The organism is Gluconacetobacter entanii (genome assembly GCF_013155425.1).
Lineage (GTDB): Bacteria > Pseudomonadota > Alphaproteobacteria > Acetobacterales > Acetobacteraceae > Novacetimonas > Novacetimonas entanii.
The window spans coordinates 1-56,527 of record NZ_JABJWD010000010.1; the positions used below are offsets into that span (position 1 = coordinate 1).

Annotated in this window: 56 protein-coding genes and 2 tRNA genes; 43 read left to right on the forward strand and 15 right to left on the reverse strand. The window is 65.1% G+C overall.

Annotated features, from left to right (window positions below):
* On the reverse strand, positions 1-648 hold a 648-nt coding region (locus HNH97_RS02425; protein WP_171789758.1), incomplete at its 3' end, for an OPT family oligopeptide transporter.
* 152 nt (positions 649-800) lie between these two features.
* A complete protein-coding gene (locus tag HNH97_RS02430; RefSeq protein WP_110913049.1) occupies positions 801-1,394 on the reverse strand; it encodes a hypothetical protein in 594 nt (197 codons plus the stop codon).
* 299 nt (positions 1,395-1,693) lie between these two features.
* Here HNH97_RS02430 and ispH point away from each other — a divergent pair, with 299 nt between their 5' ends.
* From ispH to leuB, 18 genes are all read left to right on the forward strand, one after another.
* Positions 1,694-2,683 (forward strand): 4-hydroxy-3-methylbut-2-enyl diphosphate reductase, encoded by a 990-nt coding sequence (ispH, locus tag HNH97_RS02435; RefSeq protein ID WP_227744340.1) that lies wholly within the window; start codon positions 1,694-1,696, stop codon positions 2,681-2,683.
* A 17-nt stretch (positions 2,684-2,700) separates the two neighbouring features.
* Positions 2,701-3,672: a homoserine kinase gene (locus HNH97_RS02440; protein WP_171789759.1), complete on the forward strand. Its 972-nt coding sequence runs from the start codon at positions 2,701-2,703 to the stop codon at positions 3,670-3,672.
* Positions 3,672-4,166, forward strand: a complete 495-nt coding sequence (rnhA, locus tag HNH97_RS02445; RefSeq protein WP_110913046.1) for a ribonuclease HI — start codon at positions 3,672-3,674, stop codon at positions 4,164-4,166. The genes HNH97_RS02440 and rnhA overlap by 1 nt, the downstream gene beginning before the upstream one ends.
* On the forward strand, positions 4,166-4,906 hold the full coding sequence (locus tag HNH97_RS02450; protein ID WP_171789801.1) for an ABC transporter ATP-binding protein: 741 nt from the start codon (positions 4,166-4,168) through the stop codon (positions 4,904-4,906). The genes rnhA and HNH97_RS02450 overlap by 1 nt, the downstream gene beginning before the upstream one ends.
* Positions 4,882-5,664, forward strand: a complete 783-nt coding sequence (locus tag HNH97_RS02455; protein ID WP_265145674.1) for an ABC transporter permease — start codon at positions 4,882-4,884, stop codon at positions 5,662-5,664. Before HNH97_RS02450 ends, HNH97_RS02455 begins: the two co-directional genes overlap by 25 nt.
* Positions 5,665-5,779: 115 nt before the next feature.
* Positions 5,780-6,673 (forward strand): nucleoside hydrolase, encoded by an 894-nt coding sequence (locus tag HNH97_RS02460; protein WP_171789761.1) that lies wholly within the window; start codon positions 5,780-5,782, stop codon positions 6,671-6,673.
* 198 nt (positions 6,674-6,871) lie between these two features.
* Positions 6,872-7,837, forward strand: a complete 966-nt coding sequence (gene pstC, locus HNH97_RS02465) for a phosphate ABC transporter permease subunit PstC (protein ID WP_110913064.1) — start codon at positions 6,872-6,874, stop codon at positions 7,835-7,837.
* Positions 7,838-7,842: 5 nt separating this feature from the next.
* Positions 7,843-8,757, forward strand: a complete 915-nt coding sequence (pstA, locus tag HNH97_RS02470; protein WP_171789762.1) for a phosphate ABC transporter permease PstA — start codon at positions 7,843-7,845, stop codon at positions 8,755-8,757.
* Positions 8,754-9,545: a phosphate ABC transporter ATP-binding protein PstB gene (pstB, locus tag HNH97_RS02475; protein ID WP_110913043.1), complete on the forward strand. Its 792-nt coding sequence runs from the start codon at positions 8,754-8,756 to the stop codon at positions 9,543-9,545. The genes pstA and pstB overlap by 4 nt, the downstream gene beginning before the upstream one ends.
* 223 nt (positions 9,546-9,768) lie before the next feature.
* A complete protein-coding gene (locus HNH97_RS02480) occupies positions 9,769-10,251 on the forward strand; it encodes a Spy/CpxP family protein refolding chaperone (RefSeq protein ID WP_110913042.1) in 483 nt (160 codons plus the stop codon).
* A 175-nt stretch (positions 10,252-10,426) separates the two neighbouring features.
* Positions 10,427-11,821: a signal recognition particle protein gene (gene ffh, locus HNH97_RS02485; RefSeq protein WP_110913041.1), complete on the forward strand. Its 1,395-nt coding sequence runs from the start codon at positions 10,427-10,429 to the stop codon at positions 11,819-11,821.
* Between the two features lie 58 nt (positions 11,822-11,879).
* Positions 11,880-12,227 carry a 30S ribosomal protein S16 gene (rpsP, locus tag HNH97_RS02490; RefSeq protein WP_110913040.1) on the forward strand — a complete coding sequence of 116 codons (348 nt, stop codon included), beginning with the start codon at positions 11,880-11,882 and terminating at the stop codon, positions 12,225-12,227.
* A 40-nt stretch (positions 12,228-12,267) separates the two neighbouring features.
* On the forward strand, positions 12,268-12,828 hold the full coding sequence (rimM, locus tag HNH97_RS02495; RefSeq protein ID WP_171789763.1) for a ribosome maturation factor RimM: 561 nt from the start codon (positions 12,268-12,270) through the stop codon (positions 12,826-12,828).
* Positions 12,825-13,574, forward strand: coding sequence for a tRNA (guanosine(37)-N1)-methyltransferase TrmD (gene trmD / locus HNH97_RS02500; protein ID WP_171789764.1), 750 nt, complete (start codon positions 12,825-12,827; stop codon positions 13,572-13,574). Before rimM ends, trmD begins: the two co-directional genes overlap by 4 nt.
* Positions 13,575-13,603: 29 nt before the next feature.
* Positions 13,604-14,023 carry a 50S ribosomal protein L19 gene (gene rplS / locus HNH97_RS02505; protein ID WP_110913037.1) on the forward strand — a complete coding sequence of 140 codons (420 nt, stop codon included), beginning with the start codon at positions 13,604-13,606 and terminating at the stop codon, positions 14,021-14,023.
* A gap of 157 nt (positions 14,024-14,180) precedes the next feature.
* Positions 14,181-15,584 (forward strand): 3-isopropylmalate dehydratase large subunit, encoded by a 1,404-nt coding sequence (gene leuC, locus HNH97_RS02510; RefSeq protein ID WP_110913036.1) that lies wholly within the window; start codon positions 14,181-14,183, stop codon positions 15,582-15,584.
* A 1-nt stretch (position 15,585) separates the two neighbouring features.
* Positions 15,586-16,209 carry a 3-isopropylmalate dehydratase small subunit gene (gene leuD, locus HNH97_RS02515; protein WP_110913035.1) on the forward strand — a complete coding sequence of 208 codons (624 nt, stop codon included), beginning with the start codon at positions 15,586-15,588 and terminating at the stop codon, positions 16,207-16,209.
* Between the two features lie 34 nt (positions 16,210-16,243).
* Positions 16,244-17,359 carry a 3-isopropylmalate dehydrogenase gene (leuB, locus tag HNH97_RS02520; protein WP_171789765.1) on the forward strand — a complete coding sequence of 372 codons (1,116 nt, stop codon included), beginning with the start codon at positions 16,244-16,246 and terminating at the stop codon, positions 17,357-17,359.
* A 267-nt stretch (positions 17,360-17,626) separates the two neighbouring features.
* Here the strand turns inward: leuB and HNH97_RS02525 are convergent, their stop codons facing one another.
* The 4 genes from HNH97_RS02525 to def are packed head-to-tail and all read right to left on the reverse strand — an operon-like array spanning position 17,627 to position 20,112.
* Complete coding sequence (locus HNH97_RS02525; RefSeq protein ID WP_110913033.1) at positions 17,627-18,340, reverse strand: response regulator; 714 nt, start codon at positions 18,338-18,340, stop codon at positions 17,627-17,629.
* A 29-nt stretch (positions 18,341-18,369) separates the two neighbouring features.
* Positions 18,370-18,924: a MarR family winged helix-turn-helix transcriptional regulator gene (locus tag HNH97_RS02530; RefSeq protein ID WP_171789766.1), complete on the reverse strand. Its 555-nt coding sequence runs from the start codon at positions 18,922-18,924 to the stop codon at positions 18,370-18,372.
* 37 nt (positions 18,925-18,961) lie between these two features.
* Positions 18,962-19,579, reverse strand: a complete 618-nt coding sequence (locus HNH97_RS02535; RefSeq protein ID WP_171789767.1) for a COQ9 family protein — start codon at positions 19,577-19,579, stop codon at positions 18,962-18,964.
* Positions 19,576-20,112 carry a peptide deformylase gene (gene def / locus HNH97_RS02540; protein ID WP_171789768.1) on the reverse strand — a complete coding sequence of 179 codons (537 nt, stop codon included), beginning with the start codon at positions 20,110-20,112 and terminating at the stop codon, positions 19,576-19,578. Before def ends, HNH97_RS02535 begins: the two co-directional genes overlap by 4 nt.
* Positions 20,113-20,365: 253 nt before the next feature.
* Between def and rpsU the strand changes: the two genes are divergently transcribed.
* Entirely contained in the window at positions 20,366-20,569 is a 204-nt protein-coding gene (rpsU, locus tag HNH97_RS02545; RefSeq protein WP_010506446.1) for a 30S ribosomal protein S21, read from the forward strand.
* A gap of 99 nt (positions 20,570-20,668) precedes the next feature.
* Positions 20,669-22,057, forward strand: a complete 1,389-nt coding sequence (locus tag HNH97_RS02550; RefSeq protein ID WP_171789769.1) for an ATP-binding protein — start codon at positions 20,669-20,671, stop codon at positions 22,055-22,057.
* 144 nt (positions 22,058-22,201) lie between these two features.
* On the opposite strand, the gene HNH97_RS02555 is transcribed toward HNH97_RS02550, so the two are convergent.
* Entirely contained in the window at positions 22,202-22,771 is a 570-nt protein-coding gene (locus HNH97_RS02555) for an outer membrane protein assembly factor BamE (protein WP_110913029.1), read from the reverse strand.
* Between the two features lie 214 nt (positions 22,772-22,985).
* Between HNH97_RS02555 and HNH97_RS02560 the strand changes: the two genes are divergently transcribed.
* The 7 genes from HNH97_RS02560 to HNH97_RS02590 all read left to right on the forward strand — a co-directional run bounded on the left by HNH97_RS02560 (position 22,986) and on the right by HNH97_RS02590 (position 27,773).
* Entirely contained in the window at positions 22,986-23,525 is a 540-nt protein-coding gene (locus tag HNH97_RS02560; protein WP_110913028.1) for a YceD family protein, read from the forward strand.
* Positions 23,526-23,695: 170 nt separating this feature from the next.
* Complete coding sequence (rpmF, locus tag HNH97_RS02565) at positions 23,696-23,899, forward strand: 50S ribosomal protein L32 (RefSeq protein ID WP_003620805.1); 204 nt, start codon at positions 23,696-23,698, stop codon at positions 23,897-23,899.
* A 169-nt stretch (positions 23,900-24,068) separates the two neighbouring features.
* On the forward strand, positions 24,069-25,166 hold the full coding sequence (gene plsX / locus HNH97_RS02570) for a phosphate acyltransferase PlsX (RefSeq protein WP_110913027.1): 1,098 nt from the start codon (positions 24,069-24,071) through the stop codon (positions 25,164-25,166).
* 83 nt (positions 25,167-25,249) lie between these two features.
* Positions 25,250-26,221, forward strand: coding sequence for a beta-ketoacyl-ACP synthase III (locus tag HNH97_RS02575; RefSeq protein WP_171789770.1), 972 nt, complete (start codon positions 25,250-25,252; stop codon positions 26,219-26,221).
* A gap of 100 nt (positions 26,222-26,321) precedes the next feature.
* Complete coding sequence (locus tag HNH97_RS02580; protein WP_171789771.1) at positions 26,322-26,639, forward strand: integration host factor subunit alpha; 318 nt, start codon at positions 26,322-26,324, stop codon at positions 26,637-26,639.
* Positions 26,636-27,550, forward strand: a complete 915-nt coding sequence (locus HNH97_RS02585) for a MerR family transcriptional regulator (protein WP_171789772.1) — start codon at positions 26,636-26,638, stop codon at positions 27,548-27,550. Before HNH97_RS02580 ends, HNH97_RS02585 begins: the two co-directional genes overlap by 4 nt.
* Positions 27,551-27,699: 149 nt before the next feature.
* Positions 27,700-27,773, forward strand: a tRNA-Pro gene (locus tag HNH97_RS02590).
* Between the two features lie 187 nt (positions 27,774-27,960).
* On the opposite strand, the gene HNH97_RS02595 is transcribed toward HNH97_RS02590, so the two are convergent.
* The 3 genes from HNH97_RS02595 to HNH97_RS02605 form a co-directional block, all read right to left on the reverse strand.
* Positions 27,961-29,106, reverse strand: a complete 1,146-nt coding sequence (locus HNH97_RS02595) for an AI-2E family transporter (RefSeq protein WP_171789773.1) — start codon at positions 29,104-29,106, stop codon at positions 27,961-27,963.
* A gap of 53 nt (positions 29,107-29,159) precedes the next feature.
* Positions 29,160-31,241: a S9 family peptidase gene (locus tag HNH97_RS02600; RefSeq protein ID WP_407716827.1), complete on the reverse strand. Its 2,082-nt coding sequence runs from the start codon at positions 31,239-31,241 to the stop codon at positions 29,160-29,162.
* A gap of 140 nt (positions 31,242-31,381) precedes the next feature.
* On the reverse strand, positions 31,382-32,248 hold the full coding sequence (locus HNH97_RS02605) for an NUDIX hydrolase (protein WP_171789774.1): 867 nt from the start codon (positions 32,246-32,248) through the stop codon (positions 31,382-31,384).
* Between the two features lie 152 nt (positions 32,249-32,400).
* On the opposite strand from HNH97_RS02605, the gene HNH97_RS02610 reads away from it, so the two are divergent.
* From HNH97_RS02610 to fusA, 4 genes are all read left to right on the forward strand, one after another.
* Entirely contained in the window at positions 32,401-34,239 is a 1,839-nt protein-coding gene (locus tag HNH97_RS02610) for an ABCB family ABC transporter ATP-binding protein/permease (protein ID WP_110913021.1), read from the forward strand.
* 122 nt (positions 34,240-34,361) lie between these two features.
* Positions 34,362-34,649 (forward strand): hypothetical protein, encoded by a 288-nt coding sequence (locus HNH97_RS02615; RefSeq protein ID WP_110913020.1) that lies wholly within the window; start codon positions 34,362-34,364, stop codon positions 34,647-34,649.
* 199 nt (positions 34,650-34,848) lie between these two features.
* On the forward strand, positions 34,849-35,151 hold the full coding sequence (rpmB, locus tag HNH97_RS02620) for a 50S ribosomal protein L28 (protein ID WP_110094223.1): 303 nt from the start codon (positions 34,849-34,851) through the stop codon (positions 35,149-35,151).
* Between the two features lie 207 nt (positions 35,152-35,358).
* Positions 35,359-37,446 carry an elongation factor G gene (gene fusA, locus HNH97_RS02625; protein WP_110913019.1) on the forward strand — a complete coding sequence of 696 codons (2,088 nt, stop codon included), beginning with the start codon at positions 35,359-35,361 and terminating at the stop codon, positions 37,444-37,446.
* Positions 37,447-37,719: 273 nt separating this feature from the next.
* Here the strand turns inward: fusA and HNH97_RS02630 are convergent, their stop codons facing one another.
* Together HNH97_RS02630 and HNH97_RS02635 are read right to left on the reverse strand one after the other, a co-directional pair.
* On the reverse strand, positions 37,720-38,559 hold the full coding sequence (locus HNH97_RS02630; RefSeq protein WP_171789775.1) for an MBL fold metallo-hydrolase: 840 nt from the start codon (positions 38,557-38,559) through the stop codon (positions 37,720-37,722).
* A 3-nt stretch (positions 38,560-38,562) separates the two neighbouring features.
* Positions 38,563-41,364: a phosphoenolpyruvate carboxylase gene (locus HNH97_RS02635; protein WP_171789776.1), complete on the reverse strand. Its 2,802-nt coding sequence runs from the start codon at positions 41,362-41,364 to the stop codon at positions 38,563-38,565.
* Between the two features lie 151 nt (positions 41,365-41,515).
* Between HNH97_RS02635 and HNH97_RS02640 the strand changes: the two genes are divergently transcribed.
* The 9 genes from HNH97_RS02640 (at position 41,516) to HNH97_RS02680 (ending at position 49,537) form a co-directional block, all read left to right on the forward strand.
* On the forward strand, positions 41,516-42,811 hold the full coding sequence (locus tag HNH97_RS02640) for a DUF445 domain-containing protein (RefSeq protein WP_110913016.1): 1,296 nt from the start codon (positions 41,516-41,518) through the stop codon (positions 42,809-42,811).
* 122 nt (positions 42,812-42,933) lie between these two features.
* Entirely contained in the window at positions 42,934-43,392 is a 459-nt protein-coding gene (locus tag HNH97_RS02645; RefSeq protein WP_171789777.1) for an SUF system Fe-S cluster assembly regulator, read from the forward strand.
* Positions 43,393-43,409: 17 nt separating this feature from the next.
* Entirely contained in the window at positions 43,410-44,900 is a 1,491-nt protein-coding gene (gene sufB / locus HNH97_RS02650; RefSeq protein ID WP_110913014.1) for a Fe-S cluster assembly protein SufB, read from the forward strand.
* Positions 44,901-44,915: 15 nt separating this feature from the next.
* Positions 44,916-45,689, forward strand: coding sequence for a Fe-S cluster assembly ATPase SufC (gene sufC, locus HNH97_RS02655; protein ID WP_110094230.1), 774 nt, complete (start codon positions 44,916-44,918; stop codon positions 45,687-45,689).
* A complete protein-coding gene (gene sufD / locus HNH97_RS02660) occupies positions 45,686-46,957 on the forward strand; it encodes a Fe-S cluster assembly protein SufD (RefSeq protein WP_171789778.1) in 1,272 nt (423 codons plus the stop codon). Before sufC ends, sufD begins: the two co-directional genes overlap by 4 nt.
* Entirely contained in the window at positions 46,957-48,207 is a 1,251-nt protein-coding gene (locus HNH97_RS02665) for an aminotransferase class V-fold PLP-dependent enzyme (protein ID WP_171789779.1), read from the forward strand. Before sufD ends, HNH97_RS02665 begins: the two co-directional genes overlap by 1 nt.
* Positions 48,208-48,231: 24 nt before the next feature.
* Positions 48,232-48,660: a Fe-S cluster assembly sulfur transfer protein SufU gene (gene sufU / locus HNH97_RS02670; RefSeq protein ID WP_171789780.1), complete on the forward strand. Its 429-nt coding sequence runs from the start codon at positions 48,232-48,234 to the stop codon at positions 48,658-48,660.
* Between the two features lie 6 nt (positions 48,661-48,666).
* A complete protein-coding gene (locus HNH97_RS02675) occupies positions 48,667-49,134 on the forward strand; it encodes an SUF system Fe-S cluster assembly protein (protein WP_110913009.1) in 468 nt (155 codons plus the stop codon).
* 19 nt (positions 49,135-49,153) lie between these two features.
* Entirely contained in the window at positions 49,154-49,537 is a 384-nt protein-coding gene (locus HNH97_RS02680; protein ID WP_110913008.1) for a HesB/IscA family protein, read from the forward strand.
* Between the two features lie 118 nt (positions 49,538-49,655).
* On the opposite strand, the gene HNH97_RS02685 is transcribed toward HNH97_RS02680, so the two are convergent.
* The 3 genes from HNH97_RS02685 to HNH97_RS02695 form a co-directional block, all read right to left on the reverse strand.
* Positions 49,656-50,921: a class I SAM-dependent RNA methyltransferase gene (locus HNH97_RS02685; protein WP_171789803.1), complete on the reverse strand. Its 1,266-nt coding sequence runs from the start codon at positions 50,919-50,921 to the stop codon at positions 49,656-49,658.
* Between the two features lie 29 nt (positions 50,922-50,950).
* Positions 50,951-52,525 (reverse strand): DEAD/DEAH box helicase, encoded by a 1,575-nt coding sequence (locus HNH97_RS02690; RefSeq protein ID WP_171789781.1) that lies wholly within the window; start codon positions 52,523-52,525, stop codon positions 50,951-50,953.
* 211 nt (positions 52,526-52,736) lie between these two features.
* Positions 52,737-53,189, reverse strand: a complete 453-nt coding sequence (locus tag HNH97_RS02695) for a CopD family protein (protein WP_171789782.1) — start codon at positions 53,187-53,189, stop codon at positions 52,737-52,739.
* A 219-nt stretch (positions 53,190-53,408) separates the two neighbouring features.
* Between HNH97_RS02695 and HNH97_RS02700 the strand changes: the two genes are divergently transcribed.
* The 3 genes from HNH97_RS02700 (at position 53,409) to tig (ending at position 56,449) form a co-directional block, all read left to right on the forward strand.
* Positions 53,409-54,851, forward strand: coding sequence for an NAD(P)H-hydrate dehydratase (locus HNH97_RS02700; RefSeq protein ID WP_171789783.1), 1,443 nt, complete (start codon positions 53,409-53,411; stop codon positions 54,849-54,851).
* A 78-nt stretch (positions 54,852-54,929) separates the two neighbouring features.
* Positions 54,930-55,014: transfer RNA gene (locus HNH97_RS02705), tRNA-Leu, on the forward strand.
* Positions 55,015-55,111: 97 nt separating this feature from the next.
* Positions 55,112-56,449: a trigger factor gene (gene tig, locus HNH97_RS02710; protein WP_110913059.1), complete on the forward strand. Its 1,338-nt coding sequence runs from the start codon at positions 55,112-55,114 to the stop codon at positions 56,447-56,449.
* Positions 56,450-56,527 lie beyond the last annotated feature (78 nt).

Genomic DNA, 56,527 nt, shown 5'->3' on the forward strand with positions numbered 1-56,527 from the left:
GGCAAGCCCCCCCTCGATCCCCACGAGGTAGCCCGCCCCCAGCATCGCCAGCGAAAACCCGCATGACCCACGAAAGACCGCACCGCCCCATGACAGCGTGACGGAGGCCTCGTCCGCCAGCAGGCGCAACCCGGCGGAGGCGAAGGTGATGACCGCCGCGATCACGCCGCCCCCCGTCAGGGCGCGCAGGGCCGCCGGACTGGTGTCCTTTTCACCTGCCTTGAGGATTTCCGCCGCCGCCACGCCCTCGGGGTAGGGAAGGGCGCTTTCGGTCACCATGGCGCGGCGCAGCGGGATGGTGAACAGCACCCCCGTCATGCCCCCCGCGGCCGAGATGAGCGCGGTTTCGACAAAGGGGAAATGCTGCCAGTAGCCGATCATGATCAGCGCGGGCAGCGAGGCGAAGACGCATGACAGCGTGCCCGCGGCGGAGGCCTGCGTCTGCACGATGTTGTTTTCAAGGATGCTCGCCCCGCCAAGCGCACGCAGCACCGCCATGGAAATGACGGCCGCAGGGATGGAGGACGCAACCGTCAGCCCCACCTTCAGCCCCAGATAGATGTTCGACGCGGTAAAGACGAGGGTGATGAGCGCCCCGAGGACAATGCCGCGTAACGACAGTTCCCGGGGCATGCGCGTCGCTTTCATATGGATCGCTGGCCTGCTGCTGTGGAAAGGGAAGGAAGGCCGCCGCGCCGGTGGGGCGCGCGAACGGCGGCCACGCCCGGACACCCGCGGGGGATGCCGCGATGCGTGGCGCATGCCGCCATCCCCGCGCCCGGCATGTGGCATGGGCGGGATCAGAGCTTGTGGAAGGTCGGCATCACGAGGTGGGCGCGGTTGAAGTCAAGCTGCCCCTGCGTCAACTGGAAGCCGACCTCGATATGGTACTGTTCGGAATGGATGCGCCGCGAAATCGGCAGGGTGATGGGGATGTTGCGCGTGCTGGTGGCCTTCTGCAGGTCGCCATTGTCGAATTCGATATGGGCGATGAACTGCTTCTTGCTCTTGATCTCGCCATTGTACACCACCGCCACGAAATACGGGATGTTGACGAAATTGACCTTGGACGCCGGGCCACGCACCACATGCAGGCCGATCTGCATGTTGGTGACGACCGTGCGGTGGGCCCCGTCCTCGCACGAACCGACGACCTCGCGCAGGGCGGCGCGGACCACCAGGTGCGACAGGTCATGCTCGCCGCCGACATACTGGTAGTAGTCGGCGGCCTCGCCCGGGATTTCGACGACCGGGCAGGCCGGGGCGAAAGAGATCGAATCCGACTCATTCTGGCATCCCGTCGCCAGCAGGGGCAGTGCGAGCAGCGGCAGCGCGCGCAGGAAATTCACGCAACGGGACGAAAGGGGCGCGCGGGAGGGGAAAAGGGCAATCATGCGGGGGTTCCGGGCTTTCGTGCTCGACATGGGCTTGACGTGTGGCTGGCTGATAATGGCGGTTGAAACGGACGCTGTGCAATCGGGCATCGCAACGCGGACATGTAAAAGCCCCGTCACGGTGGGGAGGACATATATATGAGAATAGGCTAGAATGAACGGGAAATGGCTTGCGCCATCGCCACGGTTTGCGTAGGGCCGGGTCATTGCATCACGATGCGGGACCGGCAACTGTAACAGATCGCGGCCCGTATCCTATACCGCCCGCCGGATGTTTGGGGAACACCATGCCCGACCAGATGATTCATACTCCCGATGCCCACGCCCCCGTTGACGTATCGCCCCGCCTGCTCAAGGTCCTGCTTGCCGGGCCGCGCGGGTTCTGCGCCGGGGTCGATCGCGCGATCCGCGTGGTCGAGGAAGCGATCCGCCGCTATGGCGCGCCTGTCTATGTGCGGCATGAAATCGTCCATAACCGCACCGTGGTGGAGGCGCTCGAGGCGCAGGGCGCGATCTTCGTGGAGGAACTGGACGAGGTTCCCTCCGACGGTCACGTGGTCTTTTCCGCCCATGGCGTGCCCAAGACCGTCCCGGCAGAGGCCATGCGCCGCAACCTGCTGTACCTGGATGCGACCTGCCCGCTGGTGTCCAAGGTGCACCGCGAGGCGGAGCGCCATTTCGCCGATGGTGGCCCCGAAAGCCGCCATATCCTGATGATCGGCCATGCCGGCCATCCGGAGGTCGTCGGCACGATGGGGCAGCTTCCCGCGGGTGCCGTCACGCTGATCAACGATGCGGAGGAAGCGCGCACGGTCCAGCCGGCCGATCCCTCGCGCCTCGCCTTCATCACGCAGACGACGCTGTCGGTCGATGACACGGCGGAAATCGTCGATATCCTGCGCGACCGCTTCCCCCTGATCGAGGGACCGAAGCGCGAGGACATCTGCTATGCCACCACCAACCGGCAGGAAGCGGTCAAGGCGATCGCGCCGGGCTGTGACCTGGTGATCGTGATCGGCTCGCCCAACTCCTCCAACTCCCAGCGCCTGCGTGAAGTGGCCGAACGCAGTGGCGCGCCGCGCGCCCTGCTGGTGCCGCGCCTGAACGCGCTGGACTGGTCCGCGCTGGACGGGGTGAAGACGCTGGGCATCACGGCCGGGGCCTCCGCGCCGGAATCGCTGGTGCAGGAAATGGTCGCGGCCCTGGCCAAGCGTTTCACGCTGGAGATCGAGGAACGCACGGTCAAGGAAGAGAACGTGACCTTCCGCCTGCCTGCGCCACTCGGCTGATTTTTTCGTAACCGACGATGGCGGTCTATACGGACGTCGCCCCCGAGGAGCTTGGTAAGTTCGTCGGGGGCTATGATATTGGCGAACCTGTTTCGTGCCATGGCATTGCCGAGGGCGTGGAGAACAGCAATTTCCTGCTGCGGACCACGCGCGCGGATTTCATCCTGACGCTGTATGAACGCCGCGTGGACCCGCAGGAACTGCCGTGGTTCCTCGGGCTGATGCAGTATCTGGCGGGGCAGGGCCTGTCATGCCCGCGTCCCGTGGCCGACCGCGCGGGTGTCACGCTTGGCACGCTTGCGGGGCGTCCTGCCGCCATCACTACCTTCCTGCAGGGCGCATGGCCGCGCCGGATCGAACCCTCCCACTGCGAGGCGGTGGGTATCGCAATGGCGCGCCTGCACCTTGATGGTGCGGGATATACTGCGGAACGGCGCAACAGCATGGGGCCTGCCGCATGGCCGCCGCTGCTTGAGGCATGCCGGGCGACGGGCGATCAGGTGCAGCATGGGCTGATCGCGGAACTGGATGAGGCACTGGCCTTTGTCGTGCCGTCATGGCCGGGGCAGGGGATGCATCCGGCCCTGCCGCGCGGGCAGATCCATGGCGACCTGTTTCCCGATAACGTGTTTTTCATCGACGGACGGCTGTCGGGGCTGATTGATTTCTATTTCGCCTGCACCGACTGGTTTGCCTATGACCTCGCCATTTCGCTCAATGCCTGGTGCTTTGATGAAAATGTGGCCTTCTGCCCCGACCGGGCGCGGGCGATGGTGCGCGGGTATGAAAGCGTGCGTTCCCTGAGTGCGGAGGAACGCGCCGCGTTGCCGGTGCTGGCGACGGGGGCGGCGGTACGCTTCCTGCTGACGCGCCTGTATGACTGGATCAATACGCCGCCTGACGCGCTGGTCACACCCAAGAATCCCCTCGATTATCTCGGGCGGCTGCGCTTTTTCCGCGCAGCCTCCGCCCCGCTGGAGTGGCTGTGATGGACGGGGCGATGGACGCTGTGGAAATGCCCGGCGATGACGTGGTGCGCATCTGGACCGATGGCGGGTGCAAGCCCAATCCCGGACCGGGCGGATGGGCCGCCCTGCTGCAGTTTCGCGGGCAGGAGCGCGAGATCACGGGCGGCGAGGCGGAGACGACCAACAACCGCATGGAACTGACCGCCGTGGCAGAGGCCCTGGCCAGCCTGAAGCGTCCGTGCAAGGTCATCCTGCACAGCGACAGCCAGTATGTGTGCAATGGCATGACGCGCTGGTCCACCGGGTGGGTACGGCGCAGGTGGCGCAATGCCTCCGGCGATCCGGTGGCGAACATGGACCTGTGGCAGCGCCTGCTGGACCTTGCGAACCGCCATGACATCACATGGCAGTGGGTGCGCGGCCATGCGGGCGATGAAAACAACGAACGTGTTGATGTCCTCGCCACGCAGGCGCGCGATGCGCTGGGGATCGCCTATCCGTCGCGGCGCAAATGATGACGCCCGTGACCGGCCACGCCCCTGCGATCATGCTGCGGGGACTGGGCCTGTCGATGGACGGGCAGCGTATTTTCGAAAACCTTGATGGCACGTTTCCCGCCGGGCGCCTGACGGTCCTGCTGGGTGGCAGCGGGATCGGCAAGACGACGCTGCTGCGCCTTGTGGCGGGTCTGATGACGCCCGGTGCCGGGACGATCACCACCGATGATGGCCTGTCCCTGTCGGGGCGCGTGGCGTGGATGGGGCAGGATGACATGCTCCTGCCGTGGGCGCGGGTGGATGACAATGTCATGCTGGGCAGTCGCCTGCGGGGCGAGGCGCCGGACCGTGCCCGCGCGCATGACCTGCTGGACCGGGTGGGGCTGTCGGCGTCGCGTGCCGTCCTGCCGTCCGCCCTGTCGGGGGGGATGCGCCAGCGTGTCGCCCTTGCCCGCGTGCTGTATGAAGGCAGGCCGGTCGTTTTGATGGACGAGCCATTTTCCGCGCTGGACAGCATCACACGACTGCGGATGCACGAACTTGCCGCACGGATGCTGGCGGGGTGCACGACCCTGCTGATCACCCATGACCCGCTGGAGGCCTGCCGCATGGCGCAGGCGCTGTTCATGATGGGGGGCGACCCGGTCCGTCTGTCGGCCCTGCCCGCACCCGGCGGGATGGAGATCCCGCGCGCCGTGGACGATCCCGCGCTGCTGTCGGCGCAGGCGGACCTGTGGCGCAGGATGCTGGCGTCGTGACGGCTGCCGCGCGAATCCTGCGTCCCGTGGTGACTCTGCTGGGTCTGGTGTGCGTGTGGTGGGGAATCGCGCGCTGGGGGCATGTCCCGCCTTACCTGCTGCCTGCGCCCGGTGCCGTGGCGCGGGCCCTGTGGCGACAGCGCGCCCTTCTGGGCGACTCCGCGCTGACTACACTGATCGAGACCGTGTGCGGACTGGCGCTTGGCGTGGGGGGCGGGGCCATGCTTGCGCTGCTGATGGCGCTTTCCCCCGTGGTGCGGCGGTGGACCATGCCGCTGGTGCTGCTCAGCCAGGCGGTGCCGGTCTTTGCGCTGGCACCATTGCTGGTGCTGTGGTTCGGGTTCGGCATGGCGTCGAAGATCGTGATGGCGGTGCTGGTCATCTTCTTCCCCGTGACCTCATCCTTTGCCGACGGGTTGCGCCAGACGCCGGCGGACTGGATCGACCTTGCACGCACCATGGGGGCGTCGCGCTGGCGGATGCTGCTGCATGTGCGTCTGCCTGCCGCCCTGCCGGCGCTGGCCTCGGGCGTGCGGGTCGCCACCGCCATCGCGCCGATCGGTGCCGTGGTGGGCGAATGGGTGGGGGCGTCCTCGGGGTTGGGGTTCCTGATGCAGACGGCCAACACCCGGTTCGAGACGGACCTGATGTTCGCCGCCCTGCTGGTGCTGGCGGTGATGACGGTCGTGCTGTGGTGGGGGATGGACCTTGTGCTGGGGCGGGCATTGTACTGGGTGCCGGTCCGGCATGGGGAATGACGCCCGTGATGATAGGTGAGGAATGGGGCGCATGCATGGCAGATGTTGACGTATGCCGCGCAAGAGGCCACCACAGCCCACAGATACTGTTTGTGAACAAGACGGAAGCCGTGACATGACCCGTCCCCTCCTTCTGGACCTGACTGGCGCGCCGCAGGATATGGCGACACTCGTAATGGCGCTGCAGGTTCCCGACATGCTTGCTCCCCTGCTGGTCACGACCGGCGGGGATGGGGCGCGGCAGGCGCACCGGGCCGCGGAACTTGCGCGTATGGTGCTGCAGAAGGCCGGGCGTGCCGACATTCCTGTCCATGGCGGCAGTGGCCTGCCGCTGTTTGCGGTGGATGACGTGTGGGCCCCCGCCGGTGCTGCGCCGTCGGGGGAGGCCGCCGGATTGCCCGCCGTGGCGATGATCCGCCATGCCATGGCCCATCCTGCCGGGAGTGTCAGCATCTGCTGCACCGGCGCGCTGACCAACCTTGCGCTGGCGCTGCTTCAGGAACCGCGCCTTGCCACGCACCTGCATGGGGTCGTGATCCTTGCGGATGCGGGCAGGGGAGAGGGGGCGGGACCGGATGCGAACATCCATGCCGACCCGGAGGCCGCAGCCATTGTCCTTGCCTCCGGCGTGCCGGTGACGGTGCTGCCGCGCGGTTGTGTCGCGCGGGTGACGGCGGACGGGATCTGGATGGAGGAGGTCGAAGCCCTCGCTGGGCGCGGCTGTGCCGGTGGCATGGTCCATGACCTGCTGCGTGGCGCAGGCGCGCAGGCGGTGCCGATGGCCCCTGCGGTGGCCATCATTTCCCTGCTGTGTCCCCAACTGTTCGCGGGATACATGGCGCGGCTGGGCGTGGAATGTCGCGGGGAACTGACCCGTGGGACGCTGGTGCCGGTCGGGAGCGGGGAAAACAATATCGCACCCAATGCCTTTATCCTGCATCGCGTCAATGTCGGGGCCTGCCGGGAGGTGGCGCGCGACCTGCTGCTGCATGCTGCGGGCGTGGTGTGAATGTGGGGCGGGGCACAAGGAAATACGGCCCCCCGATGCAAAAAGCCGCCTCGCATGGCCCATGACGGTTGCAGGATGGATGGCCGGTCCAGTAATGGTCCCGGCAGGGATCGCACCTGACGGGCGGCAGGCCTGCCGGGGGTGACACAGGTGACACATGGGCATGACGAAGCGCCGGATGCGGCGGGGGTCTTCTGTATGGATCGGTCTATAACATCCTCGGCTTCTTCCCTGACGGGGGGCACGCGCGCACGGGGGGATGCACTTTTCGCCACCATCGTCCGCTGCAGCGCCCTGCTGATCCTGCTGGGGCTGGGCGGGATGATCGCGGTCATGGCGTGGGGCGCGCGCGGGGCGTTCGCCACGTTCGGGCCGGAATTCATCATCGACCCCACATGGAACCCGGTGACGCAGCATTTCGGCGCGGCGGCCCCGGTGTTCGGCACCCTTGTCACCGCGCTCATTTCCATCGTCATCGCCGTGCCGCTGGCGTTCGGGATCGCCTTCTGGCTGACGGAAATCGCGTCCGCCCGACTGGCCAGCGTCATCGGCACGGCAATCCAGCTTCTGGCCGCCGTGCCGTCGATCATCTTTGGCATGTGGGGATTTTCGGTCATCGTGCCGCTGATGGCACGGTATGTCGAACCTGCGGCGGCCCATACGCTTGGCCGCCTGCCGGGTATTGGCGTGCTGTTCCGTGGCGCGCCGTACGGCACCGGGTTCCTGACGGGGGGGATCATCCTTGCGGTCATGATCACGCCGTTCATCTCCGCAGTGATGCGTGACGTCTTCACCTCCATGCCCGCCGTGCTGAAGGAAAGCGCCTACGGGCTTGGCATGACGCGATGGGAGGTCATGCGCCGCATCGTGCTGCCATGGTCACGCACGGCGGTGGTCGGCGGGATCATGCTGGGGCTGGGCCGCGCGCTGGGCGAGACGATGGCCATCACCTTTGTCATCGGCAATGCGAACCATATCGGCTGGTCGCTGTTTTCGCCGGGGAACACGATCGCCTCGCTCATCGCGCTGGAATTTCCTGAAAGCGCGATGGGGAGCCTGAAATTCTCCTCCCTGATGGCGGCGGGGTTCCTGCTCATGATCATCTCGTTCGCGACGCTGATGTGTTCGCGCTGGCTGCTGCGTTCCGCGCGGACGGCGAAGTGATGGGCATGCACGAAACCTCCACGCGCGCCGGGGGATCCGGCGCCACATCGCCATGTTCCGGTCCCGGCTGGCGGCGCGACGGTGCGTTCGACGCGCGCCGGCGCCTTGCCGACCGGGTGGCGACGGGCTTCTGCTATGTTGCCACGGCGCTGGTCCTGCTGATGCTGACCTCCATTCTGTTCGTGCTGCTGCGCAACGGTCTGGCGGGGATTTCGTGGCAGACCTTCACCCATATCACCCTGGCGCCGGGACATGGGGGCGGCCTTGCCAATGCCATCGTCGGCAGCCTGATCCAGACGGGTCTTGCGGTGCTGATCGGCGCGCCCGCCGGACTGCTGGCGGGGATCTACCTTGCGGAATTCGCGGCGACAGACGGGCGGTTGCTGGGTGCGGTGCGGTTTGTCTCCGACCTGCTGCTGTCCGCGCCGTCCATCCTTGTCGGCCTGTTCATCTATATGATCATCGTGGTGCCGTCGGGTCATTTCTCCGGCATTGCCGGGGCGCTGGCGCTGGCAATGCTGGTGGTGCCGGTGGTGGTCCGCACGACGGAGGACATGCTGCGCCTCGTGCCCGTCGCCATGCGGGAGGCGGCGTTCGCACTCGGCGCGCCGCGCTGGCGCGTGGTGCTGTTCATCTGCCTGCGTGCCGCGCGTGAAGGGGTGGCGACGGGCATCCTGCTGGCGCTGGCGCGCGTGTCGGGGGAAACCGCGCCGCTGCTGTTCACCTCGCTGGGGAACATGAACTGGTCCGTGCGGCCCGATGCGCCGATGGCCAGCCTGCCGATCGCCATTTACCAGTATGCGGGCTCCGCCTATCCCGACTGGACGCAGATGGCATGGACGGGTGCGATGCTGATCACCGCAGGGATACTGATGATAAACATCGCCGTAAGGGTTGGGCTGGGGCGTAACAGGAAATGAACGTGGAAGACACACAGCAGGCAGCGGACGCGACAGGGGTCGCCATTTCGGTCCGCAACCTCGATTTCTATTACGGCGCGCACCATGCGCTGAAGAACATCTCGATCGATTTCCCCGACCGCCAGGTGACCGGCATGATCGGCCCGTCGGGATGTGGCAAGTCCACGCTGCTGCGGGTGCTCAACCGGATGTATGACCTCTATCCGGGGCAGCGCGCGACGGGGGAGGTCTTCTTTGATGGCTGCAACATCATCGGCCCGGGCGTGGACCTCAATGTCCTGCGCGCGCGCGTGGGCATGGTGTTCCAGAAGCCTACACCCTTTCCGATGTCGATCTATGACAACATCGCCTTTGGTGTAAGGCTGCATGAACGGCTGTCGCGCGCGGACATGGACATCCGTGTGGAGGACGTGCTGCGCCGTGTCGCCCTGTGGCCGGAGGTCAAGGACCGGCTTGGCGCGTCTGCCGCCGCCCTGTCCGGCGGGCAGCAGCAGCGCCTGTGCATCGCGCGCACCATCGCCACCCGGCCCGAGGTCGTGCTGCTTGACGAACCGACCAGTGCGCTCGATCCCGTCTCCACCGCGCGGATCGAGGAACTGCTCGATGAACTCAAGGCGGATTTCACCATCGCCATCGTGACGCACAACCTGCAGCAGGCCGCGCGCTGCGCCGATCAGGTCGCATTCTTCTATATGGGGGAGGTGGTGGAGGTCGAAACCGCCGACCGCATGTTCACCGCCCCGCGGCAGCGCCGCACGCAGGATTACATTACCGGCCGTTTTGGCTGAGTCCGCCCGCAGGGCAGGGCGCCATCATGTCGTGGCGAAAGATGTCGCGCCTGCGTAACATCTGCGCGCCGTGGTTGCATCCCGTGGCGGCTTCCTTACATTTCGTATCAAGAACATGGGCTTCACCGCCCATGTGATGACCTACGCTGCGGGGATAACCCTTGTCGCGCATCGGGAGTCGGTGCAGGGTAGGGGGACGTGTTATTACAGATTGGAAATTAGCATGATCAAGAAGATGATTCTGGCGGCAACGCTTGTGGGCGGGTTTGCAGGCATCAGCGCGGAAGCCGCCGTCGCGGCACCGCCGCCCCCGCCGCCGTCCTGCCATGGTGCGCCGGGTGGCATGCCGTTCCTTGCACGGGTCAACCTGTCGAAGGCCCAGCGCAAGAAGATCGATGCGATCCTGAAGGCCGATCACCCCGATTTCCATGCCGACATGGAAAAGGAAGCCGGCCTGCACCACCAGATCCAGGACCTGCTGGCAACTCCCGGCAAGGTGGACGAGGCGCAGATCACCTCGCTGCAGCAGCAGATCGCCAGCATCCATCAGGCGCATGAGGCCGAACGCCTGCAGACCGCGATCCGCATCCATGATGTCCTGACCGCCGACCAGCTGACGCAGATCAAGGCCGACCAGGACCAGGCCGACAGCCTGCATGCGCAGTTGCGCGCGCTGATGGCGCCCCCGGCCCCGCCCGCGCACTGATCCTGCCCACAGGGCCGGTGCGTCCGCCCGCTGTGGCGTGACGCACCGGGCCGCGCGTTGCGTGTCAGGTAGGTCTTGACACGCGACGCGCGGGACAGATACACCCGACACAACATCAGGCACGTCACTTCGCGAAGGCTCGCGCAGTGGCGCGTATTCTTTTGGGGAAAAACCTTTGTTCGAGACGCTGTCAGGCAAGCTCTCCGGTGTGTTCGATGGCCTCGCCAAGCGCGGGACCCTGTCGGAGGCCGATGTCACCGAAGCCATGCGCGAGGTGCGTCTGGCGATGCTCGACGCCGACGTGGCGCTTCCCGTCGTCAAGGATTTCGTCAACAAGGTGCGCGAACGTGCCGTCGGGCACGAGGTGCTCGACAGCATCTCCCCCGGCCAGGCCGTCGCCAAGGTCGTCAATGACGCGCTGATCGACGCGCTTGGCGGCGCGGGCGCGGTGCCGCTGAACCTCAACGCCGTGCCCCCCGTGCCCATCCTGATGGTGGGCCTGCAGGGATCAGGCAAGACGACGACCTCGGGCAAGATCGCGCTGCGCCTCGCCACGCGTGAACGCCGCAAGGTGCTGCTCGCCAGCCTCGATACGCAGCGCCCGGCGGCGCAGTTGCAGTTGCAGCAACTGGCCGAACGCGCGGGTGTCGCCTCCCTGCCGATCATCGCGGGGCAGACCCCGGTGGAGATCGCCCGCCGCGCGATGGAAGTCGGGCGCCGCGAAGGCTATGACATCGTCATCCTCGATACCGCCGGCCGCCTGTCGATCGACGAGGCGCTGATGGACGAGGTGCGGGCCATCCGTGCCGAGACCCAGCCCGCGGAAACGCTGCTGGTCGTCGATGCGATGACCGGGCAGGACGCCGTCAACACCGCCAAGGCGTTCAACGAGGCCGTGGGCGTTACCGGCGTGGTCATGACCCGCATGGATGGTGACGCGCGTGGTGGCGCCGCGCTGTCGATGCGCGCGATCACCGGCGCGCCCATCAAGCTGACGGGTTCGGGCGAAAAGCTCGACGCGCTGGAGGAATTCCATCCCGAACGTGTCGCGGGCCGTATCCTTGGCCTTGGCGATATCGCGGGACTGGTCGAGAAGGCCGCCGATACGCTCGACCACGAGGAGAGCGAGAAGATTGCAGCGAAGATGCTGCAGGGCAAGTTCGACCTCGACGACTATGCGGCCCAGATCCGGCAGATCAACAAGATGGGGTCCATCTCGGGCATCCTGAACATGCTGCCGGGCATGGGCAAGCTGAAGGAGGCCATGGGCGACAAGGACATCGACACGTCGGTCCTTGGCCGTCACCAGGCCATCATTTCATCCATGACCAAGGCGGAGCGCAAGACGCCCGCCATCATCAAGGCGTCGCGCAAGAAGCGCATCGCCGCAGGGTCGGGAACAACCGTGCAGGAAGTGAACCGGCTGCTCAAGCAGTACGACACCATGTCCTCGATGATGAAGCGGTTGAACAGGTTGGGAGTGAAGGGACTGATGCGTCAGGGCCTTTCCGCGCTGATGCCCGGCGGGGGACGTCCCCCCGGCGGGGGTGGACGTCCGCCGTTTGGCTGATGCCGCATCGCGTTTCCCTTTTGTGTGTTTTTACAAATTGTTTTGTGGAGAAGTCTGAATGAGCCTCAAGATCCGCCTTGCACGCGCCGGTGCGAAGAAGCGTCCCTACTACCACATCGTCGTGGCCGACAGCCGTTCGCCCCGCGATGGCCGCTTCATCGAGAAGGTCGGTTCCTACAACCCGATGCTGCCGTCCGACCACGCCGACCGCGTGCGTCTGGTGGGTGAGCGCATCACCCACTGGCTGTCCAACGGCGCGCTGCCGACCGACCGTGTCGCCCGCTTCCTGGGCAATGCCGGCCTGGCGCCGAAGCCGACCTGGAACGAGCAGCCGAAGAAGTCCGCGCCGAAGAAGCGTGCGCAGGAACGCGCTGCTGCCGCCGCCGCCGCGACCGCCGCGGCCTGAGGCACGACGGTAGGCGGGCAGGCACGATAGAAGGCAGGCGATGGATCGCGATCGTATCCTGATGGGCGTGGTGGGACGGCCGCATGGCGTGCGTGGGCTTGTGCATGTGCACAGCTATGCCGCCGTGCCCGAAGACCTTGCCCGTTACGGGGTGCTTCGTGACGAGCACGGGAATGCCTGGCACCTGTCATGGCGGGGGAAGGGGATTGCCGAACTGCGCGATGGCGCGGGGCAGGCGGTCTCCAGCCGCGAGGACGCGCAGAAACTGGTCAACCGCAAGCTCTATGTCGGGCGCGCGGACCTGCCGGAACCCGAGGAAGACGAATTCTATGTCGCCGACCTCGTGGGGATGCAGGTGATCGAGCAGGGAAGCACGCCGTCGCGGGAACTCGGCCATGTGCGTCTGGTCCATGACTATGGCGCGGGCGTCAGTCTGGAGATCACGGGTGGGGAGGAAGGCACGGTCCTGCTGCCGTTCACACGGGCCTGCGTGCCTGTCGTGGACATGGGCGCGCGCCGGATCGAGGTCGTCCTGCCTGATGAGATCGAGGTCCCGGCGGAATACTTCCCCGGCGATGGCGCGGCGGAGTCCGTGGCATGACGACGTGGCAGGCCACCGCGCTGACCCTGTTCCCGGAGATGTTTCCCGGTTCGCTGGGATGCTCGCTCGCGGGGCGCGCGCTGCGCGAGGGGATCTGGTCGATGCACACGCAGGACCTGCGCGCGCATGGGCTTGGCCGTCACCGCACCATCGACGACACGCCGTTCGGTGGCGGGGCGGGCATGGTGATGCGGCCCGATGTCGTGTCGGCGGCGCTTGACGATGTCGTGCCCGACGGGCGGCCGGTGATCTATCCCACGCCACGCGGGCGCACGCTGACGCAGGCGGATGTCCGGCGTTACGCGGCGGGGCCGGGGGTTGTCGTGCTGTGTGGCCGTTATGAAGGCGTGGACGAACGCGTGCTTGAGGCGCGCGACATCGAACAGGTCTCCATCGGTGACTATATCCTGTCGGGGGGCGAGGTCGCGGCGCTTGTGCTGCTCGATGCCTGCGTGCGGCTGCTGCCGGGCGTCATGGGGTCGGATGCCAGTGCTGCGGAGGAAAGCTTCGCCGATGGCCTGCTTGAATACCCGCTTTATACCAAGCCGGCGCAGTGGGAGGGACGTGACGTGCCCGATGTCCTGCTGTCCGGTCATCATGGCGCGATCGCCCGGTGGCGTCATGAAATGGCCGAGGCGGCAACGCGGCAGAGACGGCCCGACCTGTGGGCCGCCCATGTGGCGCGTGCCGGTGAAGACACGTCCCGACCTGCTGGCGCGCGCGCCAGTGCGGATCGGCTGAACTGAATACAAACCAATCAACTGAGGACCCGATCATGAACATCATCCAGAAATACGAGGCGGAAGAAATCGCCCGCCTGACCGCGACCCGCGCCGTGCCGGATTTCGCGCCGGGCGACACGGTGCGCGTTGGCGTGCACGTGGTCGAAGGTTCGCGCAAGCGCGTCCAGGCCTATGAAGGCGTGGTGATCGCCCGTTCGAACAAGGGCCTGAACAGCAACTTCACCGTGCGCAAGATTTCCAATGGTGAAGGTGTGGAGCGCGTGTTCCCGCTGTATTCGCCCGCCATTGCCGAAATCACGGTGGTCCGTCGCGGTGTCGTGCGTCGTGCGAAGCTGTATTACCTGCGTGGCCGTCGCGGCAAGTCCGCCCGCATTGCCGAGCGTCCCCGCGACACGACGCCCGCCGCCGCCAAGGCCGCAGCGCCTGCCGCCGCGGAAGCCAAGGCCAACTGATTTGTGCTACCGCCGTCGCCCGCGCCGCCATCCGAAAGGGTGGTGGACCGCGGGGGCGGCTTTTACTTATTGCCGACCGGGATCGTTCGCCCCTGCTGTCACGACAAGGCCGCGAAGGATCAATCCGGTAGTGCCGTATGCTGGGGGATAGGAACTGATGGCTGCACGTACGCTGTTCGACAAGATCTGGGACAGTCATGTCGTGGAACGTCTCCCGGATGGTACGGCCATTCTTTATATCGACCGGCACCTTATCCATGAGGTGACCAGCCCGCAGGCGTTCGAGGGCCTGCGCATGACGGGACGGCGCCTGCGCCACCCCGAGGCGATGATCGCGGTGGTCGATCATAACGTGCCGACCTCTGACCGCACCCTGCCGATCGAGGAACCCGAAAGCCGCAACCAGATCGAGACGCTGGAACGCAATGTTGCGGAATTCGGCGTGCCGTATTTCCCGCTGCTGTCGGAACGTCAGGGCATCGTCCATGTCGTCGGCCCGGAGCAGGGGATTTCCCTGCCGGGCATGACCATCGTGTGCGGCGACAGCCATACCTCCACGCACGGGGCGCTCGGCGCGCTGGCGTTCGGCATCGGCACGTCCGAGGTCGAGCACGTGATGGCCACGCAGACGCTGCTGCAGAAGCCTGCGAAAAACATGAAGGTCGCGGTGGAGGGGCAGGTCGGCCCCGGCGTCAGCGCCAAGGACATCATGCTCGCGATCATCGGCAAACTCGGCACCGCGGGCGGGACGGGCTACATCATCGAATTCACGGGATCGGCCATCCGGGCGCTGGACATGGCGGGTCGCATGACGATCTGCAACATGTCGATCGAGGCCGGTGCGCGCGCCGGGCTTGTCGCCCCGGACGAGACGACGTTCGAATATGTGCGCGGCCGTCCCTTCGCACCGAAGGGCGAGGCGTTCGACCAGGCCGTCGCCTACTGGAAGACGCTGGCCTCTGACGATGGTGCCCATTACGACAAGGTCGTCGAACTGCGCGCCGAGGACATCCCGCCGGTCCTGACATGGGGCACCAGTCCCGAAACCGTCATTCCCGTGACCGGCACCGTCCCCGACCCGGCCGCTGAACCTGATGCCGCGCGACGTGCGCAGATGCAGCGCATGCTGGATTATATGGGCCTGCAGGCGGGGCAGAAGATCGCGGGCACGCCGGTCGATGTCGTGTTCATCGGGTCATGCACCAACAGCCGGATCGAGGACCTGCGTGCAGCCGCCGCCATCGTGTCGGGCCGCCATGTGGCGCAGGACGTGCGCGCGATGATCGTGCCCGGATCGGGCGTCGTGAAGGCGCAGGCGGAGGAGGAGGGTCTGGACCGCATCTTCCTCGACGCCGGGTTTGAATGGCGCGAGGCCGGGTGTTCGATGTGCCTGGGCATGAACCCGGACAAGCTGACGCCGGGGCAGCGCTGTGCCTCTACCTCCAACCGTAATTTTGAAGGACGTCAGGGACCGGGCGGACGCACCCACCTGCTGTCGCCCGCCATGGCCGCCGCCGCCGCCGTGACGGGATGCCTGACCGATGTGCGGGAGTTGATCTGACATGGATAAGTTCACGGTCCTGACGGCGATCGCCGCCCCCCTGCCGCAGGAAAACATTGATACCGACAAGATCATTCCGGCGCGCTTCCTCAAGACGACCAAACGTTCAGGCCTTGGCGTGCATGCGTTCGACAGCATGCGCTACAACGCGGACGGGTCGGAAAATCCCGATTTCGTCCTGAACCGGGATCCCTACCGCAAGTCGCAGATCCTGATTACCCACGACAACCTTGGCTGCGGTTCGTCGCGTGAACATGCGCCGTGGGCGCTGCTGGATTTCGGCATCCGCTGCGTCATTGCGCCGTCATTTGCGGATATCTTTTTCAATAACTGTTTCAAGAACGGCATCCTGCCCATCGCCCTGCCGCGCGAGGTGTGCGACGAACTGATGGCCGATGCGCGGATGGGCGAAAATTCGCGCATTACCATCGACCTGCCCCGGCAGGTGGTGGTGCGTCCCGACGGAAGTGAAATCCCGTTCGAGGTCGATCCCCTGCGCAAGCGCCTGCTGCTGGAGGGGCTCGACGATATCGGCCAGACCCTGCAGCACGAGTCCGCGATCGAGACGTTCGAGGCCCGGCGTCGGCATGATGAGCCGTGGATGCCCTCCATCACCATTGACTGACCCTCACCGGTCGCTTTTTCAGCAGGGAGCTATCATGTCCGAAACCAAGAAACTTCTGATCCTCCCTGGCGATGGCATCGGACCGGAAATCATGCGCGAGGTCGCGCGCATCATGGCGTGGATGAGCCGTGCGCGCGGGATCAATTTCGACATTACCGAGGACCTGGTCGGTGGCGCGTCGCTGGCGGTCCATGGCGTGCCGATCCGTCAGGAAGTGATTGACGAGGCCCGCGCCGCCGATGCCGTGCTGTTCGGTTCGGTGGGGGACCCCAAATGGGCATCCGCCGGGTTCGACCGTCGCCCTGAAATCGCGATCCTGAAACTGCGCCAGGAGCTTGGCCTGTTCGCCAACCTGCGCCCGGCCAAGGTGTTCGACGCGCTGGCCGATGCCAGCACGCTGAAGCCCGAAGTGGTGCGCGGGCTTGACATCATGATCGTGCGCGAAACGGTGGGCGGCATCTATTTCGGCAACCCGCGCGGGATCGAGACCCTGCCCGACGGGTCGCGGCGCGGCATCAATACCGAGGTCTATACCACCCCGGAAATCGAGCGCGTCGCCCGCGTGGCCTTTGACCTTGCACGCAAGCGGGACAATCGCGTCTGCTCCGTCGAGAAGTGCAACGTGATGGAAAGCGGTCTGCTGTGGAAGGAGGTCGTGACCGACCTGCATGCGCGTGAATACGCGGATGTGGAACTGACGCACATGCTGGCCGATAACTGCGCGATGCAGTTGGTGCGCAACCCGCGTCAGTTCGATGTGATCGTGACCGGCAACCTGTTTGGCGACCTGCTGTCCGACCTTGCCTCCATGCTGACCGGCAGCCTTGGCATGCTGCCGTCCGCCACGCTGGGGGCCGTGGATGCCAATGGCAAGCGTCCGGCCCTGTATGAGCCGATCCATGGCAGCGCGCCCGACATCGCGGGCAAGGGGCAGGCCAACCCGCTGGCGCAGATCCTGTCGTTTGCGATGCTGCTGCGGTATTCGTTCAACATGCTCGAAGATGCCGCGATGATCGAGACGGCGGTGGCCAACGTGCTGGCCAGTGGCCTGCGCACCCCCGACATCATGAGCCCCGGCATGGCCGTCGTCGGCACCGAGGTGATGGGTGAGGCGGTGGTCCGCGAACTCGACAAGCTCCAGCAGGGCTGATCCTGCGTCTTGCAGTGACGTTATGTAAGAAAGTCGCATCTGGGAAACAGGTGCGGCTTTTTTTTGTCTTGTGAAGGATCAGGGCTCTGCCCTGAAACCCGCCAAAGGGCATTGCCCTTTGGAAACCATGACTTGTCCATGAAACGGGGGCAGGGGGGGCGCACTCTCCCCGCCGGGCAATGCCTGGCAATCGTAAGGAAGTTTTTGGTGAAGCTTTTTTCAAAAAGCTTCGAAAAACGCAGCCTTCCTGAAAACAGGCCAGCCCCCTCACAGGCCGGGCTTGAGCACATACCCCTTGCCCCGCACGGTCTGGAGGAATCGCGGTTCCCTCGGGTCGGGTTCGATCCGGCGGCGCAGGCGCGTGACCTGCACATCGACGGCGCGTTCGCCGATTTCGTCCATTTCCAGCGTCTGCGCGATTTCATGGCGTGACAGGACTTCGTTGGGATGGCGCGCCAGCACGGCGAGCAATGCGGATTCGCCGCCCGTCAGGTGCACGATTCCGTCGCGTCCGCTCAGCAGGCTGCGGGCGGGGTCGAACTCCAGTTCGCCAAGGCGCACGATGCGCAGGTTGTTGGTGGGCGGCGGCGGGGCGAAGCGGCGCAGGTGCGCCTTGAGGCGCAACAGCAGTTCACGCGGCTCGAAAGGCTTGCCGAGGTAATCGTCGGCCCCGGCTTCCAGCCCGATGATCCTGTCTTCCGGCTCCCCGCGCGCGGTCAGCAGCAGGATGGGGAAATCCAGCCCTTCGTTACGCAGTTCCCGTGTCAGTTCCAGCCCGTTTTCGCCCGGCATGGTGATGTCGAGCACAAGCGCGTCAGGCTGCATGAAGCCAAGGACCTGCCGCGCCTCATGCGCGGAAGCCGCGGCACTGACACGGAAGCCCTGTTCGGTCAGGTAGCGTTGCAGCAGGCGACGCAGGCGCGGATCGTCATCGACCACCACGATATGGGCATCCACGTTCGCCGGGTCGCGTGGCGGCATGGTGGTGGAAGCGGGACGGGGGGACCTGTTCATTCACGACTCCGTTGTGTCTGACCGGGTGCTTGGGCATCGCGATGGCGCGCCATGTTCCGTGATTCCTCTATCAGGCCCCGCATGACCCGGCGGAATCCTTCCACCGCCGGTCCCCCGGCATCGCGATAGACCCGCAGCACGACGTCGCGCTGGCGTTCAAACAGGCGACGTTCCATCTCGTACCCGGCATCGGTCAGGCGCAGCAGGCGCATGCGCCGGTCACGGCTGCTGGTATGCTGGTGGATCAGCCCGCGACGCATGAGGTCATTGAGGGCACGGGCCATGCTTTGCTTGGTAATCGCCAGAATGTCCAGCAGGGCGCCGACGGAAATATCCGGCTCGTTCTTCACGAACTGGAGGATCCGCTGGTGCGCGTGCCCGATCTGCATTTCCTCCAGCAGGGGATCGAGCAGGCCGGCAAAGCCACGGCAGGCCTGTGTCATCAGCATCTGCGCCTGGCGCATGTCCTCGTCGCGCAGGAACAGCAGTTCGACGCCGGCGTGCGGGCGTGCGGGACGGCTTGCCGGTGGTGGGGGACGGCGTTCGGTCAAGGGCAGGGCATGTGGATGCGGCGGGCCAACGGGTCGGTCAGAACGGACGCCCGAGCAGGCGGTTCTTCAGCCGTGTAACCTGCGCGATATTGGCAAGGCGCCGGTCAAGGAATTCCTCCACCGTCGCCATGTTGCCGCCGCGCGCCAGCCAGAATAGTAGGGTGGCGACATAGATCCCCGCCAGCGACGCACGCTTGGTCATGTAGGTCACGCCCTGCGAATCGTCACCGGCGGCGGTCCAGATGGCGTTGACGCTGCGCGAGATGCTGCGTGCCAGCAGGCGGGCATGCCCCGGCATCATCAGCACCGAAAGGGCATGGCGCACGGCGGGGCGATAGCCTGCGGCCTGCGTCAGGCGGAACATGATCGCGGCGCGGACGCGGCGGCTGAGCTTGCGCGAATGGAATCCATGTGCGGCGTCCAGCATGTCGCGGTCGGCAAGGTCGAAATATGCCTCCGCCACTTCGGCGATCCCACCGGGGAACAGCAGGTCGGCATCCTCGCCCGCGACCTGCTTCAGGGTGGCCATGGACCATTCGCGCCGTCCCACGCCCTCCACCATGCGGCGCAGGGCGGCGTCACGCGCGGGGGAATGATCGATGGCGGGGGGCTGCAGGCACGATGTGGCCGATGCCGTGATGAGGGACCCGATCATGCCTGCTGTTCTCCGTAACGTGCCATTTCAGTGTCAAACCCCATCTTTCCCAGATCGTTCATCCGCATCGGATATAATATGCCGTTCAGGTGATCATATTCATGTTGCATGACATTCGCCACAAATCCCGATGCCGTGCCCTCGACCCTCTGCCCCCGTGCATTCAGCCCGTGATAGGCGATGCGGGTGTGGCGCGGGACCCATCCGCGCAGGCCCGGAATCGACAGGCATCCCTCCAGCCGCAGGACCGTTTCATCCCCGACCGGCGTGATATGCGGGTTGATCAGGACCTGCGGGCCGCAGGGCAGGTCATCGGGCGCGCCGGTGCTGCGGGCCGCGGGCACGCGATAGATGAACACCCGGCAGGAACGGTGGACCTGTGGCGCGGCAAGGCCCACGCCACCCGCATCCTCCATCGTCTCGATCATGTCGGCCACCAGGCGCGCGATGTCGGTGCTGGTGGGGTCTTCGACGGGGGCCGCGCGGCGCAGCAGCACGGGGTGCCCCATCCGGGCGATCTTGAGCAGGGTCATGGCGGGCGTTGATCCTTTGCATCTGGCATGAAAACGCGTCACCTGCGTCGGGTGCATGGGACGGTCGTGAAATAACCTGTGCAGGCGCGGTGTAAAACCACCGGAAAGATTTGTATTGCCGGATCGGGCTGTGATATAGGTGCGGCCCGTTTGGGAATCGCACGCAGGGAATGGCCTCGGGCGGTCATCCCCCATTACAGATACCCATCGCCGCCGGCGCAAGTGACGGCTTACAGCAGGAGTTGACGACCCAGTGCAGGTTCTCGTTCGTGATAATAACGTCGATCAGGCTCTCAAGGCCCTCAAGAAGAAGATGCAGCGTGAAGGCATCTTCCGGGAAATGAAGCTGCGTCGGCACTATGAAAAGCCGTCTGAACGCAAGGCGCGTGAAGCCGCTGAAGCCGTGCGCCGTGCGCGCAAGATGGAGCGCAAGCGTCTGGAACGCGAAGGGTTCTGATCTGTTTTCAGATACCGGGCTCCGCCCGTGGGAAAAGCCGGCTTCCGTATGGGGTCGGCTTTTTTTATGTCGGGCGGCCCGGGGCGCGCGGGATGATCCATGAGACAGCATGCCGAACCCCCATCACCGGTTGAAAACCGTTCCGCCGTGATGCGCCATCTGGACCGGCTGGTGCGGCGTGTGCTGCCGCGCTCTCTGCTGGGGCGCATGCTGCTGATCGGGTTCATTCCCCTGCTGGTGACGCAGGGGATCTCGCTCGAACTGTTTTACGGCAATTACCTCAAGATCGTCTCGCGGCGGCTGTCGGCGGGCGTGGTGAACAATATCGCCATGACCATCGACATCATGGAACGCTATCCCGCGCCATCGGACCGCGCGTGGATCCTGCGCGACGTGCGCGACCGTGCGCAGTTGCACATGACATGGCGCGAGGGGGAAAGCCTGCAGCGCGTGGGATCGAACCATGTGCTGGGACCGGTGGATGACGACCTAGTGCGTGACCTGCGTGTCGCGATCGGACGTCCGGCCTTCGTGGACTGGAAAAGCGACCGCCATATCGTGTCGGTCTTCATCCAGATGCCCGACGGGGTACTGCGTGTCGATACACCGCGCAAGCGGCTGGATGTGGCGCCGGTGTGGCTGTTTGTCGCATGGGCGACGGGCAGTGCGCTGCTGCTGTTCTGCATCGCGGCCTTTTTCATGCGCAATCAGGTGCGCGCCATACGGCGGCTGGCGCGGGCGGCGGAACTGTTCGGGCTGGGACGCGACATCGACCCCATCCACCCCGAAGGCGCGCAGGAAATCCGCAAGGCGGCGGTGGCGTTCAACCGCATGCGCGACCGCATCTTCCGCTTTGTGGAACAGAGGACATCCGTGCTGGCCGGGGTCTCGCACGACCTGCGCACACCATTGACGCGCCTGCGCCTGACGCTGGCGATGGTGCCGCGTCAGGGGACCATCCGCGCGGCGGACCTGCAACCCGATATCGAGGACATGGTGGCCGATGTCGGGGAGATGGAACGCATGATCGAGAGCTACCTGTCCTTTGCGCGGGGGGAGGGGGCGGAAGTTCCGGCAATGGTGGATGTGCGCGAACTGCTCGAGGAGGTCGCAACGGCCGCCCGCCGTGCCGGGGCGCGTGATGTCAGCGTCCTTGTCACGCGCGCGTCGTATATCGTGGTGCGCCCGGCCGCGTTCCGGCGCGTGCTGTCGAACATCGTGGACAATGCACGCCGCCACGCCAGCCACATCCGGCTGAGTGCGCGCAAGAAGCGCAGCAGCACCGTCATCTATGTCGATGATGACGGGTGCGGGATTGACGAATCACGCCGCGAGAGCGTCTTTCGCCCCTTTGAAAGCGGGCGTGACGGGGGCACCGGGCTGGGCCTTGCCATCGCGCGTGACATCATCCATGCGCATGGGGGCGAAATCCGGCTGGACAGCAGCCCGTCGGGCGGCCTGCGCGTCCGGATTGTCATCCCGGACTGAAAGTGATGGAAGTCTTCGGGTGCTGCCTGTTTTCAAAAAGGGCGGCGTTTTTCTGAAGCTTTTTCGATCAAAAGCTTCAGCAGAAACTTCTTTATGATGTCCATAAATCCGGGGCGCCATGCCCGATGACGCGGAACGTCAGGATCAGGGCAGGCTGTTGCCCTGGCCACCATGACCAGGGCCACCGTTCATGCTGTTCATCGGGCCGGTGCTGCCGCCATAGGTGCTGGTCATCTGGCTCATGGGGTTGTAGCGGCCGACATTGCCCAGGATCTGCTGCATGATGTTGATCTTGGTGCCCGGCGTCGGTGTCTTGCCCATCGCCATGCTGACATAGCGCGCATCATCCTTGTGCAGGGTGCGCAGGTTGCGCAGGATGCCGCCCTCGTCAAACGTCAGGACCACGACCTGCTGCTTGTCGATATGGGGAAAGCTGATGGGCGCCAGCGTCTGGCGCATGGAGATGTAGATCCACGTATTGTCGTCAAACGTCGCACGGCTGGTAGGGGAGCCGAGGAGGTCCATGACATCGGAACGTGAACTCGTCCCCGTCTTGAGCTGGTTGTAGTCATCCGCCTGCACGAGGGAGCCGCGCTGGACCACGCTTGGCTTGAACGCGACGCATCCCGACAGCGACAGGCCAACCCCGATGACAGCGCACGAAAACAGGCGTAAGGAACGGGGGCGGGAAAAGATGTGCTGCGCTGGCCTCATGATCGGATAAAGCGTCCTGGTAAGATGCTGCAGATAGACAGTCCGACCTTCCGGGTGCCTTATTGGTCAAATGAAGTCAATCGCAGATCCGATGCAAGGCGGAAAAACACATCCGCCCCTTTCGGTCGCGGTGATGGCTGCCCGGCATGCCCGTTGGCCCGGCATGGTCCCCATGGCCGGGGACAGGCCGGAATTGCAGGAGAAGAGACGAGCTATGGATCCAGAATTTTCCCGTCGCGTCCCGGTGGGACGCATCGCGGCCAAGGGCATGGAAACCTCCATCGAGGCCACGCCCGCGGAATGCGCCGCCCTGGCGCGGCGTTTCGGGATCCCCGCGATCCGCGACCTTGCCTGCCGCTACCGCCTTGTGCCCGGCAGGCAGGGGGAGGTGATGGCCGAAGGATGGCTGACGGCGCATGTGACGCAGGAATGTGTCGTCAGCCTCGAGCCGTTCGAGGACGCCGTCGCCGAATCCTTTACCGTGCGCTGCATCCCGGCCGAACGCTTCCGCGAGGACGACGAGGTCGATCCCTTCAGCATCGACGAGGTCCCCTATGAGCGCGAGACGATCGACCTTGGCGAACTCGCGGCGGAGGAACTGTCGCTTGGCCTCGATCCCTATCCGCACAAGCCCGGAAGCGTGATTCCCGTCGAACTGCTCGACGTGGAGGAGGAAGACGATGCAGGGGAGGGCGAGGAGCCAAAGCGCCAGCCTTTCGCCGCCCTTGCGGACCTCAAGAAAAAGCATAACTGAGGCGTCAGGGCACGCCCGGGGGGCGGCTGGCGTCCGGCGGATCGCAAGATCGTCTCTTGCGGAATGTCCGATCGTCTGCTAGAGCGCCCCCCTCAATTGTTGATAACTGACCGGGTGACACCTCGCTGGCGTTACCGGGTTGTGATCCCAGATCGGAGGGGCCCAGGCCCATGGCTGTACCTAAGAGAAAAACCTCGCCGTCCCGTCGTGGCATGCGTCGCAGCCATGCTGCGCTGCCCGTGCAGGCACATGCGGAATGCTCCAACTGCGGCGAACTGAAGCGCCCGCACCATGTCTGCAGCCACTGCGGACATTATGACGGCCGCGAAGTCGCATCCGCGGGCAAGGCGCTGAAGACCGCCGTCCGCGCCTGATACACGTTCGACGCGGTTACCTGTCGGGACGGGAGATGCCATTGACATGGCGCGGGAATGCCACATGCAGGCGTCCCCGCCCGTCCGGATTGCGCAGGAAAATGCTGCATGAAGGGGGTATCCCCTTTCGGCACTTGCGCGTTTTACCTTCACCCGGCACAAGACGAGCATGACCGAGACAGGTTCCTCTTTTTCCGCGACACAGTCCTACACTCTGGCCATTGATGGAATGGGTGGGGATGGTGGCCCGGAAGTCGTGGTGGCCGGACTGGCGATTGCCGCAGACCGGCATCCATCCGCCAGAATTCTTCTGATTGGCGATGAAAGGCGGCTGCAGGCCCTTCTGGCGCAGCATCCGCGTGCGGCGGCGATCTGTACGATCCGTCCCGCCGGTTCCGCCATTTCCATGGAAATGAAACCCACCGCCGCATTGCGGGTGCGCGATTCCTCGCTGCGCCTGTCGATGGACGCCGTCGCCAATGGCGAGGCGATGGGCGTGGTCTCCGCTGGCAACAGCGGTGCGATGCTGGCGCTGGCCAAGATCGTGATCAAGACCCTGCCGGGCATTTCACGTCCCGCGATGGCGGCGATCAGTCCCACGACCAAAGGGGACGTGGTCATGCTCGACCTCGGCGCCAATGTCGCGTGCGACTGGCGCAACCTCGTCGAATTCGCGGTGATGGGCGAAGCCTTCGCCAAGGCGGTGCTGGGCCTGCCCGCGCCGACGATCGGGCTGCTCAATGTCGGGTCGGAGGAACTCAAGGGCGACGAACGCCTGCGCCAGGCGGCCGAAGTGCTGCGTGGCAGTCCGCTGGCACGGCAGTTCCATGGCTTTGTGGAGGGGCATGACATCACCGCCGGCACGACCGACGTGGTGGTGACGGACGGCTTTACCGGCAATGTCGCGCTCAAGACCGGCGAGGGCGCGCTGAAGATGGCCTTTACCCTGCTGCGGCAGGTGTTCAGTTCCGGCCTGCTGGGCCGGATCGGCTATCTGCTGGTGCGTCCCGGGCTGGAACGGATGAAGGAATGGCTCGACCCGCGGCGGTATAATGGCGCGGTGTTCGTCGGGCTTAACGGCGTGGTGGTGAAGTCGCATGGCGGCACCGATGCCGAAGGCTTCGCCTCGGCCGTGGATGTGGCGATCGACATGGTCACCCATGATTTCAATGCCGGTATCCGTGACCAGCTTTCCCGGATGGGAAGCCTGACGGCCAGCAGGTTCAGTAACGAAAAGGAGCCGACACAGGCAGTTTCGGCTTCCTGAGTCGCTGCCGTGGGCAAGGGGACATGCGCACCCGCAGGGCGCGACGTGCATGACCCCGCCCCAACAGGTTTGGACAGACACGCATGAAGGCGAGACGCTCGCTGCTGAAGGGTTTTGGCGGCTACCTGCCGGACAGAATCGTGACCAACGATGAACTGGCCACCAGTGGGCTGGAAACCTCTGACGAGTGGATACGCGCCCGCACCGGCATCGCGCAACGCCATCGCGCCGGGCCGGAGGATACAGCCGTCAGCATGGCGGCACATGCCGGCAGGCAGGCCCTTGAATACGCCAATGCCTCGCCCGATGATGTCGATGCCATCATCGTCGCCACCAGTACGCCGGACCAGGCCTTTCCCTCCACCGCCGTGCGGGTGCAGGGGGAACTTGGCATCACCACCGGCTTTGGCTTTGACGTCGCGGCGGCATGCTCGGGGTTCATTTTCGCCCTGTCCACCGCCGATGCGCTGATCCGCAGCGGGCAGGCCCGTTCCGCGCTGGTGATCGGCAGCGAGGTCTATTCACGCATTCTTGATCCGGACGACCGCTCCACCTTCGTCCTGTTCGGCGACGGGGCGGGCGCGGTCTTCCTGCAGGCGACGGAGGAAGATGGGGAGCAGGGGATCCTGTCCACCCACCTGCATTCCGACGGGCGTTATGGCGACCTGCTGTATGTGGATGGCGCGATTGGGCAGAAGGACAAAAGCGCCTACCTGAAGATGCAGGGGCGCGATGTCTTCCGTCATGCCGTGGCCAAGCTGTCCTCCTCGGTGGATGAGGTGCTGGCGGCCAACGGCCTGAAATATGAAGATGTGGCCTGGCTTGTGCCGCATCAGGCGAACCTGCGGATCATTGATGGTGTCGCGCGAAAGCTGCACCTGCCGCCCGAACGGGTGGTCATTACGGTGGACCGCCATGCCAATACGTCCGCCGCCTCGATTCCGCTGGCGCTGAACGAAGCGGTGCGTGACGGCCGGATTCGCAGCGGTGACCTCGTGCTGATGGAGGCACTGGGCGGCGGATTGACGTGGGGGGCGGCGCTGGCGCGGATATAGGCGTCGCGTCGGGGCCGTATCCGGCCGCGGAGGCAAGAAAAAAACACACCTGTCAGCACATTGAATTGACGCTGACGGATGGCATGCATAACGTTGCTGCATGAGCACAGTGACCCGCGCCACTCTGGCAGAACAAATCTACAGTCAGGTTGGACTTTCCCGTCATGAGTCCGCCGACATCCTTGAACACGTCCTGGAAAAAGTGGCCCATGCACTCGAAGCCGGGGACACCGTAAAGATCAGCGGATTCGGTACGTTTTCCGTCCGCAGGAAGGGGCGACGCACGGGACGCAACCCCAAGACGGGGGTTGAGGTTCCGATCCTGCCGCGTTCCGTCCTGGTCTTCCGGCCCAGCCAGCTTCTGCGGGCGCATGTGAACGGTAATGCCGGACATATGAATGCAGAGGACGACGAATGAATGTCCATGACCCCGCGCCGGGCGTCGTAAACGCCGCCACCGCCACGCCGGCATCAACCGATGATGCCCTGCCGATCTATGAGGTCGCGCGGCAGCTTGGTATTGCCCAGCATGTGCTGCGGACATGGGAAAACCGTTTTCCCCAGTTGCAGCCCATCCGTGGGCCAAGTGGTCGGCGTCTTTACCGGCCCGATGATGTCCAGTTGCTGCGTCGTATTTCCGACATGCTGTATGTCCGCCATCTCTCGCTTGGGGAGGTGCAGCGTATCCTTGCCGGGATGCCGGGGACGCGCGACATTGCCGGTGCGGCCACCACGCCTGCCGTTACGCCACAGGCGGCGGAGCCCGGCCCTGCCGCGCGCCCTTCGGTCGTTGAGATCACGGACGTGCAGGTCGAGGAAATCGAGACCGTCACCGTCATCCACCAGCAGGTGAGCGCAGCACCTCCTGCCACGCCTCCTGCGCCGGAAGAAAAGGCGCAGGCGGAGCAGGAAGACGTGTCGGCCCCTGCCGCAGGCCCTGCGCCTGTTGCCGTCACGGTTGAGGATGTTGCTCCCGAAGCCGCAGCCCCGGAAGTGTCAGCCCCGCTGGTTGCGAGTTCCCCGGAAGGGGAGGCGCCCGCCACCCTGCCGTCGCAGTTTGAGGCTGCATCCGCGTCATCTGCCGCCGCCCCCGAGGGCAGCGATGCCACGGAAGCCGTGGAGGAAGATGGCACCCCTGCGGATGCCGTGCCGGATGCGGCGCCACAGGTGGCTGCACAGGCGAATGGGGCCGAGGAGGAGGAATCGCCGCTCGAACAGCTTGTCATGCTGGAGCTTGAGCGCCTGCGGGCTGAAAACGTGGTGCTGCGTGATCATCTGCGCGGCGTGCTCGTTGAACTTGAGGCCCTGCGGGAGATGGTGCCGGTCTGAGGATCGGTCCTGTCGCAAGGGATCGGAAGGGGCAGGGACCACGTGTTCCTGCCCCTTCGTTTTTTATGTCCCTATTTTTGCAATTGAATGAAGAAGATGACTTGCGGGTACCGGGCGGGCCTGCTACACGATGCGTCATCGCAGACAGGCGGGCAGTAGCGCAGCCTGGTAGCGCATCAGTCTGGGGGACTGGGGGTCGTGGGTTCGAATCCCGCCTGCCCGATATCCCTGTCTGCGATAAAAACTCCTTAAAATATGAAAATTTCCTGTGCCTCTGATCGGGGCATGCGCGTCCGTGCGTGCAGGGGGTTGCCTGCAAGGCATAAGGACGTGTTTGGTGAGGCCCCTTGCCTGAAAACGCCTTGGAAAATGCCGTCTTTCAGGCCCGCAGGCGGCATCCAGACGGTTTCTTAATCGCGCACGCGCGTCCAGTTGCGCCATAGCATGTGCAGCACGGCCATGATGGCCGGCCCCATGAACAGGCCCAGCAGGTTCCAGCTTTCCGCCCCGCCCAGGATCCCCGTCAGCACCCACAGGAACGGCAGTTGCGTTGACCCGCCGATCAGGGCCGGACGCACGAGATGATCGGCCAGGAAGATCACCGCCAGTCCGACCAGCATGATGACAATGGCGATCACCGCGCTGCCCTTGATCAGCAGCAGGGTGGCCACGATGCCAATCGCGATCATGGCGCAGAACGGGATCATGGCGGCCACGGCCGTCACGACCCCGAACAGGAACGCATGGGGCGCACCCGCGATCAGGTAGGCAACCCCCATCACCACGCCTTCACCCATGCCCACCAGCACCAGTCCCGCGACCGTGCCGTGGATGGAGGCGATGATCTGCAGCGCGATCCGCTCCCCCCGCTTGCCAAAGGCGCGGCGTGACACGACCAGGCACTGGCGGATGACGCTGTCCCCGTCCTTGAGCAGGAAGAACAGTGTCAGGATGGAAAAGATGAACAGGATGCCACGGTGCGCCAACTGGCTGCCCACCTGCTGCGTCATCTTCACGCTCTGCCCGATGCGCAATGACCCCAGCAGGGCGGAAAAATCATCGGGGTTCTGCAGGTGGCTTTCCCACCATGCCCGCAGGGTCTGCGCGCCAAGCGGCAGGTGATCGATCCATTGCGGCACCGGCATGCCCGACTGCCGCGCGTTGTTCAGCAGGTGCAGCACCCCTTCGGCATCGCGCGCGGCCTCCAGCCCGAACAGGGTGACGGGCACAAGGAAGATCAGCGCGATCCCGAGTGTGAAGGCCGCGGGCAGCAGCAACTGGTGTGTCGCGGCATGCCAGCGCGTGCGCGCCCGGACATAGAGCGGCCATGACGCGATGGCGAAGATGCCGCCCCAGATCAGCGACGGCAGGAAGCCACGGACCGTATACAACGCCATTGCGACAAAAAACAGCGCCAGCAGGCCGCGTGCGATCCGCTGCGTGCGCTGCGTCTCCCGAAAGGAGCGGAATGTCCGCAGCGACTGTCTGTTTTCGTCAAGACCGGGTTCCGGGACATGGGACTCGGCGCCAGCGTTCTTGTGGTCCGGCATGGTCATCCTTGTGATGGGACGCGCCCGGACGGGCCGGGCGGTGGTGCGGTGGAACGGGGTCAGGCGGTTTCAACGGCCCAGATGGCAAAGGCATGTATCAGGGCCGCATCGCGCAGGGAATCGAAACGACCCGTCGCCCCCCGATGTCCCGCCTCCATATTGGTGCGTAACATGACCGGGCGCGAGGACAGCGTGTTTTCACGCAGTCGCGCCACCCATTTCGCGGGCTCCCAGTAGGTCACGCGCGGGTCCGTCAGCCCTCCCATCGCCAGGATGGCGGGATAGGCGCGCGGCCGCACCTGTTCATAGGCGGCATAGCTTTCGATCAGGTCGTAGGCCGCCACGTCCTCCAGCGGGTTGCCCCATTCGGGCCATTCCGGCGGCGTCAGCGGCAGGGAGGCATCCGACATGGTGTTGAGTTCATCGACGAACGGCACGACCGCGACGATCCCGGCGAACAGGTCCGGCCGCATGTTCGCGATCGCCCCCATGACCATCCCCCCGGCAGAGCGTCCGTCGGCCACGATTCGTCCCGCCGTGCCGAATCCCTGCGCAACCAGATGTTCGGCGCAGGCGATGAAATCGGTAAAGCTGTTGGGCTTGTTTTTGCCGCGCCCGCCAAGGAACCAGTTCCAGCCCTTTTCCGAACCGCCACGCACATGGGCGATGGCGTAAAACCAGCCCCGGTCCACAAGGCTGAGCACGCGGGTGGAGAAATCAGGCTCGATCGCATGCCCGTAGGAGCCGTACCCATACAGCAGCAGCGGCGCGGAACCATCGCACGGCGCGTCATGGCGGCCCAGCACGGTAATGGGCACCTCCTGTCCGTCGGACGCGCGGGCCATCAGCCGCCAGCAGCGATAGTGGGCCGGGTCATGGCCGGAGGGGACATCCTGCTGCTTGAGCAGGGTATGCGTGCGCCGCGCCATGTCATAGGCGAACCACTGCCGCGGCGTCGTGGGCGACTGGTAGATGTAGCGCAGTTCCACCGTGTCATATTCATACCCGCCCGAAAGGGAGAGGTCATAGGCGGCCTCCCGCGGGGCGAGGGCATGGCGCTCCCCGCTGCGGGACTGCATGATGATGCGGCAGTTGGCGTTGTGGCGTTCGCGCCAGACCAGCCAGTCGGCGAAGGTCTGGCATTCGGTGATGTAGCGGCCGGGTTCATGCGCCACCAGTTCGCGCCAGTTCGCGCGTGCGGGGGCATCCTGCGGGGCGAGTTTCAGCGTGAAATCCACTGCGCCACCGGCATTGGTCAGCACGACGAAATCCGTGCCCCAGTGATGCAGCGTGTACATCACGCCAGTGCTGCGCGCCTCCGCACAGGCCGGGGCGGCATCGGGGGTTGCGGCCGGGATCAGCCAGGATTCGGACGTATCATGGTTGCCCGCCGTGATGATGATCCACTGGCCCGATCGCGTGGCCTCCACCCCGACAAAGAAACCCGCGTCCTTTTCCTCATAGACGAGGATATCGGTATCGCCACCGACCTGTCGGCGATAGACGCGGGCGGGGCGGCCATGGTCGTCGCGCCAGATCCAGAACAGGTGGCGGCTGTCGGGGGCGAAGGTGAACGCGCCGCTGCAATTGTCGATCGGCGGGCCAAGAGGTTCGCCGGTTGCGATGTCATTGACCCGCACGCGATAGATCTCCGACCCCTGCGTATCCTCGGCATAGGCGAAAAGCCTGTGGTCCGGGCTGTGGGCTGCGGTGGCGACGGCGAAATAGTCGTGCGTGGCGGCGCGGGCGTTCATGTCGAGCAGTACCTGCTCGTCCTGCGGCGCATCGGTGCGGTGGCGGGCATAAACGGGATACTGCGCGCCCCCGTCATAGCGTGTGTAATAGGACCATGGCCCGTGCGGCAGGGGGGGATAGGATTCCACTTCCTGCATCCGCCCCTTCATTTCCGCGACCAGGGCGGCCTGCAGGTCCTGCGTGCCGGACAGGATTTCGGCGGTATAGGTGTTTTCCGCCCGCAGGTGGGTCGCGATGTCCTCGCGCAGCAGGGCGGGGTCGCGCAGGACCTCCTGCCAGTTCTCGTCCTTCATCCACGCATATTCGTCATGCCGCACGCGGCCAAGCTGCTCTATGCGGTTGGGGATCCTGCGCGCGACGGGGGGCTGGGGCAGCGGCCGGGTCATGGGCATCGGTCCTTCATGTCGGTGGCGGGGAATGGCCCCGGCGGGTTGTCCGCCATGGCGGCATGTCCCGCGCGAAATGGCAATAACGAATGGCAGTCAGTGGCGATGCGGGCGACAGCGCCCTGCCGCCCGGGCCGCCATCAGGCCTGCGCCGGGGTGGCCGGGGCGAAGAACCGCCAGCCATCAAGCCCCGCGCGCAGGCGCTGCCCCTCGGGCGAGGTCGCGTCGATCAGGCCCGTGCGCAGGAACAGGTCGATCAGGACAAGGTTGACGTTGAATTTGAAGGCGTCGGTGTCGCGCACCAGCCGGAAGGCCTCGGTCAGGGGAATGAGGGAGAATTCCTCCACCTCCCCATCGGCGGGGCGAGGCATGAAATCCTCGGGCAGGACGATCTCGAAACAGTGCAGGATGTCGCGGCGCAGCCCCTCCGGCCGGTCAAGGGCGTAACGTATGTTCACCGTGGGCGTTGCGTGCGCCAGCAGGCTGGCCGGCAGGCTGGCCTCCTCCGCCGCTTCCTTCAGCAGCGCCTCGGCAGGGGTATGTCCCGCCGGGATCCCGCCCGCCACAAGGTGGTCGAGCTTGCCGGGGTCGAGCCGCTTCGTCATCGACCGACGCGCGATCCACAGGTGCAGCCCGTCCGCGCGCCGCATCAGCCCGTTGAGGTGCACGCCCTGCGCCATCAGCCCGAACAGCGGCAGCGCGCCGCGGTCGATCCGCGCGACCGGTGGGGCATCGACATCCGTGCGCACATCGAACAGTTCATGGTGGGAGCGGTAGACGCCCTGCCTTGCCATGTCCTCGGCAATCCGTTCCAGCCGTGACGGATCGGACAGCGTCACCACGCCATCCGCATGGGTCATGCCATGTTCCAGCAGGACGGGCAGCAGTTCGGGCGTGACCCATCCGGCAGGCGTCGCGCCAAGGTGGAACGCCAGCCGCCGCCCCGGCAGGGTCGCGGTGTTGCAGGCGGCGATATGGCGGAAAAAAGGATTCAGGTCGGTGGACATGGAACCATCACTTCATATTGGGGCTCCGTTGCCATAACGGCTGCTCCGGGGGCTGACAATCCTTTGCTCGGGCCGCAGCACCTGTCCGGTGGCCACGGAACCGGTGTGGAATATGGCTTGCAAATCGGTGGGGGCATGTCACATCCGAAGGCATGACTGCATCCCGTGCCACCGACCGCCGCGCGCCCGATACCGAAACCTCGGCCATCAAGACCCTGCATGCCCTGCTGCCGTACCTGTGGCCGCCGCATGACCTTGGCGTGCGCCTGCGGGTGGTGGGGGTGTGCGTGCTGCTGGTGCTGGCGAAGGTGGCCACGATCTGCGTGCCCTACCTCTACAGCCGCGTGATCGACGCGCTGCATCCGGGGCCATCGGCGGGGATGCTGCCGCTGCTGCTGGTCGTGGCGTATGGGGGGCTGCGCATGCTGGCCGCGGGACTTGGCGAACTGCGTGACGCGCTGTTCGCGCCGCTGCGCTTTCGCATCAGCCGCGTCGCCGCCATCCGCAGTTTCGAGCACATGCACCAGCTTTCGCTGCGCTTTCACCTCAACCGGCAGTCCGGCAGCGTCACCCGTGCCATCGCGCGCGGGACGGAGGCGATCGAGACGCTGCTGCGCGTGGGCGTGTTCAACGTGGTGCCGACCCTGATCGAGGCGCTGATGGTCATCATCGTCATCTGGCGGCTGTTCGACTGGCGCTATGCCATCATCATGCTGGTGGCGGTCGCGGCCTATGTCGGCTTTACGGTATCGTTCACCTCGTGGCGGATCGGGCTGCGCCGGCGCATGAACGAGATCAACAGCGAGGCAAGCTGGAAGGCGCTCGACAGCCTGCTCAACTACGAGACGGTCAAGTATTTCGGCAACGAGGCGCATGAGCGCGACCGGTACGAGGATGCGCAGGACCGGTATGAAAAGGCGGCGATCCGCACGCAGCTTTCGCTCAACGGGCTGAATTTCGGGCAGGCGGCGATCATCGCCGTGGCCCTGATCGCGGTCATGCTGATGGCCGCGCGTGACGTGGAGGCCGGGCGGCTGAGCGTCGGGCATTTCGTGCTGGTCAACACCTACCTGATGCAGCTTTACCTGCCACTGAACTTCCTGGGCAGCGTCTATTCCTCCCTGCGCAATTCGCTGGTGGACCTTGAACACATGTTCGCGCTGCTTGATGAGCGTTCCGACGTGGTGGACCGCACCGGTGCGCTGACGCTGCCCGCTCGCCTTGACGAGGCCCCGGCCGCCGATGTCCGCTTCCGCCATGTGCGCTTTGGCTACCGGCCGGGGCGCGAGATCCTGCATGATGTCAGCTTCCACGTCCGCGCGGGCAGCCGTGTCGCCATCGTCGGGCCGACGGGGGCGGGCAAGTCCACCATCAGCAGGCTGCTGTTCCGCTTCTACGACGTGGATGCGGGGTCGATCGAGGTCGATGGCCACGACATCCGCGATTATGCGCAATCGGCCCTGCGCGCGGCCATCGGCGTCGTGCCGCAGGATACCATCCTGTTTAACGACACCATCGGCTACAACATCGCCTATGGCTGCCTTGGCGCAACACAGGCGCAGGTGGAGCAGGCGGCGCGACTGGCGCGGATCCATGACTTCATCGCCTCGTTGCCCGATGGCTATGCCACGCGCGTGGGCGAACGCGGGCTGAAGCTGTCGGGTGGGGAAAAGCAGCGCGTGGCGATCGCGCGCACCATCCTGAAGAACCCGCGCATCCTGCTGCTGGACGAGGCGACAAGTGCGCTGGACACGCGCACCGAACATGAAATCCAGTCCGCCCTGCGCACGGTGGCCGCGCACCGGACCACCATCATCATCGCCCACAGGCTGTCGACCGTGATCGACGCGGATGAAATCCTCGTGATGGAAAAGGGGGTGATCCGCGAACGTGGCGACCACCGCACGCTGCTCGAACGTGGGGGGCTGTACGCCGGGATGTGGGCCGCGCAGGCGGAGGAGAACGCAAAGGCGCAGGTGGCCCAGGACTGATGCCGTGGTGCGGGCGGCCATGCAAAGGGGACGCCGCGCGTCGGCGCGCCCTCTGGTCAGCGGCGTGGGCAGGGTCCATATGAAGGACACGAACAGACAAGCCGGAAGGGAGCTTTCCTGAAATGACGGATACGAAGAACACGCCCCATGACGCCGCCGGGGCCGGGCAGGATGGCGGTATCCCCGCCGAACTGAGCCATTGCGGCGCGGTCGTGGACAAGGCGATCGAATACATGCTGGGTGAAAACCTGCCGCCGGTCGCCATCTCCTCCGCGCTGCTGGGTGGCGCGCTGGGCCTGCTGTCGCGCACCATGGGCAAGGACGCCATGCAGGCGATGCTTGAAAATGCCCTGCACAGCGTGCAGGCGGGCGAACTGCACCCCGAACATGACCGCGCGGGCAAGAACTGACGCAGGGGGATGTGTCCCATTCCCGCCGAATCAGGAGGGGAGAGGGGCAAAAAACCCTGTTTTCAGACAAAAAACGCCGAATCATGGCATATCCGTCTTGACGGATTGCGGTGGTTTGGCGATAAGCCGCGCCTAATCTAGACGATCCTTAAGCCGGGCATCAGTGCCTCGGCCCCAGTCTTATCCGAGGATGATACTTATGTCTCGCCGTTGCCAGATCACGGGCAAAGGCGTGCTGACCGGAAACAACGTCAGCCACGCCAACAACAAGTCCCGCCGCCGTTTCCTGCCGAACCTGCAGGAAACCTCGCTCCTGTCCGACATTCTCGGCACGCCGGTGCGCCTGCGCCTGAGCACCAACGGGATCCGCACGGTCGAGCATAATGGTGGTCTGGACGCGTTCCTGCTGTCCACGCCCAACCGGAAGCTGACGCCCGAGGCGATGACCGTCAAGCGCCGCATCCTGCGCGTGCAGGGCCGCAAGGCCGCCGCCGCAGCCTGAAGGCGGCCACGACCCGCATCCGCGCCGTGAAGAACGCGCGGATGCGGTGTCGCGCAGAGGCCTGGCCGATGTCAGGTCCGTTATTCCGTCGTGCCGGTCTGCATCGTCCAGCCATCGCGGTTTGGGGCGGGAGCAGCTCACGGTCCCGGCAGGCGCGAAGGGAACCCTGTCCCGTTCGCGCCCTCGTTGTCTTGTGGAGGTTCTCCCGTGTCCGACAAGTCTGATCTGTCCCTGATTCGCAATATCGGTATTACCGCGCACATCGATGCGGGTAAGACCACGACGACCGAGCGCATCCTGTATTACACCGGTGTGTCGCACAAGATCGGTGAAGTCCATGAGGGCAACACCACCACCGATTACATGGCGCAGGAGCGTGAGCGCGGCATCACCATCACGTCCGCCGCCGTGACATGCGAATGGGAAGGCCATCGCATCAACATCATCGACACCCCGGGCCACATCGACTTCAACATCGAAGTCAACCGCTCGCTGCGTGTGCTCGATGGCGCGGTGTTCATCATCGAAGGCGTCGCCGGCGTGCAGCCGCAGTCGGAAACCAACTGGCGTCTGGCCGACCGCTACAACGTCCCGCGCATCATCTTCATCAACAAGCTGGACCGCACCGGCGCCGATTTCTATCACGCGTTCGACACGCTGAAGGAAAAGCTCGACATCGTCGCGATTCCGCTGCAGCTGCCGATTGGCGCGGAAGAGAATTTCGTCGGTGTCGTTGACCTGATCGAGATGAAGGCCATCGTCTGGGAAGGCGGCGAACTCGGCGCGAAGTTCCATGACGAGGAAATCCCCGCCGACCTGCTGGAAAAGGCGAAGGAAGCCCGCCAGAACCTGCTCGACACCGCGCTGGCCGTCGATGACGCCGCGATGGAAGAGTATTTCGACAAGGGTGACGTTGATGTCGCGACGCTGAAGCGCTGCATCAAGAAGGGCACCATCTCGGGCGAGTTCCGTCCCGTCCTGTGCGGCACGGCGTTCAAGAACAAGGGCGTTCAGCCGCTGCTCGATGCGGTCATCGACTTCCTGCCCGCGCCGGACGATGTCGAAGGCATCCGTATCGCGCCGCCGGAAGACGAGGAAGTTGACGAGAACAAGCTGCCGATCATCCCGGTCGATCCCGACGGGAAGTTCGCGGGCCTGGCGTTCAAGATCATCAACGACAAGTACGGCACGCTGACGTTCGTGCGTGTCTATCGTGGCGTGCTGCGCACCGGTGACACCGTGCTGAACACCACGAAGGGCCACAAGGAGCGTATCGGCCGCATCTTCCAGATGCACGCGGACAAGCGTGAGGAACTCAAGGAAGTGCATGCCGGTGACATCGCGGCGTTCGTCGGCCTGAAGGACACCCAGACGGGTGATACGCTGGCCGATCCTGCCGATCCGGTGGTTCTGGAACGTATGACCTTCCCGGTTCCCGTCATCGACATCTCCGTCGAGCCGAAGACGAAGGACGCGGTGGAAAAGATGACGCTGGCGCTGCAGAAGCTGTCCGGTGAAGATCCCTCCCTGCGCCTGAAGACCGATCAGGAAACCGGCCAGACCATCCTGTCGGGCATGGGCGAACTGCACCTCGACATCATCATCGACCGCCTGCGTCGTGAATATGGCGTGGATGCGAACATCGGCGCGCCGCAGGTTGCGTATCGCGAGACGATCACCCAGGCGCATACCGAAACCTATACCCACAAGAAGCAGTCGGGTGGTTCGGGCCAGTTCGCGGAAGTGAAGATCGAGTTCGCGCCGGTCGAGCGTAACGAAGGCATCTCCTTCGAGAACAAGGTCGTCGGTGGTTCCGTGCCGCGTGAATACATCCCGGCCGTTGAAAAGGGCATCACCATGCAGGCCTCCACGGGCGTGCTGGCGGGCTTCCCGACGGTGGACTTCAAGTTCACACTGCTCGACGGTAAGTACCATGACGTCGACTCGTCCGCGCTGGCGTTCGAAATCGCGGCGAAGGCCTGCTTCCGTGAAGGCATGAAGAAGGCCGGTCCGGTCATCCTCGAGCCGATCATGGACGTGGAAATCACCACCCCGAACGACCATGTCGGTGACGTGGTGGGTGACCTGAACCGTCGTCGTGGCATGATCCAGAACCAGGAAAGCTCGGGCTCGACCGTCATGGTCCGTGCGCTGGTGCCGCTGAAGGAAATGTTCGGCTACATCTCGCACCTGCGTTCGATGACGAAGGGCCGTGCATCCTTCACGATGCAGTTCCATCACTACGATCCGGTGCCGCGCAACGTGGCAGAGGAAATCATGTCCAAGTCCGCCTGATCACGGCAGACAGGACAGACGGGAACAGGGCCAGCCTCCTTCGGGGGCTGGCCTTTTTCTTTGGCGATGGGGCTCTCCCCTGAGAGCCGCAGAGGGGATTGCCCTTCGAAAACCATGATTTTCCAGCGCATGGGGGCCGTCCCGTTCCCGCCGGAACCGGGCAAAGCCCGAAATTTCAAAAGTTTTTGGTGAAGCTTTTTTCAAAAAGCTTCAAAAGACACCGCCCTGTTGAAAAAAGGCGCCCCCCGACCCTTCCATCGTAACTGAAAAAGACTACGCGTGGGCCCAGGTGTCGCCAGCCTGTACCGCCCGCCCGTCATCACGCAGCTTTTCCAGATGCGCCCGCAGGTTCAGCAGTGCCGCCCGCCGCAGGCCGGGGCGCAGGCGGTGATAGGCCGCATCGACAATCTGTTCCGGCGTGCGGGGGGAGGGCAGCAGCAGCGCGGCAATGCTTTCATGTCGCGACAGGCGATGTTCGATCAGGCCGCGCATGCAGGTTTCAGGCTGTTCTATGACCGGACCATGCGCCGACAGCAGCAGGCGCGGCCTGCATCGCAGCAGGCGTTCCATGCTGTCGAGGAACATCTGCACCGACCCGTGCGGGGCAGGGGGGATCAGCGTGGTGGACCATCCCATCACGTGATCGCCCGTCAGGATCACGCCATCGGTGGTCTGCAGGCAGATATGATCCGTCGCGTGGCCGGGGGTATGGAGCACCCGCAGTCCCGCGACCAGATCGAGGTCATGCAGCCCTACATCGGGTGTAAATGCGGGCTCCGCGCTGCGGTGCCATGCATGGATGGGGGCCCCGGTGCGGCGTGACAGCGGGGCGGCCCCGTCAAGGTGGTCGTGATGGGTGTGCGTCAGGATGATGTGCGTCAGGGGCCGGCCATTCAGGGCGCGCTGCACCGCGTCGAGGTGCGCGTCATCCGCGACGCCGGGATCAATGACGGCGCATCCCCCGTCGGCATGATCGACAATCCATGTGTTGGTGCCGTTGCCGGTCATCGGGCCGGGATTGTCGGCCACCACGCGACGGAGGGTTGGCGTGGCCGCGATCGCCACGCCACAGGGGGGCGGTGCCTCCACCACGCGCCAGTCATAACGCGACATGGCTCAGCCAAAGGCCCCGACATGGTGCATCACGCCGGTGCTGATTTCGCGTATCAGCGAGAACAGGCGCTGCATCGGTTCAAAAATCTCCGTGTATTCGCGCATGTAGGTCCCTTCGTCGCGCGGGCCATGCGGTTCATGGAAATCGAGGTCGAAGCTGCGGTCGGCATGATAGGGGAAGATCTTTTCAAGCTCCTTGAGCACGTCGGGGATCTCGAGGCACAGGACCTTCGCCGTCAGCACATCGCGGGTGAAGGCGTTGCGCGGCGCGAAATACGGGATGCGGGTGGACAGCATCCAGATCTGTTCGATCACGGCGATGCGGATGGCATGCAGCAGCATCTCGTCGGCCTCCATCCTCGGGGCGCTGGGCCATGCGTTGCGCAACGCCAGGTGATCGGATTGCAGGCGCCGGAACATGGATTGCGTGCAGGCCCAGAAATCCAGCCGCTCCAGCCCATGCATCAGCGTCAGGCAGGCTTCCTGCTGCTTCGGGTCATGGTGGGCCGTCGCGCGCTGCAGCCACATGTCCGGGTCCAGCAGGCGGATGACACCGCGCAGGACGCCGTCGCTGGAATGGGCCAGCGCATGGGCCGCGAAATCCAGCGCCCGGCGGAAGCGCGGACTGTCGCTGAGGTAGCGTTCGAACGTGTCGGGATGGCGCGCGGCGGCGGTCCCCAGTCCCTGCAGCGTGTTGGCGCACCAGCCAAGCTGCTGGAGGATGGCGTTGTTGGGGATGGCGCGCAACTGGCTGGGATGGCGGATGCGCGTGGTGATGGCGGCCGTGTCGCTCTGCCGGGCGGAGGGGCGCGATCCCGTCTTGTCGATCAGCGACGGCCCGAACGCGCCCAGCAGCGCGGCATAGCCCGGATCCTCCACCAGTCCCGTCATGCCGCGCGCGATGGCGGAGAAGAAATCGGCGGAGAAATCAGGTTCGTCGTAAACCGGGTCCTCGTCGATGGAGGTCGCGGCGAACGCATGTTCGGCAATCACGCTGACGGTCGCGTCCGCCAGTGGCTGCGTCCCGAACAGGAGGTAGCCGTCCCCGCCCTGGAACGCCGTCTCCTCGCGCAGGCGGATGCCGGCCTGCAGGAAGCGCATGCGTGCGTGCGGCGGGGAGAGGTAGTCGAAACGGTCCGCCAGGCTGTAGGGATGCGCGCCGCGCCCGATGCTCTCCCCATGGGTGTCGAACAGGATGACCTCCACGAAGGCGAGGTCCCATTGCCGCAGCAGGTCACAGACCTTCAGCCGCAGCCGCTCGATCAGGTAGGTCGCGGCCAACTGCCCCACATAGCGTCCCGAATCCGAAAAGCCGAACTGCAGGCTGAGCTTGCGCGTGCGCTGCAGGTAGGCGCGCCAGTGCGGGGAATGCAGGGCTTCCTCGATCAGGTGCTCGCCCTGTTCCAGCGCGTCCTGCGTCTCGAACAGGGGGGAGATCTCGATCATCTCCTCCACGCCCAGCAGGCGCGCCAGCCACAGCGCCGTCAGCAGGGTGTAGCCGGTTTCCGTCTCCGCGATCAGGAAGCGGATGGGGGTGGTGCGGTCGATATGGCGCAGGATCTGGCGCACCGTCATCATCAGCCGGCCCGCCGTGGACTGTTCCACCAGCAGGGAGCCGAAATCGATGTCGATGGACTGCGTCGTGTCCAGCGCCTCGTCCATGCGGGCGATCAGGGCGCGGCGCTGTGCATGGATGTCGGGATTGTCGGTAATGCCCAGGCGCTGGCGTGCGACATTGTGCAGTTGCGTGGAGTTGAGCCGCACATGCGTGTGCGCGGCCGACAGGCCATGGGCCATGAAGCCCGCGCGCGCGACCGCCAGCGTCATCTTGTCATCGGGGGTGGCGGCGTCGATGGCCTCGGCAAAGGTGGGGGCGAGGTCGTTGCTGCTGGTCAGGGCCTCGTCACGGCGGCCGATCAGGACGGCGGCGAAATTGGCCACGGCCTGCGGGTCGGCGCCATCGGGGCAGGCGGTGATCTGCGCCTCCACCGCCTGTACGGCGCGGGTTACGCGTTCATGCAGGTCGTTGGGGACGGACGTGACAGGCGCGATCTGCGCACCAAGGCGCGTCAGTTGCATATGCTTCATGCGCAGCCGCAGCCGCAGCGTGTCCCACCAGCCGATATCGGTGCGCCCGTCCGTGTCGTATCCGACCCAGCTTGTCATGATGATCGGGCGTGGCGCCAGCGTTGCCCACAGTTGCGGCCAGTGGGCCCGCGCCTCGGTCAGGAGGATGCGCGTCAGGCGGTCCAGCGCATTGCGCCCACGCAGGATCGCCTGCGTCGCCAGCGTGAACTCCTCGTCCAGTGTCGGCGGCGCCGCGCGGCGATGCGTCAGGAAGGCCGGGACGTCGGTCGGGGGCTGCTGCGGGTTCTGCGTCGCCATGTCGGCAAGGCAGTCATAGACCGGGTTGGCCAGCGCGAAGGTCGGGTGGGCGGTGAACACGGCGGCAAAGCGGCTGCGTTCGGTGGCGGCGCGAAAGCGGGCGATGGGCACCGGGCTGTCATTGGGGTCGGGCTGCATGATGCGACGCGCCACGTCGCGCATGCGCTGTTCGATGACCGCGTCGTCCACGCCCCCGACATAGGCGGCGATATGGCACGCACGCCGGGCGAAGGCGGCGTCACGCAGGCGGCGCACCCATGCCTCCAGCGCGTCGATCGACAGGCCATCCCTGTCGATCTGCCGTCCGATGCTGCGTGCCAGCGTCATGACCGGGTTGTCGGAAAGGGCGGGGATCGCCACAAGTTCGCGGGCCTGCTGCTGCAGCATGTCTGTCGCATGAGGGGCAGAGGCCTGTGACATCAGAGGGTCCTGTCGTGAAAATTGCATGATGCCCCAGCGTCCCATGTTCGTCGTCGCTTCGCAATCGCCACGGGGTTGTGTTCACGTGTATTTGGAGGTTCCCGGCCACGGCGTATTGGGTCCGGGGACACATAATGGTATCAAAAGGTTCATGAACAACATTCCACAAGCCGACAGGGACGCCTGGCGTGTCCTGCAGCGTTACAAATGGTCGGCAACCGGGCTGTTGGTCGGGATGGCGGGCCTGACGGTTGCGGGCTATGCCCTGCCGGCATCGGGGGTGATGGCCGACCATGCGTGGCTTGACGTCCTGCGCTCGGGGGCGAAGGCCGGGGTGGTCGGCGGGCTGGCGGACTGGTTCGCGGTCACGGCCCTGTTCCGCAGGCCCATGGGCCTGCCCATCCCGCATACCGCCATCCTGCCCGCGCAGCAGGAACGCCTGGCCCAGGCGCTGGGGCGGTTCGTCTCCACCAACGTCTTTACCGAACAGGACGTGGCGAAGGCGATGCAGCGCATCGACCTGCCCAGCGTGATCGGCGACATCCTGCGCGATCCCGAAACCGTGTCCACCGTCAACCGCGCGGTCATCGGCGCGGTGCCGCACATGCTGGACCGGCTGGAGGACGGGCGCGCCAGCAACGCGATCTCCCGCCTTGTGCCCAGCCTGCTGGGGGGGGAGGAAATCGCCCCCATCATGATCCGCAGCATGCGCGCCCTTGTCGATGGGGACCGCCACCAGGAGGTGCTGTCGTTCCTGCTGATGCGGCTCAAGGACGGGCTGAAGTCCAAGGAACACTCCCTGCGCCAGATGATCGAGGAGCGCGTGCGCGAACAGGGCGGGCGCATTCTTGGCTGGGCCATTGGCGGCTCCATCGCCACGAAGGTCCTGACCGCCGCGAGCGAGGAACTTGACCGGATCGACCCGCAGAATTCCGAACTGCGCGAAGGATTCACCACCTGGGTCCGCGCGGAAATCGACCGGATCGAGCAGGATGCCGACCGCCGCCGCGACCTGGCCGGCACGATCAAGGGGGTCCTGTCACATGACAGCATCCGCGGATGGAGCGGTGATATCTGGCACCGCCTGCGGCAGGTGATCGAAAGCGACATCGCCAGGGGGGAGGAAGGATGGACCGCATCCATCGTCCGCGATGCGCTGCACCGCCTGTCGGAACAGATGTACCACGATGCGCAGATGCGCCAGCGCGTCAATGACGCGGCCCAGCGCATGGTCAACAGCAGCCTGCCGTTCCTGCGTGACAGCATGTCACGTTTTATTGCTTCGGTCGTGGCCGGGTGGGACGCGAACGCCCTGAGCGACCGGCTGGAACTGCGTGTCGGGCGCGATCTTCAGTATGTACGCTTCAACGGGACGCTGGTCGGTTTTCTGGCCGGATGTGGCCTGTCCGTGCTACTTCAGCTTATATTCGGCACCGGCATCGGATAGGAAAGCATCATGATGTGCCAAATGAACTTGACGAACCGCGACAGGTGTCTCATCTGGAACTGAGTAAATCAGTACCAGTCTGGTCCATTTAATGTTGGACGTGGCGGGTACGGGAGGGCAGAATGCTGAAACTTTCAAAACTGACCGATTACGCCGTCGTGGCCCTGGTCCGTCTTGGACAGAAAGAGGACGTCACGACCTCTCCCGTGCTGTCGCGTTCCACCGGGATCCCGGAACCGACCATCGCCAAGGTGCTCAAGGTGCTGGCCGCGCAGGGGATCGTCATTTCGCAGCGCGGCGCACGTGGCGGCTATCGCCTTGCGCGGCCACTGTCGCAGATCTCGGTCGCGGCGGTGATCCAGGCGATCGACGGGCCGATTTCGCTGACGACCTGTGTCGATGGCGGGGAATGCGACGCGCGTTCGAAATGCGGGCTGGTGGGACAATGGGATGCGGTCAACGGCGCGATCCTGCAGGCGCTGTCGTCCATTTCGTTGTCCGACATGCAGAACCATACAGTGACATCCCGGCGAGGCCCCGATGCCCCGTCCGCGGCCCTCGGCCCCCTGGCCACGGCCTGAAGGAGGAGTGAAGACAGATGCCAGCAGTTGCCGAGACCCGCAAGACCGTCGAGACGCTGGGCCAGAACACCTATAAATGGGGGTTCGAGACCGATATCGAGATGGATATCGCGCCAAAGGGCCTGAACGAAGACATCATCCGCCTGATTTCCACCCGCAAGAACGAGCCGGAGTGGATGCTGCAATGGCGCCTGAAGGCCTACCATTCATGGCTGGAGATGAAAGAGCCGACATGGGCGAAGGTGCATCACCCGCCCATCGATTACCAGGACGTGCATTACTACGCCGCGCCGAAGAAGAAGCCGGGCCCGAAATCCCTTGAGGAAGTCGATCCCGAACTGCTGCGCACCTACGAGAAGCTGGGCATCCCCCTGCATGAGCAGGCGCTGCTGGCCGGTGTGGAACTGCCCGAGGGGGAGGAGGCGCGCCCCCCCGTCGCGGTGGACGCCGTGTTCGACAGCGTGTCGGTCGCGACCACCTTCCGCAAGACCCTGTCGGAAGCGGGCGTCATCTTCTGCCCCATTTCGGAGGCCGTGCAGGAATATCCAGAACTGGTGCGGCAGTACCTCGGCAGTGTCGTGCCGGTGACGGACAACTTCTACGCCGCGCTGAATGCCGCCGTCTTTACCGACGGGTCGTTCGTGTTCGTGCCGAAGGGCGTGCGCTGCCCGATGGAGCTTTCGACCTATTTCCGCATCAACGCCCGCAACACCGGGCAGTTCGAGCGCACCCTGATCGTGGTGGAGGACGGGGCCTCCGTCTCCTACCTCGAGGGCTGCACCGCGCCGATGCGTGACGAGAACCAGTTGCACGCCGCCGTGGTCGAGCTTGTGGCGATGGAGGATGCGTCCATCAAGTATTCCACGGTCCAGAACTGGTATCCGGGGGACGAGAACGGGCGCGGCGGCATCTACAACTTCGTGACCAAGCGCGGCGCATGCCGTGGCGCGCGGTCCAAGATTTCGTGGACGCAGGTGGAAACCGGTTCCGCCATCACATGGAAATACCCGTCATGCATCCTTCAGGGCGAAGGATCGGTGGGGGAGTTCTATTCCGTGGCGGTGACGAACAACCACCAGCAGGCCGATACGGGCACGAAGATGATCCATATCGGGCGCAACACGCGTTCGACCATCATCGCCAAGACCATCAGCGCGGGACAGTCCGACAGCACCTATCGCGGGCTGGTGCGCATGATGCCCAAGGCATCGGGCGGGCGTAACTTCACGCAGTGCGACAGCCTGCTGATCGGGGATCGCTGCGGGGCGCATACCGTGCCCTATATCGAAAGCCGCAACATGTCCGCCAGCATCGAACATGAAGCAACCACATCCAAGATTTCCGAGGACCAGCTATTTTACTGCCGTCAGCGCGGCCTGTCGGAAGAAGACGCCGTTGGCCTGATCGTCAACGGGTTCTGCAAGGATGTGCTCAAGGAACTGCCGATGGAATTCGCCGTGGAAGCGCAGAAGCTTCTGCAGATCAGCCTTGAAGGCAGCGTCGGTTGAACAGGGATTAGAGACGTGAGTAACGAATTTGTAAGGATCGACGGCCTGTGCGCCCGTATTTCGGATGCCGGGACGCCCAAGGAAATCCTGCGCGGTGTCGATCTGGAAATCCCCGCGGGCGAAGTCCATGCCATCATGGGCCCGAACGGGTCGGGCAAGTCCACCCTGTCCTATGTCCTCGCCGGGCGGGAGGATTACGAGGTCACGGGCGGGAGCGCATCGTTCAAGGGGCAGGACCTGCTGGCGCTCGAGCCGGAGGAGCGCGCGGCCCTTGGCCTGTTCCTCGCGTTCCAGTCGCCGGTGGAACTGCCGGGCGTGAACAACGCCAACTTCCTGCGCACTGCTGTCAACGCCGTGCGCCGCGCCCGCGGGCAGGAGGAACTTGACGCCGTCGGCTTCCTCAAGGCCGTGCGCAAGGAGACGAAGCACCTGTCCATGTCCGACGACATGCTCAAGCGCAACGTCAATGTCGGCTTTTCCGGCGGGGAGAAGAAGCGCAACGAGGTGCTGCAGATGCGCATGCTCCAGCCGTCCTTCGCCATCCTTGACGAAACCGACAGCGGGCTGGACATCGACGCGCTGCGTATCGTGGCCGAAGGCGTGAATTCCCTGCGTTCGCCCGATTTCTCGGCGCTTGTCATCACCCATCACCAGCGCCTGCTCGACTACATCGTGCCGGACCGCATCCATGTGATGGCCAAGGGGCGCATCATCCACAGCGGCGGCCCCGAACTGGCCCGCGAACTGGAGGCCCAGGGTTACGCCAAGTTCCTTGCGGAGGCGGCGTGAACGCCATCGCCCCGGTCGGGATCAGTGCGAGCGCCTTCCTCGGCCGGGGGAAAGGGGACCTGCCCGAACGCCGTGCGGCGGCAGCGTTCCTGACGCAGGCGGGCCTGCCGCGCGCGGGCGTGGAGGCATGGAAATACACCTCGCTTCGCACGCTGGCCGACGTGCCGTTCGCAACACCACCGGCGCAGGTGGACGCAGGCGAAGTCGCGCGCCTGCTGGCGACGGTGGAAACCGTCTCCGGCCTTGGTGCGGGAACGTCGCGCATCGTGCTGGTCAACGGGCGGCTTGATACGGCGCTGTCGCGGCTGCCGCAGGGCGTGCGGGTGGAGGCATTCGCCGCCCATCCTGCCTTTGCCGACTGGATCGATCCCTGCGGCGACGTGGGCACCACGCTCAACACCGTCATGGCGGAAGATGGCGCGGTCATCCATGTCGATGCGGGCGTGGATGCCGGTGCGCTGCTGCTGGTCAGCATCGGGATCAGCGCGGAAGGGACACCCATTTCCTTCCATCCGCGCCATCGCATCATCCTCGGTGCGGGCGCGCGCCTTGCGGTGCTGGAGGCAGCGGTCGGGACGGGCAGTTACCTGCATAATCCCGTGTTCGAGGTGCAGGTGGCCGATGGCGCGCGCCTGACCCATGCCCGCCTGCAGGCCGAAGGGCAGGAGGCGTCACAGATTGCCGTGACCCATGCGCAGGTGGCGTCAGACGGGCTGTATGACAGTTTCAACCTGACCCTTGGCGCGGCGCTGAGCCGGCATGAGGTGCATGCCGCCCTGCTGGGCGAGCGGGCCTGCGTGCATGTCAATGGCGCGCAACTGCTCGACGGGAAGCAGCATGGCGACCTGAGCAGCATCATCACCCATGCCGCCCCCAACTGCGTATCGCGCCAGACGGTCAAGAATGTGCTGGCGGGTCATGCGCGCGGCGTGTTCCAGGGTAAGATCCACGTGGAACGCATCGCCCAGAAGACCGACGGCTACCAGATGAACCAGGCGCTCCTGCTGTCGGATACGGCGGAAATCGACGCCAAGCCGGAACTTGAGATCTACGCCGATGACGTCAAGTGCAGCCATGGCGCGACGGTGGGTGCGATCGACCCGGACCAGCTTTTCTACCTGCGCAGCCGTGGCATCGCGCTGGCGGATGCGCGTTCGATGCTGATCCGTGCCTTCCTGCATGATGTGGTGCACCTGCTGGAGGATACGCGCCTGCGCGACAGCCTCGACCTTGCGGTCGAGGCATGGTGGAACCAGAGGAACGCGTGATGGACAAGACCCTCGTACAGGCGGTGGACCCGGCCGACGCCCTGCGGCACCTGCGGGCCGATTTCCCGATCCTGTCGCAGCAGGTGCATGGAAAGCCGCTCGTCTTCCTCGACAGTGCGGCATCGGCGCAGAAACCGCGTCAGGTCATCGATGCGATGGCCGATACGATGCGCACGCAGTACGCGAACATCCATCGTGGCCTGTACTGGATGAGCGAACGCACGACCGAGGCGTACGAGGCCGTTCGCGATCAGGTCGCGGCCTTCATCAATGCCGCGGGACGCGAGGAAATCGTGTTCACCCGCAACAGCACGGAGGCCATCAACCTCGTCGCGCAGTCCTATGGCGCGCTGCTGAAGCCGGGGCAGGCGGTCGTGATTTCCGAAATGGAGCATCACGCCAACCTTGTCCCGTGGCAGATGCTGCGTGATCGTGCCGGGATCGAATTGCGCGTCGCCGCCGTGACCGACAGCGGCGAACTGGACATGGACTCGCTATCAAGCCTGCTGGCCGATGGCAGGGTGGCGCTGGTGGCGATCACCCATATGTCCAACGTGCTGGGCACCGTGACCGACGCCCGCGCCATTGCGGACATGGCGCATGCGGCGGGTGCGCGCGTCCTGTTCGATGGCAGCCAGCTTGCGGTGCACCGGCGTGTGGATGTGCAGGCCCTCGACGCCGATTTCTATGTCGTGACCGGGCACAAGCTGTACGGGCCGACCGGAATCGGGTTCCTGTGGGCGCGGCGTGAACTGCTGGAGGCGATGCCGCCCTTCATGGGGGGCGGTGACATGATCTCCTCCGTCACGTTCGAGAAATCGACATGGGCGCCGGTCCCGCACAAGTTCGAGGCCGGAACCCCCGCCATTGTGGAGGTCATCGGCCTTGGCGCGGCGCTGTCCTATATCGAGGCCATCGGCTTTGCTGCGATCGGCGCGCATGAGGCGGCGCTGACGGAGCATGCGCTGGGACGTCTGGGCGAGGTCACGGGCCTGAATTTCGTCGGCACGGCACGGGACCGGGGTGGCGTCATTTCCTTTACGATGGATGACGTCCATCCCCATGACATCGCGACGCTGCTGGACCGTAACGGCATCGCCGTGCGGGCGGGCCATCACTGCGCCGAACCGCTGATGCGCCGGATGGGGCTGAGTGCGACGGCAAGGGCCAGTTTCGGGATCTACACCACGCGGGAGGAAATCGACGTCCTTGCGCGGACCCTTGAACAGATTCGCAAGTTCTTTGTGTGAGGGTGCGATGAGGCAGGGGAGTCAATGACACAGGGGGATCTTTACCGTCGTCTGGTTGTCGAACGCGCCCGCGCGCCCATGTTTGGTGGACAGGTGGCGGATGCGCAGGCACAGGGCGAGGGGACGAATCCGCTCTGTGGTGATCGGGTGCGACTGACGGCGTCGATGACGCCGGAGGGCCGGATTGCCGCCGTGCGCCATGAAACCCGTGGCTGTGCCATATGTGCGGCGTCGGCGGACCTGATGGCCGAACATGTCACCGGGCATGACGCCGCACAGGTGGCGGAACTGGGCACCGTGTTCGAGACCATGCTGAAAACCGGACAGCCTGCCGAGGGGGCAGGGGACCTCGCGGTGTTCGCCCCCCTGCACCAGCATCGTTCGCGCATTCGCTGCGCGACCCTGCCGTGGACCGCACTGAATGCCATGCTGAATGATTTGAAAGACAGGTAAAGCGTCATGGAAGTGAAATCCGACGATACGCGATCCGCCCCGGAACAGCAGGAGGCGAAGGAGCCTGCCTCTTTCTCGCTGGAGGAAGGGCATGCCCCTGCGAAGGAGGGCGACGTCATGTCCGTCTGGACCCCCGATGGCGCACAGCCTGTCGCCCCTGCGGCCGACGGCATGGTATCGGAAGATGCGGTGATCGAGGCGATTGCGACGGTCTATGACCCGGAAATCCCGGTCAACATCTATGAACTGGGGCTGATTTACGCCATCGACCTGCATGATGACGGCACCGTCAAGATTGAAATGACGCTGACGGCCCCCAACTGTCCCAGTGCGCAGGAACTTCCGGCGCAGGTGAAGGAAGCGGTCGAAAAAATTGACAGGGTCAGCACCGCCACGGTGGAGATCGTGTGGGATCCGCCGTGGGACATGTCGCGCATGAGCGAGGATGCCCGCCTGACCCTGAACATGTTCTGATCCACGGGGAAATACAGCCATGACAACGCATACCGATGCTGCTGCCTCCGCCACGTCGCCCGCGCGCCGTGAACTGCCGCCGCTGATGACCCTGACGGAGCGTGCGGCGAAACGTCTTGCCTCGCTCTACGCCAATGCCCATGCCGGGCAGTTGCTGCGGATCGCCATTTCAACCAAGGGCTGTTCAGGCCATGCCTATGACATGTCTTTCGTGGACGAGGCGGGGCCGGGGGACGAAGTTGTCCGCGACCATGGCGTGACCGTGCTGGTGGACCGCAAGGCGACGCTGTTCCTGATCGGTTCGGTGATGGATTACGAGGTCAAGCAGCTTGAATCCGGCTTTACCTTTTCCAACCCCAATGAAAAGGGGCGCTGTGGTTGCGGCGAAAGCTTCCACGTCTGAATGACCGGGTAAAGAATCGATGTTTTTGAGGCCGCCTTTTTTAAAAGGCGGCGGTTTCTGGTGAAGCTTTTTGGAAAAAGCTTCACCAGAAACTTTTATCTGCTCCGGAAAATATTCCTCAACGCCGACGTGGCGGGGGCGGACGGGTGAACAGGCAGACGCTTTCCACCTCGGTGGACCACAGGAACTGGTCGATGACCGTGACACGTTCCAGCCTGTATCCTGCCTGCAGCAGGCTCGCCGCGTCGCGCCGCAGAGCCGTGGGGTTGCAACTGACATAGATGACACGCAGCGGCTTGCCGTCGATGATCTGCTGCAACTGCGCACCTGCCCCGGCATGGGGCGGGTCCAGCACGACCGCGCCGGCCTTGGCAAGGGTCGTGCCCATGACCGGCTGGCGGTTGAGGTCATTGTGGAACGCCTGCACCCGCGTGCCGCCACTGGCCTGCTTCAGGCAGGCAAACGCCGCCGCATCCCCTTCATACGCCATGACCCGCGCCCGTTCGGCCAGTACGAAGGACAGTGTGCCACATCCGGCATAAAGTTCGATGATGTCGCCCCTGATCCGCTTGGTCGGCAGGGCGTCAAGGACCGCCTGACGGATTGCATCCTCGCCCGCCCGACTGGGCTGGAGGAAGGCACCCGGGGGCGGGGCCGTGCGCACACCACAGAATTCGTGCCACACGCCTGCCGTCTGCGCCGCGGTTTCGGGGGTGTCATGGCTGCCAGGAGGGCGCCATGAAATCCTCGGGATACGGTGCGTGCCCGCGAACTGCGCCAGAATCCGGCGGTCGTCGGGACCTGGCGGCCCGTCGGTAGCGAGCAGCAGGTCCGGTCCGCTGTCGAGCATGTTGATCTGCAGGTCGCCCCCACGCCGCACCGCAGGCAGCGAGTGCAGCATCTGCCGCAGCGGGGCAAGCAGCGCGAACAGCGCGGGTTCCAGAACATGGCACTGCGTCATGTCCACGACCGCGCCACGCCTGCGATGCAGTCCGAGTATGATGCCCTGTTCCGCACGGGCGAAGGCAAGGTCCACCCGCCGCCGGGTCATGGGCGCACCCTGCCATGACGTGACGGGCACCGGATCCGCGTACCCTGCGGCGTGCAGGGCGCGCAGGACCGTGTCCGTCTTCCACCGCAGGGACAGGGGCAGGGACATGTACTGGACGGAACACCCGCCGCATTGCCCGAACAGGTTACAGACCGGGGCAACCCGGTCGGCACTGGGATGGATCACCGTTTCCAGTTGCCCCCTGCCGTCACCCGTCGGGATGATGGTGACATCCTCCCCGGGAAGGGTGCCTGCCACGAACAGGGGCGCGCCATCAGGCAGGCGTGCAAGACCGTGCCCTTCCGCGCCAAGGGCATCGATATGAACCTGCATGATTTCAGACACGGGCAAAGTCTTTCGGGTCAGTCCGACCGGTTTTCATCCTCGGGCGCGGGCACGACGGGCGTCGTGCGGCGGGGAAGCAGCATGAAGGCCGGGATGTCGCCACCAAACCCGGTCTGGACCCGGTCGCTGCCGTGATCTTCGCGCGCAGGAGTCGCGGCGGGGGCGGCAGCACGGCGCGCAGGCGGCGGGGCGGCCGGTGTCGCGGCCTTGCGCGATTCGGCTGCGGGCTTGCGCGGGGCAGGGGCGGCGGGTGCGGCCGTGCGCTGTTCCGCCGGTTTGGCCCCACGCTTGCGCCCACGTGGGCGCGGTTCGTCGGACCATTCCGCCTGGTCGATTCCCTTGACCTCCAGCCGCGTGATCGGCTTGCCGGTCAGCTTTTCGATCGCCTCGGCCAGTGGCTGTTCATAGGGCGTGGCAAGGCTGTAGGCATGGCCGGTACGGCCCGCGCGGCCCGTGCGGCCGATGCGGTGGACGTAATCCTCCGCATGGAACGGCAGGTCGAAATTGAAGACATGCGACAGGCCACCGATGTCGATCCCGCGCGCGGCAATGTCGGAGCAGACGAGGATCTTCAGTTCGCCCGACTTGAACGCCTCCAGCGTGGAGAAACGCACCGACTGCGGCAGGTCGCCATGCAGCGCACCGGCGGAGAATCCGTGCTTGATGAGGGATTTGCACAGGACATCGACGTCACGCTTGCGATTGCAGAAGACGATCGCGTTCTGCATGTCGCTCTCACGCAGCAGCTTGCGCAGGGCGCGGCGCTTGTCGTCCTCCTCGACGATCACCAGACCAGTCTCGATGGTCGAGGCGACGGAGGAGGGACGGCTGACGGTGATTTCCTTGGGATTGTGCAGGAACATGTCCGCAAGGCGGCGGATTTCCGGGGCCATCGTGGCGGAGAAGAACAGCGTCTGGCGCAGTGGCGAAAGCATGCTGACGATCTTCTCGATATCGGGGATGAACCCCATGTCGAGCATGCGGTCGGCCTCGTCGATGACCAGCAGCTTTGTCTGCGTCAGCAGAAGCCCGCCACGTTCGAACAGGTCGATCAGGCGGCCCGGCGTCGCGATCAGCACATCGACGCCACGGTTGAGGACCTCTTTCTGCTCCGCCATGCTTTCGCCACCGATCAGCAGCGCGTGGGTCAGCTTGAGGTGCTTGCCATAATTGACGAAATTTTCCGCCACCTGCAGCGCGAGTTCACGCGTCGGCTCCAGGATGAGCGAACGCGGCATGCGGGCGCGGGCGCGTGACCCGGACAGGATCTCCAGCATGGGCAGGGTGAAGGACGCGGTCTTGCCCGTGCCCGTCTGCGCCACGCCAAGGACATCGCGCCCCATCAGGACATAGGGGATCGCCTGCGCCTGGATGGGCGTGGGATGGCGATATCCCATCTCCTCGATCGCCTGCTGGATCGGCGCGGACAGGCCCAGTTCGGAAAACAGCGGCTGTGGCGCGTCTTCCGTTTCCGGGGGAGTAACGATTTCAATATCGGATATCGGCATGATGTCGCCTGCCGTCGCGGCAGCGCGCTGCCCCGCCTTGGCGGAACCGGCCCGAGCGGATGTTGTGTTCTTCTTGGCGCTCAAAATTCTCTCGAACGTGTCAGTGGTGAGGTCCCGTCCGGATTGCTACCATACCGCCTATCAGGTTACCGCGCCTGATCGCCTGCAGCAACGCAGGGGCCTGTGGACCAAGGGCGAATCCCTCGATTCCACACGTCCCCTGCCTATCCGCATCCCGTATGAAAATCAAGGATGTCGGTGCGCCCGTGTATCAGTCACGGGCATTTTCATGACATCAGAACGGATGGGCCAGCGACGCGGCCACGATGGTCAGCACGCCAAGGCCGATATTGATGAGGATCTGCGAACGGATCGAATCGAACATGGCGGGCTGCGGACGCAGTGCGCGGCGCACCTTCTGGTAGGGGCCGAAATAGATCCGCGCGAAGATCAGCGCCATCATCAGGCCAAGTAGCTGCATCAGGTTGATCTGCCACGGGATGGCGGCAAAGCCCCCTTCGTGGAAGATCATCAGCCACCCGGTCACCAGCACCATCGGCATGGTGTGCCAGACGATGCGGAAGAAGCGGTTGAGTGTCTGCAGGTGGACGGATGCACGCGGGGTGGGGTCAAGCAGGCCGAGACTCGGCTTGAGGACGAACACGGCATAGATCATGCCGCCCACCCATGCGGCCATGCCAAGAAGGTGAACGGCGAGCACAAGGCTCCAGATGATGGAGTGGGACATGACGCCTCCGGTTTTGGAAAACGATGGGATGGGCGAATGCGTCTCCGTCATGGCGCCCATCGGGAAAGCATGCACGGTTGTTTCCCGATTTCGCGTTCATAATGCAAGATATTGCATGCCACCGGGCATATTTCCGGCCGCATTTCGGGGCCCGTTTCCATCCTGCGGTCCCGGTCCGCGTGCTTTCGCCCTACAGTTCCGCTTCAGGGAGGACCGATCATGAATGACGCCGCTTACCGACTGCTGCTTCCCGATCCGGCGCAGATGGGCCGCGTGGATGCCCTTGCCGCGCGCGAGGTGCCGATTCGCACGTTGATGGAACATGCCGGGCGCGCGGTGGAACGCGCGGTGCGCCGCCATGTGCGGCCGTGCCGGGTCCTTGTGCTGTGCGGTCCGGGGAATAACGGGGGCGACGGGTATGTCGCCGCCCGGCGTCTGGCGCAGGCGGGATGGCCCGTCAGCATCGCCGCCCTTGCCCCGCCACGTCCGGGGGGCGATGCCGCCGCGGCCGCCGCGCTGTGGGACGGGCCGGTGGTGCCGTTCGAGGCCGCGCAGGTGGGACATTTCGATCTTGTGATCGACGCGATCTTCGGCGCGGGCCTGTCGCGCCCGGTGGAAGGGAATGTAGCGGACGTGCTGCGCGCGGCACGCCGCGTCGTCGCCATTGACATGCCCACAGGGGTGGATGGGGGTACCGGGGCAGTGCGTGGATACGCCCCGCAGGCGGAACTGACGGTGACGTTCTGCCGGCGCAAGCCGGGGCACCTGCTGCTGCCGGGGCGCGGCCTGTGCGGGCGGTGCGAGGTGGCGGACATCGGCATCCCCGAAAGCGTCGTGGGGCAGGCGGGCGTATGTACATGGCATAATGCGCCGGGCCTGTGGCAGGTGCCGCATTGCGGGATGGAGAGTTATAAATACAGCCGCGGCGTGGTCAGCATCTGCGGCGGCGCGCAGATGCCCGGTGCGGCGCGGCTTTCGGCGGGGGGCGCGCGCGGCAGCGGCGCGGGGCTTGTCCGGCTTGCGGTGGGGGCGGCGGCGGACCTGTACCGCATGCAGGCTCCGGCGGGGCTGATCGTGGATTCCGCCCCCTTGCCCGAACTGCTGCACGATGCCCGGCGCAGGGTCTGGGTCTGCGGGCCCGGCCTGACGGTGGAGGAGGTGGGCTCCGTCTTTCCCACGCTGGTGGAGGCGAAGCGGCAGGTCGTGGCGGATGCCGGGGCGTTTTCCATGGCGGCGGGTGATCCCGGACGCCTGCGCGGGGCGGCGGTGGTCACCCCCCATGCCGGGGAGTTCGCGCGCGTGTTCGGCCATCCGGGCGAGGACCGCCTGGCCGCCGCCCGTGCTGCGGCAGCCCTGATTGACGCGGTGGTGGTGATGAAGGGGCCGGACACGATCATCGCCGCCCCGGACGGGCGGGCCGCGATCAACGACCATGCGACGCCCGCGCTGGGCACGGCGGGGTCGGGCGATACCCTGACCGGGATCGTCGCCACCATGATGGCGGCGGGCATGCCCGCGTGGGAAGGCGCGTGTGCTGCCGTGTGGCTGCATGGGGAGGCGGCGATGCGCGCGGGGCCGTGGCCCGTGGCGGAACAGTTCGACCTCCATCTGGGTGCCGCGCGTGCAAAGGCCGAGGCGGAAGGGCAAAAAAAGCGGGGCTGAGAGGGCGTTATTCGGGTTCGCATCTTGCCCCCATGGCTACTCTGCGCTAAAGCCGCGCGCTTGTAGCTTGGGCAATGTGCGGGCGTGGTGGAATTGGTAGACACGCCAGATTTAGGTTCTGGTGACGCAAGTCGTGGGGGTTCAAGTCCCTTCGCCCGTACCAAAAAACCCCGGCAATTCGCGTTATGCGAGCAGACGTGGTGGCCCAACCGGCCTCTTGCGTTCTTTGATACGTTCTGACCGAGAGGATGGCCTGGCAGATGCAGGTTACTGAAACGCTTTCCGATGGCCTGAAGCGCGGTTTTACCGTCACGGTTCCGGCGCAGGAAATTGAAAGCAAGCGCACGGCGCGCCTGAAAGAAATTGGACAGTCCATGAAGCTGCCCGGGTTCCGTCCCGGCAAGGTGCCGCTGAGCATCGTCAAGCAGCGCTTCGGCACCGAGGTCCAGGGGGAAGTCCTGGAACAGGTCGTCGGCGACGCGACCCGCACGCTGCTTGATGAGCGCGGCCTGCGCCCGGCGATGCAGCCGAAGGTCGATATCGTCTCCGGCGGGGAGCCCGACAGCAAGGCCGACCTCGAATACACGCTTGCGTTCGAGGTACTGCCCGAAATCCCGGTGCCCGACCTGTCCACCCTGTCGCTGACGCGCCTGAAGTCCGCTGTCAACGCGGAGACGGTCGACAAGGCGCTGAAGGAAATTGCCAGCCGCCAGCGTGAGTTCGAGAAGATCACCGAGGACCGCCCCGCCGCAAAGGGTGACGTCCTGACGGTTGATTTCGTCGGCAAGATCGACGGTGTCGCGTTCGATGGCGGTTCCGCCGACGACGTGAATGTCGAGATCGGTGGCGCGGGCTTCATCCCCGGCTTCGCCGAGCAGCTTGAAGGCATGAAGGCCGGTGACGAAAAGGTGATCCACGTCACGTTCCCGGCCGATTACCAGGCCGAGAACCTTGCCGGCAAGGAAGCCACCTTCGATATCAAGGCGAAGGAACTCAAGCGTCCGGTCGAACCCGCGATCGACGATGAACTGGCCAAGAAGCTGGGCTTCGAGGGGCTGGAGCAGGTCCGTGAACTGATCACCAAGCAGGTGGAACAGGAATACGAGCAGCTTTCGCGCCTGCGCCTGAAGCGCGACCTGCTGGACCAGTTGGCGGAAAAGACCGCGTTCGACGCGCCTCCGGGCATGGTTGACGCCGAATTTACCCAGATCTGGAACCGTATCGAGGAAGACCGCAAGGCCGGCCGTCTCGATGACGAGGACAAGGACAAGGACGAGGACACGCTGCGCGCCGACTATCGCAAGATTGCCGAACGCCGCGTGAAGCTGGGCCTGCTGCTGGCGGAAATCGGCCGTGTCAACAACATCACCGTCACGCAGGACGAGATGATGCAGGCCATCCGCGCCGAAGCCATGCGCTATCCCGGCCAGGAACAGGCCGTGTTCGAGTTCTTTGGCAAGAACCCGCAGGCCGCCGACAGCCTGCGTGGCCCGATCTTCGAGAACAAGGTCATCGACTACATCGTCGAACTGGCGAAGGTCGAGGACAAGGAAGTGACGCCCGAGGAACTGGCCGAAATGCCGGAAGCCAGCGTCTGAGGTCGCGGTTTCAGGTCTTGCGGATGTCGGCAGGACGCGTAAGGATCGGATATGGTTCTTGCGTGTCCAACGACCTTC

Coding starts and splice junctions, on each gene's coding strand:
- HNH97_RS02430 (WP_110913049.1), bottom strand. CDS start 1,394: ATGATTGCCCTTTTCCCCTCCCGCGCGCCCCTTTCGTCCCGTTGCGTG.
- ispH (WP_227744340.1), top strand. CDS start 1,694: ATGATTCATACTCCCGATGCCCACGCCCCCGTTGACGTATCGCCCCGC.
- HNH97_RS02440 (WP_171789759.1), top strand. CDS start 2,701: ATGGCGGTCTATACGGACGTCGCCCCCGAGGAGCTTGGTAAGTTCGTC.
- rnhA (WP_110913046.1), top strand. CDS start 3,672: ATGGACGGGGCGATGGACGCTGTGGAAATGCCCGGCGATGACGTGGTG.
- HNH97_RS02450 (WP_171789801.1), top strand. CDS start 4,166: ATGACGCCCGTGACCGGCCACGCCCCTGCGATCATGCTGCGGGGACTG.
- HNH97_RS02460 (WP_171789761.1), top strand. CDS start 5,780: ATGACCCGTCCCCTCCTTCTGGACCTGACTGGCGCGCCGCAGGATATG.
- pstC (WP_110913064.1), top strand. CDS start 6,872: ATGGATCGGTCTATAACATCCTCGGCTTCTTCCCTGACGGGGGGCACG.
- pstA (WP_171789762.1), top strand. CDS start 7,843: ATGCACGAAACCTCCACGCGCGCCGGGGGATCCGGCGCCACATCGCCA.
- pstB (WP_110913043.1), top strand. CDS start 8,754: ATGAACGTGGAAGACACACAGCAGGCAGCGGACGCGACAGGGGTCGCC.
- HNH97_RS02480 (WP_110913042.1), top strand. CDS start 9,769: ATGATCAAGAAGATGATTCTGGCGGCAACGCTTGTGGGCGGGTTTGCA.
- rpsP (WP_110913040.1), top strand. CDS start 11,880: ATGAGCCTCAAGATCCGCCTTGCACGCGCCGGTGCGAAGAAGCGTCCC.
- rimM (WP_171789763.1), top strand. CDS start 12,268: ATGGATCGCGATCGTATCCTGATGGGCGTGGTGGGACGGCCGCATGGC.
- trmD (WP_171789764.1), top strand. CDS start 12,825: ATGACGACGTGGCAGGCCACCGCGCTGACCCTGTTCCCGGAGATGTTT.
- rplS (WP_110913037.1), top strand. CDS start 13,604: ATGAACATCATCCAGAAATACGAGGCGGAAGAAATCGCCCGCCTGACC.
- leuC (WP_110913036.1), top strand. CDS start 14,181: ATGGCTGCACGTACGCTGTTCGACAAGATCTGGGACAGTCATGTCGTG.
- leuD (WP_110913035.1), top strand. CDS start 15,586: ATGGATAAGTTCACGGTCCTGACGGCGATCGCCGCCCCCCTGCCGCAG.
- leuB (WP_171789765.1), top strand. CDS start 16,244: ATGTCCGAAACCAAGAAACTTCTGATCCTCCCTGGCGATGGCATCGGA.
- HNH97_RS02525 (WP_110913033.1), bottom strand. CDS start 18,340: ATGCCGCCACGCGACCCGGCGAACGTGGATGCCCATATCGTGGTGGTC.
- HNH97_RS02535 (WP_171789767.1), bottom strand. CDS start 19,579: ATGATCGGGTCCCTCATCACGGCATCGGCCACATCGTGCCTGCAGCCC.
- def (WP_171789768.1), bottom strand. CDS start 20,112: ATGACCCTGCTCAAGATCGCCCGGATGGGGCACCCCGTGCTGCTGCGC.
- HNH97_RS02550 (WP_171789769.1), top strand. CDS start 20,669: ATGAGACAGCATGCCGAACCCCCATCACCGGTTGAAAACCGTTCCGCC.
- HNH97_RS02555 (WP_110913029.1), bottom strand. CDS start 22,771: ATGAGGCCAGCGCAGCACATCTTTTCCCGCCCCCGTTCCTTACGCCTG.
- HNH97_RS02560 (WP_110913028.1), top strand. CDS start 22,986: ATGGATCCAGAATTTTCCCGTCGCGTCCCGGTGGGACGCATCGCGGCC.
- rpmF (WP_003620805.1), top strand. CDS start 23,696: ATGGCTGTACCTAAGAGAAAAACCTCGCCGTCCCGTCGTGGCATGCGT.
- plsX (WP_110913027.1), top strand. CDS start 24,069: ATGACCGAGACAGGTTCCTCTTTTTCCGCGACACAGTCCTACACTCTG.
- HNH97_RS02575 (WP_171789770.1), top strand. CDS start 25,250: ATGAAGGCGAGACGCTCGCTGCTGAAGGGTTTTGGCGGCTACCTGCCG.
- HNH97_RS02580 (WP_171789771.1), top strand. CDS start 26,322: ATGAGCACAGTGACCCGCGCCACTCTGGCAGAACAAATCTACAGTCAG.
- HNH97_RS02585 (WP_171789772.1), top strand. CDS start 26,636: ATGAATGTCCATGACCCCGCGCCGGGCGTCGTAAACGCCGCCACCGCC.
- HNH97_RS02595 (WP_171789773.1), bottom strand. CDS start 29,106: ATGACCATGCCGGACCACAAGAACGCTGGCGCCGAGTCCCATGTCCCG.
- HNH97_RS02600 (WP_407716827.1), bottom strand. CDS start 31,241: ATGACCCGGCCGCTGCCCCAGCCCCCCGTCGCGCGCAGGATCCCCAAC.
- HNH97_RS02605 (WP_171789774.1), bottom strand. CDS start 32,248: ATGTCCACCGACCTGAATCCTTTTTTCCGCCATATCGCCGCCTGCAAC.
- HNH97_RS02610 (WP_110913021.1), top strand. CDS start 32,401: ATGACTGCATCCCGTGCCACCGACCGCCGCGCGCCCGATACCGAAACC.
- HNH97_RS02615 (WP_110913020.1), top strand. CDS start 34,362: ATGACGGATACGAAGAACACGCCCCATGACGCCGCCGGGGCCGGGCAG.
- rpmB (WP_110094223.1), top strand. CDS start 34,849: ATGTCTCGCCGTTGCCAGATCACGGGCAAAGGCGTGCTGACCGGAAAC.
- HNH97_RS02630 (WP_171789775.1), bottom strand. CDS start 38,559: ATGTCGCGTTATGACTGGCGCGTGGTGGAGGCACCGCCCCCCTGTGGC.
- HNH97_RS02635 (WP_171789776.1), bottom strand. CDS start 41,364: ATGTCACAGGCCTCTGCCCCTCATGCGACAGACATGCTGCAGCAGCAG.
- HNH97_RS02640 (WP_110913016.1), top strand. CDS start 41,516: ATGAACAACATTCCACAAGCCGACAGGGACGCCTGGCGTGTCCTGCAG.
- HNH97_RS02645 (WP_171789777.1), top strand. CDS start 42,934: ATGCTGAAACTTTCAAAACTGACCGATTACGCCGTCGTGGCCCTGGTC.
- sufB (WP_110913014.1), top strand. CDS start 43,410: ATGCCAGCAGTTGCCGAGACCCGCAAGACCGTCGAGACGCTGGGCCAG.
- HNH97_RS02665 (WP_171789779.1), top strand. CDS start 46,957: ATGGACAAGACCCTCGTACAGGCGGTGGACCCGGCCGACGCCCTGCGG.
- sufU (WP_171789780.1), top strand. CDS start 48,232: ATGACACAGGGGGATCTTTACCGTCGTCTGGTTGTCGAACGCGCCCGC.
- HNH97_RS02675 (WP_110913009.1), top strand. CDS start 48,667: ATGGAAGTGAAATCCGACGATACGCGATCCGCCCCGGAACAGCAGGAG.
- HNH97_RS02680 (WP_110913008.1), top strand. CDS start 49,154: ATGACAACGCATACCGATGCTGCTGCCTCCGCCACGTCGCCCGCGCGC.
- HNH97_RS02685 (WP_171789803.1), bottom strand. CDS start 50,921: ATGCAGGTTCATATCGATGCCCTTGGCGCGGAAGGGCACGGTCTTGCA.
- HNH97_RS02695 (WP_171789782.1), bottom strand. CDS start 53,189: ATGTCCCACTCCATCATCTGGAGCCTTGTGCTCGCCGTTCACCTTCTT.
- HNH97_RS02700 (WP_171789783.1), top strand. CDS start 53,409: ATGAATGACGCCGCTTACCGACTGCTGCTTCCCGATCCGGCGCAGATG.
- tig (WP_110913059.1), top strand. CDS start 55,112: ATGCAGGTTACTGAAACGCTTTCCGATGGCCTGAAGCGCGGTTTTACC.